At 44.8% G+C, this 57,671-nt stretch carries 26 protein-coding genes (2 of these 26 running past the window's edge); 25 read left to right on the top strand and 1 reads right to left on the bottom strand.

Annotated elements, in window-relative coordinates; all coding sequences use genetic code 11:
* The 16 genes from L641_RS0114825 to L641_RS0114755 all read left to right on the top strand — a co-directional run.
* A protein-coding gene (locus L641_RS0114825; protein WP_024602312.1) for a non-ribosomal peptide synthetase crosses the window boundary here: on the top strand, positions 1-697 show its end. 5,600 nt of this gene lie to the left of the window's left edge; 697 of the gene's 6,297 nt are visible here — the last part of the coding sequence; the start codon falls outside the window, past its left edge; its stop codon occupies positions 695-697.
* Between the two features lie 2 nt (positions 698-699).
* Entirely contained in the window at positions 700-7,992 is a 7,293-nt protein-coding gene (locus L641_RS0114820; RefSeq protein WP_042849380.1) for a non-ribosomal peptide synthetase, read from the top strand.
* Complete coding sequence (locus L641_RS0114815; RefSeq protein WP_024602310.1) at positions 7,989-8,903, top strand: thioesterase domain-containing protein; 915 nt, start codon at positions 7,989-7,991, stop codon at positions 8,901-8,903. The genes L641_RS0114820 and L641_RS0114815 overlap by 4 nt, the downstream gene beginning before the upstream one ends.
* A 38-nt stretch (positions 8,904-8,941) precedes the next feature.
* On the top strand, positions 8,942-10,732 hold the full coding sequence (locus tag L641_RS0114810; protein WP_024602309.1) for a carbamoyltransferase N-terminal domain-containing protein: 1,791 nt from the start codon (positions 8,942-8,944) through the stop codon (positions 10,730-10,732).
* Positions 10,733-10,745: 13 nt separating this feature from the next.
* Positions 10,746-12,866 carry a hypothetical protein gene (locus L641_RS23120; RefSeq protein WP_051385872.1) on the top strand — a complete coding sequence of 707 codons (2,121 nt, stop codon included), beginning with the start codon at positions 10,746-10,748 and terminating at the stop codon, positions 12,864-12,866.
* Positions 12,867-12,872: 6 nt separating this feature from the next.
* Positions 12,873-13,841, top strand: coding sequence for a TauD/TfdA family dioxygenase (locus tag L641_RS22375; protein WP_051385871.1), 969 nt, complete (start codon positions 12,873-12,875; stop codon positions 13,839-13,841).
* A 4-nt stretch (positions 13,842-13,845) separates the two neighbouring features.
* Entirely contained in the window at positions 13,846-14,871 is a 1,026-nt protein-coding gene (locus tag L641_RS0114800; RefSeq protein WP_024602308.1) for a TauD/TfdA family dioxygenase, read from the top strand.
* Positions 14,872-14,883: 12 nt separating this feature from the next.
* Complete coding sequence (locus tag L641_RS0114795) at positions 14,884-16,140, top strand: HlyD family efflux transporter periplasmic adaptor subunit (protein WP_024602307.1); 1,257 nt, start codon at positions 14,884-14,886, stop codon at positions 16,138-16,140.
* 16 nt (positions 16,141-16,156) lie between these two features.
* Positions 16,157-16,864, top strand: a complete 708-nt coding sequence (locus L641_RS0114790; RefSeq protein WP_024602306.1) for an ABC transporter ATP-binding protein — start codon at positions 16,157-16,159, stop codon at positions 16,862-16,864.
* Positions 16,861-19,269 carry an ABC transporter permease gene (locus L641_RS0114785; protein ID WP_024602305.1) on the top strand — a complete coding sequence of 803 codons (2,409 nt, stop codon included), beginning with the start codon at positions 16,861-16,863 and terminating at the stop codon, positions 19,267-19,269. The genes L641_RS0114790 and L641_RS0114785 overlap by 4 nt, the downstream gene beginning before the upstream one ends.
* A 3-nt stretch (positions 19,270-19,272) precedes the next feature.
* Positions 19,273-19,977, top strand: coding sequence for an alpha/beta fold hydrolase (locus L641_RS0114780; RefSeq protein ID WP_024602304.1), 705 nt, complete (start codon positions 19,273-19,275; stop codon positions 19,975-19,977).
* A gap of 13 nt (positions 19,978-19,990) precedes the next feature.
* Positions 19,991-20,815, top strand: coding sequence for an SDR family oxidoreductase (locus L641_RS0114775; protein WP_024602303.1), 825 nt, complete (start codon positions 19,991-19,993; stop codon positions 20,813-20,815).
* A gap of 317 nt (positions 20,816-21,132) precedes the next feature.
* The gene (locus L641_RS22370) at positions 21,133-23,892 is read left to right on the top strand and encodes an amino acid adenylation domain-containing protein (protein ID WP_158000850.1); all 2,760 of its coding nucleotides are present in this window, start codon (positions 21,133-21,135) and stop codon (positions 23,890-23,892) included.
* A gap of 18 nt (positions 23,893-23,910) precedes the next feature.
* The gene (locus tag L641_RS0114765; RefSeq protein ID WP_024602301.1) at positions 23,911-25,419 is read left to right on the top strand and encodes a hypothetical protein; all 1,509 of its coding nucleotides are present in this window, start codon (positions 23,911-23,913) and stop codon (positions 25,417-25,419) included.
* Positions 25,420-25,425: 6 nt separating this feature from the next.
* A complete protein-coding gene (locus L641_RS0114760; RefSeq protein ID WP_029750392.1) occupies positions 25,426-26,244 on the top strand; it encodes a thioesterase domain-containing protein in 819 nt (272 codons plus the stop codon).
* The gene (locus L641_RS0114755) at positions 26,237-26,968 is read left to right on the top strand and encodes a 4'-phosphopantetheinyl transferase superfamily protein (protein ID WP_024602299.1); all 732 of its coding nucleotides are present in this window, start codon (positions 26,237-26,239) and stop codon (positions 26,966-26,968) included. Before L641_RS0114760 ends, L641_RS0114755 begins: the two co-directional genes overlap by 8 nt.
* 27 nt (positions 26,969-26,995) lie before the next feature.
* Here the strand turns inward: L641_RS0114755 and L641_RS0114750 are convergent, their stop codons facing one another.
* The gene (locus L641_RS0114750) at positions 26,996-27,643 is read right to left on the bottom strand and encodes a DUF998 domain-containing protein (protein ID WP_253944064.1); all 648 of its coding nucleotides are present in this window, start codon (positions 27,641-27,643) and stop codon (positions 26,996-26,998) included.
* Between the two features lie 1,140 nt (positions 27,644-28,783).
* On the opposite strand from L641_RS0114750, the gene L641_RS0114735 reads away from it, so the two are divergent.
* From L641_RS0114735 to L641_RS22635, 9 genes are all read left to right on the top strand, one after another.
* Positions 28,784-31,030 carry a winged helix-turn-helix domain-containing protein gene (locus tag L641_RS0114735; protein ID WP_024602297.1) on the top strand — a complete coding sequence of 749 codons (2,247 nt, stop codon included), beginning with the start codon at positions 28,784-28,786 and terminating at the stop codon, positions 31,028-31,030.
* Between the two features lie 140 nt (positions 31,031-31,170).
* Positions 31,171-31,452, top strand: a complete 282-nt coding sequence (locus L641_RS0114730) for a hypothetical protein (protein WP_024602296.1) — start codon at positions 31,171-31,173, stop codon at positions 31,450-31,452.
* Positions 31,453-31,651: 199 nt separating this feature from the next.
* Entirely contained in the window at positions 31,652-33,997 is a 2,346-nt protein-coding gene (locus tag L641_RS0114725; RefSeq protein ID WP_158000849.1) for a penicillin acylase family protein, read from the top strand.
* Entirely contained in the window at positions 33,994-35,730 is a 1,737-nt protein-coding gene (locus tag L641_RS0114720; RefSeq protein WP_024602294.1) for a cyclic peptide export ABC transporter, read from the top strand. Before L641_RS0114725 ends, L641_RS0114720 begins: the two co-directional genes overlap by 4 nt.
* Before the next feature lie 42 nt (positions 35,731-35,772).
* A complete protein-coding gene (locus L641_RS0114715) occupies positions 35,773-41,046 on the top strand; it encodes an AMP-binding protein (protein WP_024602293.1) in 5,274 nt (1,757 codons plus the stop codon).
* A 16-nt stretch (positions 41,047-41,062) separates the two neighbouring features.
* Complete coding sequence (locus L641_RS0114710; protein WP_024602292.1) at positions 41,063-42,496, top strand: hypothetical protein; 1,434 nt, start codon at positions 41,063-41,065, stop codon at positions 42,494-42,496.
* A 46-nt stretch (positions 42,497-42,542) separates the two neighbouring features.
* Positions 42,543-46,031 (top strand): non-ribosomal peptide synthetase, encoded by a 3,489-nt coding sequence (locus L641_RS0114705; protein ID WP_024602291.1) that lies wholly within the window; start codon positions 42,543-42,545, stop codon positions 46,029-46,031.
* Positions 46,028-57,502 (top strand): hybrid non-ribosomal peptide synthetase/type I polyketide synthase, encoded by an 11,475-nt coding sequence (locus tag L641_RS0114700; RefSeq protein ID WP_024602290.1) that lies wholly within the window; start codon positions 46,028-46,030, stop codon positions 57,500-57,502. Before L641_RS0114705 ends, L641_RS0114700 begins: the two co-directional genes overlap by 4 nt.
* Positions 57,502-57,671: the beginning of a condensation domain-containing protein gene (locus L641_RS22635; RefSeq protein ID WP_024602289.1), read on the top strand. The gene runs 2,512 nt beyond the window's last position; the window shows 170 of its 2,682 coding nt (coding positions 1-170); it begins with the start codon at positions 57,502-57,504; its stop codon lies beyond the right edge, outside the window. The genes L641_RS0114700 and L641_RS22635 overlap by 1 nt, the downstream gene beginning before the upstream one ends.

Genomic DNA, 57,671 nt, shown 5'->3' with positions numbered 1-57,671 from the left:
CTATAAAACTGGCGATCTAGTTAAGTACTTACCGGATGGCAATCTACAGTATGTGGGCAGAATCGATCACATGGTCAAACTCCGTGGTTTTCGTATTGAATTAGGAGAAATTCAGCATGCGTTTGTGGCTTCTCCGTTAGTGGCTGAGGCACAAGCCATGGTGGTCGATAATGGCGATAATCCTATTCTGGCTGCATTTATCACCGCAACGGGCATGCACAAAGGGTCCAATGAAGACTTAGAAAGCATGGTTCGCGAGTTTGTGTCAGAGCAACTACCAGCCTATATGTTGCCGAATCATATTATTGTTTTGTCTCAATTCCCCCTCACGGCCAATGGCAAGGTAGACAAGTCTGTGCTGTTAGAGATGTTGGATAACGTGGATGAGACAGAACACCTTGAGGCGCCCACCACAGAAACCGAAAACCGGATTTTGGCTATGTGGAGCAAAGTGCTGGGTAAAGAGGTGCTTGGCACTAACATCAACTTTTTCACTGTCGGAGGTAATTCACTACGGCTTACCCGACTGTATATAGAAATCAAGCGCGAATTTGGGTTGGACATCACGCTTAAGTCGCTATTTTCCCGCAATACTGTCAAATCACAGGCTGAACTTGTTGACGCCCATCATTTGATTAATCCCAATTTTGAACTCAACCCATCGGCTGAAGATGAGCTAATTGAAGAGGAATTTTGAGCATGTCAGTGGATCTACTGAAGGAAGCCCGCAACATGGGTGTCCACCTATATCTGAGTAATAACAAACTTAAAGTAAGAGCGAACAAGGGCGCTTTAACCAGCGAGCTTCGAGCCAAAATCGTTGCGTCAAAAGATGAGTTGATCAGCTTATTGCAAGAGCTGGAAAGTGTATCTAGTAATTCAGGCGAAGACACCATTAACTTGGTGGCGGATCGCGTTCAAGGACTGCCATTGTCGTTTGCCCAGCAGCGTATGTGGTTTATCGACCAGTTGGAGGAAAATAGCACTCAATATAATATCCCCATGGCCCTTAAACTCACAGGGGATTTAGACCTTGATGCATTTCAGGCGGCCATGAATGATTTGGTGGTTCGTCATGAGATTTTACGTACGACCTACAGCAAAACAGAGCAGGGTCCCGTGCAATATATCAACCCAGCTCGCCCAGTGCTAATTAAGCAACACGATCTGAGCAACACGAATGGTGTTGAGCAGCACGCTCAGTTTAAAGCGCTGGCTAAAGCCGAAGCTGATAGTCCTTTTGATCTGAACAAAGATCTGATGCTCAGAGTGGCACTGGTTAAACTAGCAGACGATCAGTTTAACCTGTTATTTACGCTGCATCATATCGCAGCAGATGGCTGGTCAATGGGCTTGCTCGCTCGTGATTTTGGCGCGCTTTACCGCGCTCGTTTGCAAGCTACTGACAGTGGTTTACCCCCATTAGATGTGCAGTATGCTGATTTTGCAAATTGGCAGAGATCGCGTCTAGACGGCGATAAGATTGATGCACAATTTGCTTTTTGGCAAGAACAACTAAAAGCACTTCCTGAGCTGCATAATTTGCCGTTAGACTTTCCAAGACCTCCCCAACAAAGTTTTGAAGGTGATTCTCATATTCAGGTGTTGTCTCCAGAGCTGGCGTCTCGTTTGAATGCCTTAGCCATTGAGTCAGGCACCACTTTGTACGTATTGATGCGCTGTGCTTTAGCCGTACTATTGGCTCGTTGGAGTAATGAGCAAGACATCGTGATTGCAGGTCCTTTAGCTGGCAGAACGAATGGGCAAATTGAAGAGCTGATAGGCTGTTTTATTAATACTCTCGTGTTTCGCCACAATGTGGAGCTCAACAAGCCCTTCAACGAGTTTCTTAAATCCGTCAATGAGTTATCAATGCAATGCATGGATAACCAAGACATTCAGTTTGACCAGCTTGTAGAGCGCCTAAAACCTGAACGTAACTTAGCTTACAGTCCCCTATTCCAGATTATTTTCACTTTCCAAAACAACGAAGCGGCACACATGGAATTGCCAGGCTTGCAACTGGAAGCTGTGGAAGACAATGAAAAGGTAATTCGCTTTGATTTACAACTTACGGCCACAGAATCAGCAAACGGCATTAAGTGTGATTGGCGTTATGTTACTAAGCTTTTCTCTGCTCAAAGCATTGAGCGTTTGGCAAGGGCTTATGAAACTCTGCTAGAAGGTATCCTCGATAATACTCAGCCTAGTTTGGCAGCGCTACCTCTTATTAATGAGAGTGAACAGCAGCAATTGCAGTCGTTTATGGCGGAAGATAAAGCGCCTTCAGGCACTTATGCGGATATTGTCCCCGAACTTTTTGCTCGCTTCGCCGCAGCTAACCCTGAGCAGATTGCAGTTGCTGATAACAGCGAAGAGCTGACTTACGCGCAGTTGGATGCTAAGTCTAATCAGCTAGCCCACGCTTTGTTAGCTCATGGGATACAGAACTCCGTGCCGGTGGCTATTTGCATTGAGCGCAGCACGGAATGCTTAGTAGCTATCTTAGCAACATGGAAAGCCGGTGCAGCTTACTTACCGCTGGCTCCAGAACATCCAACTTCTAGATTGCAACATCAACTAAAAGACAGTGGTTGCCAGCTGTTGTTGACCCAATCTAGCTTGGTGCATAAATTCGATGATGTGGAGCAAAGCAGTGTTATCCGAATCGAAATTGATGATACTCATGCCTTGAATGGGTATGCAGATACTGCGCCCGAAGTGAAGGTTAAACCGGAAGATCTGGCTTATGTGATTTACACCTCTGGCTCAACTGGTAAAGCCAAAGGTGTCTGCATAGAGCACCGCAATCTCGCGCACCTTGCTGCCAATATGGAGTCTTTGTTAGGCCGCCCGAAAAACTGGGGCTGGATAGCATCTTATGTATTTGACGCATCATTACAAGCTATCAGCCGAATCGCTTATGGTGGCACTTTGAGCATCTATACCTCACCCCACAAGCTAGATGCACAAGAGATGGCCGCGTTTTTAGAGCAACACAAGGTGGATTTACTGGATTGTACTGCGAGTATGGTCGAGGCTTGGTTTGAACTGGGTTTGGAGGCCCAACTACCAGATCTAGTAATTGGTGGTGAACCTATCTCTGAATCACTGTGGAATAAGTTGGTATCTTGGCAGGCACGCTTTGAGCGAAGAGCTTTCAATGTTTATGGGCCTACAGAATGCTGTGTTAATGCCACTTGGACTAGGATCACACAAGCGCAACCGCATATTGGTCGGGCGCTTGGTGCGACTCAACTTAGAGTATTAGATCAAGATGGTGAACAGCAACCCATTGGTGTTGTGGGTGAGCTTTTCATTGGCGGGCCAAGTGTCGCTAGAGGCTACTTGAACCGTGCAGCGCTTACAGGTGAAAAATTTATCACTCTACAAGATGGCCAGCGCTATTACCAAACTGGTGATCTAGTGCGCTGGACGAACGAGGGTAATTTAGAGTTTATCAAACGAGTTGATGACCAGTTGAAGATCCGCGGCTACCGCGTGGAGCCGGGAGAAATCGAAAACGCACTTACCAATAATGATGGCGTACGTGAAGCCATGGTCATGCAACCCCTTGATGAGCAGGGCAGCAAGCGCAACGATTTAGCGGCTTATTGTCTCGTTGACACGCAAACTGCCCCAGCTGCGAGCCGAATTCTTAGCATGCTTGAAGCTGAGCGTATTAAGCCGGAGGATCTCATTGAGGTGCCAAACGGTATGGCTATTTGTGGAGTGAACAAGAGTGAAACTTTGAGCATTTATGACGAGATTTTTGTTGCAAATGTGTATGAACGCCATGGTGTTAAAATCGAAGAAGGCCAAGTAATTTTTGATGTAGGTGCCAATATTGGTGTGTTTGGCACATCGCTTACAACCCGTTTTGAGACACTAGAGGTATACAGTTTTGAGCCTATTCCTGACACCTATCGCCGTCTGGAAGCCAATGTTGAGATTTACGGTAATGGTCGCAATCACATCCATTGCTTAGGTTTGTCTGATCAGCCCAAATTCACCGAGTTTGATTATTACCCATATAACACGGCGTTGTCGGGTATTTCTAAAGACGAAGCTGCACCTTTGCAGGTAGTTAAGCAATATATGCTCAATACCAATAAAGAGAAGGGGATTGCTGAGCATCAAGTGGAAGACTTTGTTCAGGAACGGTTGGAAAAACGCAAAGTACAGGTTGAGCTATCGACGGTTTCTGAGCAAATTAGAAACTATGGTATATCGCACATAGACCTGTTGAAAATTGATGTGGAGCGCAGTGAACTGGATGTGCTACGGGGCATTGAAGAGTCAGACTGGCCTAAGATCAAACAAGTAGTGATTGAAATCCACGATGAAGATGGTGCCCTAGGCATTATCTCTGAAATGCTTAGCAAACAGGGCTTTGACGTGTATGTTGACGAAGAACAGGAACTCAAAGATACCGGTCTGTATAACATTTTTGCGATTCGCAGTTGCGGACGAGACCATACACCCACTATCGTAAGAAACGAAGAAAAATGGCGTTCAGTTAATACGCTTTGTGCTGCATTACAAGATAACCTTGAAGAGCAGCTGCCTGAATATATGGTACCTAAAAGCATTGTACTGCTAAATCAATATCCATTAACCCAAAATGGCAAAATAGATAAAAATCTCCTAGCTAGTAAGTACAACGGTGTGACACACGAGGATGACAATACGGCTCCTAGAACACCGCTGGAAAGCACTTTATGCGATATCTGGCAAAACCTTTTAAAGGTGGATAACCTGAGTATTCACGATAACTTTTTTGCCAGAGGTGGTGACTCTATCTTGTCTATCCAGGCCGTAGCCCGAGCGAAAAAGGCCGGAATTGAAATCACCACCCGACAGTTATTCGATAAACAGACCATTGCTGAACTGGCAAAAGTTGCTAAAACTGCAACGGCTCAGTCAGGCGCTAAATCGAAGCTGGATCAAGATCAACAAGCCACAGGTACATTGCAATTATTACCTATTCAAAAGCAGTTCTTTAATGATGATGCTGATGCGGCTAACCACTTCAATCAGTGGCTACTGCTAACTACTCCACAGGGTTTTAATGCTGAGAAACTACGTCAGCTATGTGAAGCGGTTTATCAACGACACGATGTTCTGAGGTTGCGCTTTGTCAAAAGTGGCGAAAACTGGCAAGCCAGTTACACCCCGTATTCTGACAGCATGTTACAGCAAAGTATCGTCATAGAAGCTTTACCTGACGATGAAGCTCAGTGGTCTGAGCACATTACTGCTCGCTGTCAGTTTTATCAGCGCAGCCTGAATATTGTCGATGGCCCCCTGTTTAAACTCGTTTATCTTGATGGCGGGGCACAGCGACAAGGCAGACTGTTCTTGGTAGCGCATCACCTGATAGTAGACGGAGTTTCGTGGCGTATCTTGCTAGAAGACATAGAATTTGCGTACGGGCAGCTACAACAGAACAAAGCGATTGCATTATCATCAAAAACTGCGTCTTTTCAGCAGTGGAGTGACGCTCTGTATCAGGCAGCCAGTGAAGAGGTATTTGATAAAGAATTGGATTATTGGCTGTCTCAACAGAGCCAGAATGTACCTACATTACCTTTTGATATCGACAGTGACGAAAAAGCAACTCATGCCACCACTCAACGGACTAGCTTAAGGCTGGATGCGGCACTTACTGAAGGGCTGCTAAAGCAATGTTCTAACGCTTATGGCACTAAAATTAATGAGTTGTTGCTTTCAGCTGTGTACCTAGCGTTACGTAACTGGCAGCAACAAAGTGTCTTCATGTTAACGCTTGAAGGTCATGGTCGAGAAGATATATTTGATGATATTGATACTTCTCAAACAATGGGCTGGTTTACTAGTGCTTATCCTTTGGTGTTACATTGCGAAGATGAAACCACCAGTGGTGTTATCAAAGCCATAAAAGACAAATACCGTGCTATTCCTAACAATGGTATTGGTTATGGCGTGCTATGCGAACTCTCAGAGCAGCGCCAGTTAACCCCACTCAAACATGCGGATATTTCCTTTAATTACCTTGGTCAGTTTGATCAATCAGTCAATACTGAGAGCGCCTTTGTTGTTGCACCTGAGCACACAGGAGATGCTATTGATCCGAACCGTATGCGAGCCCATTGTTTGGGTCTCACGGGTATGGTGGCTGGTGGTGAGCTTGAATTTATTATTGACTTTAGTTCTCAGCAGTTTAGCCACAAGTCTATCAATGCTTTGTCTGACTTGTTAAGTGATGCGCTTCGGGAAATTGTGAGCCATTGCCAAAGCATCCACAAGACTGTACTGACCTGCAGTGACTTCCCATTAGCGACATTGTCTCAGGCACAGATTGATAAACTGCAAACGCAGTATGCTATTGAGAATTTATACCCAGCTACTCCGATGCAAAAGGGCATGATATTCCACAGTGCGTTGGAATATTCGGCTTACGTTTCTCAGGTCACTTTGGTATTTAATGGTGAACTGAAAACCGACTTATTCCGCAAGTCTTGGGAAAGCGCTCTGGCAAAATACGATATTTTCCGCACGGCCTTTGTCGGCAGTGGTGAAAGTCTTCATCAGTTAGTGAGCAAAGAAGTCAAACTAGACTGGCATCAGGAAGTATGGTCCGACCTAGCTGTACAGGAAAAGCATACGCGTTTTACTACTTATCAGCGTCAGGACAAAGCGAAAGGTTTTGATTTAGCCAACGCGCCTCTGATGCGTCTGGCTGTGTTTGAATTAGCGCCACGACGCTTTCAGCTGCTTTGGAGCTTCCACCATACAATCATGGATGGTTGGAGTACACCGTTGGTGTACAAAGAGGTGATGAACACTTATCAGGCTCTACTTCAAGGACAGTCTGTTCCCGACGCGAATACGGTACCTTATCAAAAGTACATCCAATGGTTGACCTCACAAGATCAGCAGCAGGGTGTTAACTATTGGCGTGATTATCTCAACGGCTTTGAGCAGCCGACCCCCTTGTTGTTGGACAAAATTAAAGTCAGCGAAGAGCAGGGTTATCGCAAGCAAACTCTAGATGTAGGCGAGTCATTTACGGCACAACTTGAGCAGTTTGCTAGAAGCCGAAGTACAACAGTTAATACCTTGCTGCAACTGGGGTTGGGACTGGTATTGCAAGCTTACAGCGGTACTAAGGATGTTGTATTTGGGGCCACTATTTCTGGTCGTCCGGCACAGGTATCTGATATCGAGTCTATGGTAGGCATGTTTATCAACACTGTACCGGTGCGTATTAACCCTGATCAGCAATGGTCGGTGATGGAAGCTGCCCAACAGTTGCAGACACAATTTAATGATAGCAACCACTTTGGTTATTTGGGACTGACGGACATCCATAAGCAAACTGCGCTAAAAGGTCACCAATCTTTATTTGACTGCTTGCTGGCGTTTGAGAACTACCCCATTGAGGCTCAAGAAGCTGTCAATGCAGAGCAGTTGCCTATAACAGTAGAGGGATTGGAGTCCGACGAGCAAACCAATTATGGATTGACCTTTATTGTCACCTTGAAAAACTCTCTAGTAATTAACTGTGGCTATAACGTGGAACGTTTTGCCAACAGTAGTGTTGGCATGATGCTGAATCATTTAAAAGCAGTACTTGAGCAGCTGATGGAAGTGAAAACGCTGAGTCAGATTGCAATCCTAAATGACGAGGAAGTGACACTGTTTGATGAGGTATGCGAGCAAGAGAAGAGACTAGCAGCTGAGAACTCAGCCGTTGACTCACCTGCTGCAGAGGAAAATGTCATGCCTCAGAGCACAATTCAAAACACATTGGCGGCTATTTGGGGAGCGGTGCTGCCACAGCCAGTGGAGTCGGTACACAGTAACTTCTTTGATTTGGGTGGCAACTCGTTGCTGGCTTTACAAGTAGCCGAAACCTGTCAGGCAGAAGGACTGGACTTACATGTTGCTCTTATCTGGAAACATCAGACCATTGCGGCTATCGCACAGGCACTTGAGGAGGCTCTGTGAAATACGGTAGTTCGGGGGAGTCTTCACAGACCGTTATTCAGTTAAACCAAAGTCAGTCAGAACACAAAGTGTTCTGTCTGCACACGGCAGGCGGTGGTGTCAGCTTTTACAAGGGACTGGCTAATGAGCTTTCGGATATGGCTGCGTTTATTGGACTGGAAGATCCAGTACTGCACAGGCAGTTTAATTATCGCAGTCTCAGCGAGTTGGCTTATTACCACAGTAATATCATTCAAGCTCAGCAGCCCAGTGGTCCTTATTATTTAATGGGCTACTGCTCCGGTGGTCCTTTGGCGTTTGAAACGGCATATCAACTTGAGAGCCAAGGAAAAGAGGTCGCAGGTCTTGCGCTGTTTGGTGAGCATATAGTGGGTTTTGATAGTGACGAGCGCTGTCGATATCAGTTCTTGGCAGGCTATTTGCGCTCTCGCTTTAACCTGTCGCTGCCTAGTTTGAACTGGGTAAGTCTGGAATCTAAATCTATAGACGAAGTGGTAGAAATAGTGGCCGAAAATATCGGTAAAACTTCCTTGCCTGGCATTAAGGGTGACGCTACTTGGATCAAAAAAGGGTTGCGGGCATTGCTATTAAGCCGCATCGCATCACGACAATATCAGCCTCAACAGGCTGGTTTCAATGTGGATCTGTACCAGCGCCATGTCAATTGGGAAAAAGTCGGTGATGTTCCGCCTTGGTGCAATTGGGAAAAACTGACCCGTAGTCAGCTTCGTACCATTGTGCCACCTCCGATTGTAGATGGGCAGGATGACATCCTATTTCCTCCATATCTATTGGATACGGCGCAAAAGGTAAGGGCGCTGACGTTACATAACTTGGCTATCAGTGTAGCGACTTCAAAGCAAGGCCTGTCATCTGAATATTTGCAAGATGAGCAAGCCCATAAATTTTAGCCAACGGTACCAATGCCGTTTGAACTTAGGATATAAAAATGAAAAAGCAAGACTTAATAGTTATTGGACTGTCGTTTGGCTACCATGATTCCGCTTGTTGTATTTTGCGAAATGGTGAGTTACTTGCAGCGGCGCAAGAAGAGCGATTTAGTCGGGTCAAAAACGACAAAAACTTTCCAATTCAAAGCCTTAAATATTGCTTAGCGCAGAATGACATCAGCATCGATCAGGTTGACTGTATTGCATATTATGAGCAGCCTGAAAAGAAGCTGTCTAGACAGTTGTGGATGGGTAGCATTGATGGGGCTGATAGTAAGCGACGTCAGGAAGTATTCGCTAACCTAACAGCTCCCACACCAGAAGAAATTATGCGTGAAACCCTTGGGTTCGATGGGAAAATCGTTTACTTCGAACATCACTTATCTCATGCGGCCAGTAGCTATTATTACTCAGGATTTGATGATGCTGCCGTCTTGACTGTTGATGGTGTTGGTGAGTGGGCAACCACTACATATGGTCGTGGTGACAAAGAAAAGTTGGAATTGTTTGAAGAAGTCACTTTCCCTGATTCCATTGGTCTATTCTACAGTACCATTACCAGTTATTTGGGCTTTAAGGTCAACAGTGGTGAATACAAGGTCATGGGTTTGGCACCATACGGTGAACCTATCTATGCAGACAAGCTACGTCATCTAGTGGAAGAGGGCGAAAATGGCCAGTATCACTTAAATCAAACTTATTTTAACTTTCTACAAACAGATAGTATGTACTCCGATGCGCTTGTGGAACTGATGAGTCAGCCACCGAGAGAGCGAGAGTCTGAGCTTTCCCAGTTTCATAAAGATGTAGCGAAAAGCTTGCAAGTGGTGCTCGAAGAGATGCTGCTTAAAAAGGTGGAATACCTATACAGTAAAGTGCCAAGCAAGAATTTGTGTATGGCAGGCGGTGTGGCACTTAACTGTGTGGCCAATGGTAAAATTTTGGCACAGGGTCCTTACGAAAACTTATTTGTACAACCCGCAGCAGGAGATGCCGGTACAGCCCTAGGTGCGGCGGCTCTAGCGCACGTGGAGCTTACGGGTCATCGCAATGGCTTCAGTGAAATGCAACAGGTTTATCTAGGGCCTGGAAACAACCTTCAAGACATCGAAAAAGTACTTAAACAATCAGGAGTTAAGCACTTAGATTTTCGCCATGATGAATCTGCCCTATTAGCTTATACCGCAGAGCAGTTGGCGCAGGGCAAAGTAGTCGGCTGGTGTCAGGGACGTCAGGAGTTTGGTCCCAGAGCACTGGGTGCTCGCTCTATTATTGCCGATCCCCGAGTACCGGATATGCGCGCACGCATCAATGCTTTGGTGAAAAAGCGCGAAGATTTCCGTCCATTTGCACCGGTAGTGGCTCTGGATAAGTCCCTTGAACATTTTGAATTAGCAGCTCCGTCTCCTTTCATGTTAGCTACCTGTCAAGTGTCGTCGTTGCTGGATTTACCCGCTATTACGCACGTTGACAATTCAGCTCGTGTGCAAACAGTCAATCCCGATATTAACCCGCGGTTTGCGGAATTGATCAACCGTTTCGATGAATTAACAGACTGTCCTATTTTGCTCAATACCTCATTCAACGTGCGTGGTGAACCCATAGTTACTAGTGCCGTGGAATGCATTATCTGTTTCATTCGCGCCAATATCGATATTTTGGTGTTGGATGATTTCGTGATTGCTCAAGATGATATTCCCTCTATGTGGCGTCGAGCAGTTGAAAATACCCCGGTGGTACCACCTCGCAAAAATGCTGCGCCGGGTCACCTTGTTTACACGTTTTTATAAGGCAGGAATTCTAATGAAAGAGATCACTAAAGCACACATTAATCGCGCTGATCGTCTGGCTAATATGATGCAGCATCAAGAAAGCAAAGAGCTGGTGCACCTGCTCAGACAATTAGGTCTTGAACCTGGTGATACAGCTCCTAAAAAGAATAGCAAACAGCACAACCACATAGGTATTTGGAAACTTGCAGACCAAGATAAACAGCAAGGCGTTGAATCTGCTGCCTATGAGCGAGATCCTGCCATGGCCGATGTTTGGCCTATGTGGGCTCAAAACCCACGTATTGAAGCGGTAACTCAGAAAAAACGCATTGTCTATCTGGGTGAGTCAGCTGCACGTGGATTCTTGTACGACCCTATGTATACGCCTGCTCAGGTATTGCAGAGTATTTTGCAGTCCCGTTTTGGAGAAGAAGAAGTGGAAGTTGTTGATTTGGCCAGAACCAACGCTGATCTCACCACAATTTCAGAACTAGCCGAAGCAGCTGTCGCCTTAAACCCTGATGCATTGGTCATCTTTGCAGGTAATAACTGGGGCGTGGGGGCTAATCAGGACGCACCATTGCTGGCTACCCTTGCTGATGGATTACGAGAGCAAGGCGTTAGTGGTTTTCGTCGTCAAATTGAAACCTGTTTAGAGGCCGATATTAAAGCGCTGGTAGACAAAGTTGATGACCTATACGGCAAGAATGACATTCCCGTTAGTTGGGTAATTCCTGAGTTTTGTCTACAAGACTGGCGCGATCCACCTAGCAATGCACCTTGGTTAGTTACTGGCCGAAATCAGCAATGGCAGGAGCTATATGCGCAGGCAACTGCAGCTATTCATGAGGCTAAATTTGACAGAGCACAAGAGTTGGCGAATCAGATGTTGGTGCTGGATGAAGAGAATTGTTCAGTAACTCATTATCTGCTGGCTGAAGTATACGAACAACAAGGCGAAACACAAAAGCGCCGTGTTCATTTGCAGGCTGCCTGTGATGCAGCATGTTGGGATTTTATGCGCAGTAACTCACCTCGTATGTTATCTGTCAGCAGTAATACATTGAAAGCTGAAGTATCGTTAAATAAACAGCATGTTATTGATTTACCTGAGGTATTTAGTCAGTACTTAAATGCTGACAGCAATGCTTGTGAAAATAAGTTACCAGGTAGAGAACTGTTTTTAGATTACTGTCACCTAAGCAGTGAAGGCATCAAAGTCGCCATGGCAGCTATTGCTAGTCATCATATCAAACTTTGGGCTGGAGAGACCTTCGAGTTGCAGCCGCTAATGGGAAAATCCACGGACATTAGCCTGCAAACCGAGTCTGAAGGACACTTTCTGGCGGCTATCCACAATGCTCATTGGGGGCAAAGTGCTGAACTGGTTGAGTACTTCTGCGAGCAGGCTCTGGAGAAAGATCAAGCGATTGCAGAGGTAATGCAGTTGTTTATGGAGGTGCAAACTCGTAGTGATTTACCGTTATGGATGCATAAAGCCTCTGAGCAATTAATGGAACAAGTCTCACCGAATTTGCAGCGTTACCTATTTAATATGGAGTTCAAGTGCTTCGACAAAGTGTTGTTCGATGCGATGACCAGTGCTTTAGAGAAACGAGGGATCAAAGCTGGCCAGAGACTACTAGAAACCCGTTTGTCGAATTTGCAGGTGAACGAACAAGCGACAGATCTGTTAAACCCATTCTTTCATAGCACTGCTATATCGAATGCTCAAACGGGTAAAGGCAATGAAGGCGGTACACCTGCATATTTTCAGGCTTATGACCTGCAAAACCATTTTAGTTTTGTCGCTAGAAATGATCGTGATTTATTACTTACGGCCACTTTACGCCTAGGTGTTCAGTTAGCCTCAGAGCTGCCAGTGAAGTTGTTGTGTAACGGCGCAATCATAGCCGAAATTCAAGCTGGTAAGCGATGGAAAACACAAACCATCACTATGGCGGCAGAGTTATTAAACGAAGGTGTGAATCAATTAACTCTTAGTTGGAAGAGTGAGTTACCTCAATCAGAGGATAGACTCAAACTTGCTGCGAATGCTTTAGAGTTGCGCCAAGTACCTAAGCTCTTTCCTGTATTCGGTAATCTGTTCCAACTGTCAGTGAGACAAGCTGATGTTGCCAGCAAGGAGTAAGTCGTAATGAATGAACAGGCGTCGAAAAAATACCCATTACCCCTTGTCATCAATGCGCCAGCAAGCGGTGACGACTTGTTGCAATGGTTGGAGCAGAACGCAGAGGCAGCGAGCGGTAAGCTACCTTTGCATGGTGCCATTCTATTTCGCGGGTTTGCACACATGAGCGCAGCGGAATTTGAACAAGCCGCTGGAAAACTGAGTGATGTTACTTTTAACAACGTGGAAGAAAGCTCTCCTAGAAGCAAGATTAGTGGCAATGTTTTTACTTCCACTGATTATCGCAGTGATGAAAACATCTTCCTACACAATGAAAACTCCTACATGCAGAGTTTTCCTAATAAGTTGTTTTTTTATTGCGATCAGCCTTCGCCGGTAGGGGGTCAAACCCCCCTAGCCGATTGTCGTCGCATATATCAAAGGTTGCCTGCGGATGTGGTTTCTCGGTTTTTAGAAAAGAAATGGATGTACGTTCGCAACTATGGCACGGGAATAGGAATGACCTGGCAAGAGGCGTTTAAAACTACTCGTAAACAGGACGTTGAGGATTATTGCCATGCAGCAGGCATAGCTGTGGAGTGGATGTCTGATGAGCACTTGCGCACACGTCAAATACGAGAAGCAGCATTAAAGCATCCTGTAACAGGAGAGCGGTCGTGGTTTAACCATATTACTTTTTTCCATTACTCCACTTTGCCAGAAAGTGTTCGTGAAGCTTTGCTGAGCATTTGTGGAGAAGAAGGTCTGCCGAATAACACCTATTACGGGGACGGTAGCCGCATTGAAGATGATGTACTGACGTTACTACGTCAGGCGTATTTGGAAGAAACTGTCGACTTTAGTTGGCAAAAAGGCGACTTGGTATTGTTAGACAACCTCATCACCGCCCACTCTCGCAGACCGTTCGAAGGGGAGCGCCGCATTATGTTTTTGCAGGCAGATCCCATTCAGCGCAACGATCTGGTTATAGGGTAACGCTATGGAAAGGTTAACCACTGATTTAGATAGGGATTCATCGGCATCGCCGAGCTATGTTGCACAAGCTTCAGCTGGTGTGTGCTCTGACGATACCCCTATCGTGTTTAATATAAATACAGGTGCCATCAAGATACAAGATTGGGCATTGCAGCATCGCCAGCAGGTATTGGAATTGTTGCAACGACACGGTGCGGTGTTACTGCGAGGTTTAAAAGTTAACAGTAGCAAGAAGTTCAGCGAAGTATTGACCAATCTGTTTGACTCTGAACTTTTGGAATATCGTTACCGTTCGACGCCTCGTACCGGTATGAAAGGCAATGTATACACGGCGACTGAGTACAGCTGCGATGAAGTAATTCAGCAGCACAATGAAAATGCGTACTCCGATAGCTGGCCTGATTATTTAGGCTTTTTGTGTCTAATTGAGCCTGAACAAGGAGGGCGTACTCCCATTTGTGATAGCCGTGAAATCTATCGACAGTTGCCTAGGGAGATTGTATCGGCTTTCGAGGAAAAGGGCGTTATGTATGTGCGTAACTACGGAGATGTTGACTTGCCTTGGCAAGAAGTCTTCCAGACGACTGAGAAGCAAGACGTAGAAGCCTATTGTCAGGCTCACAGTTTGCGTTTCATCTGGTTGCCGGGTGATCGCTTACGTACCATCCAAGTTAATCCAGCGGTACAAATTCACCCCCAGACGCAAGAGCGGATATGGTTTAACCAAGCCCATCTTTTTCATGTTAGCAGCTTTGCGCAAGCTGAGCAGGACGCGTTGTTACAGTCATATGGGGAAAAAGGATTACCGCGTAATGCTTATTTTGGTGATGGCAGTCCCATTCCTTTGGAGTATTTGCAACAGATAAGACAAACCTATGAACGTAACTTGCGTAGCTTCGATTGGCAAAAGAACGATCTTCTGTTGCTGGATAATCTGAAGTTTACTCATGGTAGAGAGCCGTTTGTTGGGAACCGTAAGATACTCGTAGGTATGGTTAAACCCAGTGCCGACTTAAATAGAACTAATTAATGGAGAAACAGCATGGATATAGCCAAAACCCCAAAAAAGCCGGCTAAGAAATTGAACTCACGCTACTTTCACGTGGCGCTGGGTGTGTTAGCTATGGTTTTTGCTGCTTTGATGATTCAAAGCAGTAATGAGGATGACATACAACTGGAAAAAGACTCCATACTCATCGGTAAAGTGCATTATGGTGCATTTTCAGTGGAAGTCTCAGGATACGGACACCTTCGCTCAGGTGAACAAAAACTGCTTACTAGTTTAAGTAATGCAACGGTTGAAGAAATTGTTCTAAAACCAGGCGCTCTGGTAGAACCCGACAGTGTGATTTTACGCCTGAGCAATCCCGAATTAGAGCAGGAGTTAAACACAGCGATGCAGGAATTGGCTTTGCGAAAAGCGACCCTACGTCAACTGATCTTGCAGCATAAACGTGAGGTATTGCAAGAGGAAGCTGGGCTGGAAGAGATCCGCGCTCAATATGCTACTACCAACGCTCGCCTTGGAGCACAAACTAAACTGCTGGCAGAGGGCATTGTAAGTCAACTGGATTATCAGGAAACTTTACTCAAATCGGAGCAGCTAAATAAGCGAATAGATATTTACCAAAACCGCCTTGAGCAGTTGAAACAGGTAAATCAAGAAGCCATCAACATCCAACAAGAGCTTATCAAGCAAAGCGAAGGTAAGCAGCAAACCATTCAACGTCGGTTCGATAACTTAACCGTGCGTGCTGGTATGTCAGGGGTCTTGCAAAAACTGCATATTGAATTGGGGCAAAGCATTACCGCAGGGGCCAAGCTAGTGTTGCTAGGCAGCACGAAGGATTTAGTGGCCCTTATCAAAGTGCCTCAGGCCAAAGCAGAATTTATCGCTGTAGGTCAGGAAGCTATCATAGATACTCGCGCCGACAAAATAATGGGGCAAATTAAGCGCATTGATCCTACTGTGGAAGAAGGCACTGTCACGGTGGAAGCCAAGCTTATCGGTGAACTACCAAGTAGTGCCAGATCGAACTTGAGCATCGACGCCACAATCGTGACCGAAAATATTCCTAACACTTACTATGTGCAGCGCCCAGCAAATGTCTCTGCCTATTCTGAGGCAGTGGTGTTCTTGCTTTTAGAGGATGGCCAAAGTGCGCAGCGCCACACCATGAAGTTTGGTGCGGCCTCAGGGCAGTACATTCAATTATTATCTCCAATCTCCAGCAATTCTACAGTTGTATTGTCGGACACCTCGGCTTATCGCTCGGCTGAGACTATCAAAATTATTTAATTAGGAAATTTGAATCATGAGACAACCTATCATCAAAATGCGCAATATCACTAAGATGTACTCAACCGAGACAATGGAAACCTATGCGCTCAAAGAGTTGGACATGGAAATAGCTAAAGGCGACTACGTATCAATTTCTGGTCCATCTGGTTGTGGTAAATCCACGCTATTGACCATCATGGGACTGTTGGATGCCCCGTCTGGTGGTGAGTATATATTGGATGGTCAAGATGTGACGGAACTTTCTTTGGCTGACGCCGCTCAAGTCAGAAATAAAAAAATAGGCTTCGTTTTCCAGCAATTTAATCTTATTGACGAACTGTCAGTCTTTGAAAACGTAGCCCTACCATTGCGTTATAGCGACGAGCAACTTAGCGACGATACCATTCGCGCTCGAGTAGAAGATAGCTTGAAAAAAGTGGAAATGGGTCATCGCATTAATCACAAACCTAATCAACTTTCTGGTGGACAGCAACAGCGCATCGCAATTGCCCGAGCATTGGTAACTGAGCCTGCCATTTTACTGGTAGATGAGGCAACGGGGAATCTGGATTCCAAAAATGGTGAGCTGATCATGCAATTGCTAGATACCTTAAACCAGCAAGGCACAACTATTTGCATGGTAACGCATGATCCTCGCTATGCCGATATGGCAAAAACCAAATTGTCCTTATTTGACGGACAAATCAACTTTGGTACTCAGAATTACGAGGAGATAGCATGAATTGGCGTTATGAACTAAAGTGCGGCCTGCAAAATGTGCTCAACCGCCCAGGACTAAGCCTGCCTGTTGTGATCACTCTTGGTCTGGCTATTGGTACCTTGTTGAGTATGTTTGCTTTGAGCTATCTACTGCTTGTTAAACCACTGCCTTACCCTGATTCCGAACAGTTGCACGTTGCCGTTGGGCAGCGTTACGACGGCGATAAGCTCAACTTAAATGGCTTTTATCCTTACCCCGGTGTTGAGTTGTTGCAAAAGCAGCAAACGGTGTTTGAATCCAGCGCCATTCTTAACTATGCAGAAACGGTTATTTTAAATTTAACTGACCAGCCTAGAGTTTTTGTGGTGCATAGCTCTGCACAATGGTTTTCTTTGGTGGGGATGGCTATGGAAATAGGCTCTGCTTTTAGTACTGAGGATGAGCCTGTTGCAGTTATCAGTCACCGTTTGTGGACAAGAGAATTTGGGCAACGTCACGATATACTCACTGAAACAGTAGAACTATCAGGCAAAAGTTACCGCATTGTGGGAGTGGCTGCCGAAGACTTTGTGGAACCGAGTATCTTCAATACCAGTTCCGTAGCCGATATCTGGGTGCCTTGGGAGTTTAATGATTGGAATGAAGCTTTTAGAAAAGATTGGCAATCGGCCACTGGAGCGCTGCGTTTTGTTGGGCGTTTAAAGCCTGATGTGACGGCTGAACAAGCCAGTGCACAGTTGTCGACAGTGCTGAACGAGCGGTTCAAGCAAGAAACTGTAGGGGTGGGCTTTTTACAAAACGCTCGTATCAATATTGATGTGCAATCGTTCAAAACGTTAATTGTTGGAGATAGCTATCGCACTGCATTAATGCTATTCGCTGGAAGTATTTCATTACTGTTTATTGCTTGCGTTAACGTGGGTAACTTACTGCTTTCAAGAGCCGCGGAAAATCAGCGCAGGTTGGCTATACAGGCAACGGTAGGAGCCGGACCAAAACAAGTGTTTGGTACAGTATTGGCAGAGAACCTAGTATTGGTGGGTTTCTCAGGCCTGTTTGCTTTGCTGGTGCAAACAGTAGTGAGCAGTTTGTTAAGGCATTTTACAGCTGGTGTGCTCCCTCGTATTGATGAACTAGCGCTAGGAGCGCAAGGCCTGATCTTCGCTCTTGTGCTGACGGTGCTGTTGGCTATTTGTTTTGCCTTTATTGTTTGTCGCTCCTTGGATTACCGCAAACTCAATGGTTTCATGCAAAGTAGTGGTAAAGGTACCGGGTTGCAGATCTCGAAAACTACGAGAAATTTGCTAGTAGCCAGCCAAATTGCGTTGGCGTCGGTATTGATCTTCAGCATCTTAAACTTGCTGAATAACTCTATCGAAGTCATAAGCAAACCTTCCGGTTTTGCTACCGAAAACAGAATACACTTTACCTTAGGTTCGGGGACACAACAATTTAGCCGAGATGAGCGCATTCAGTATATTGAAAGTGTTCGTGAAGTTTTGCTACAGCAAGCCGGTGTTGAGAATGTTAGTAACACGCTGTTTGCCCCGATGATGACTAGCGATTGGACATCACTATTGGCCCTCAATCAGGCCGGTGATGGTCGATTGTCACCGAATACCAACTTGGTGGATGATCAGTACTTTTCTATTATGGAATTGCCTTTGATAAAAGGTCGCAACTTCTCCAGTGAGGAAGTGCGCGATACCAGTAACAACATTATCGTGAATGAAACTTTAGCAAACCATTTAGTGCCTGGCGGAGATGTTTTGGGTAAACGCTATTATTGGCAAAATAAACCTGATCCCTACACTGTGATTGGTGTGGTGAGAGATATCAGTATTCCTCGTAGTTCGTCGACGTTCCGAGTGTATGTCACTCGTACCACTGGCTTTAACTTTATTGTCAAAATGCAGCCTGGACAGATGTTAAACAAATCGCAAATCAATCAGCTGGTTAAGCAAGTAAACGGCAACTTCTCATTATACTCGTACAGTAATGTGCAAGACGCCTATGACAATTTGCTACTAAAAGACTATGTGGTAATAGCGATCACCATCATGTTGGCGGTGATGACTTTATTACTGGCTGCGCTGGGAATTTTCGGTGTACTCAGTTATGGCGTTAAACTCAGACAAAATGAATTAGGCATTCGCATGGCCATTGGTGCCAAGCCCAACAGCATTATAAAGTTAGTATTGAAGGATAATAGTGTTGCTACAGTCATGGGGTTATTCATAGGCATGCTGTTAGCCGCTGCAGTCTACTTTTTTGCCAAAGAGTACTTTGACTTCTCGTTGCCTGTGTACATCTTGCCAACACTGTTTACGGTGATCGTAATCCTGTTAACCACAGTACTCGCCTGTATTTTGCCCCTGCGTGCAATTGCTTTCAGGATGCCGAACTATTCATTGAGGAGGGATTAAATTATGAGCCAGCAGAAAGTTAATCTAGTGTGCTTACCCTTTGCTGGTGCCGGGGCGTCTTTTTTCGCGCCTTGGTCAGGTCTGAACCCGTACTTCAATCTAGTGCCGATTCAGCTGTTAGGCAGAGAAAAGCGCTTCAGTGAACCTTGTTATACCTCTGTCGTTCAGGCTGCTAAGGACATAGCACAAGAAATCCCCGAATTAGTTGACAACAGCCTGCCAACGGTGTTGTTCGGTCACAGTTTAGGAGCGGTATTAGCCTTTGAAGTAGCTCATCAAATACTTAAACAAGCGATTCCTTTGTCGTTGCAAAGCTTAATTGTGAGCGGCTCCCCAGATCCGTGGAATCCTAGAGAGGCTCGCGCAACTGGTTTGGACGATGATGCCTTTTTACAGCAGGTTGCGACTTTTTCAGGGTACACCCATCCTGCTTTAACGGATCCTTTTATGCGGGAACTGCTATTGCCTACCCTTCGAGCGGATGTAGCGATGCACGAGAGCTATAAGCCTGATTTCTCGCAAGGTATCCAGCTGGATATCATCGCCTTGCGAGGCATAGACGATGAGTTGGTAAGTCGTGAACAGCTCTTAGGCTGGCAGAAGGCTACACAGCAGTCTTTACGCTGTGGGGAAATGCCTGGTGGACACATGTTTTTTGTGGATACTCCAGCAGATCTATTAAACGCCATTGAGCTATCACTAAACTAGTCAGGGTAGATAAATGAGACTTGTCAATAAAACAATTATCGTCACGGGGGCGGCCAGAGGTTTAGGTCGTGCCTGTGCCCAACAATTCAGTGCCAATGGTGCCAACCTCGTATTGTTGGATGTAGCACAGAACATACCTGGGGTACCCTACAACTTGGGCTCTGAAAGTCAATTGCAGCATACCGCACAGTTATGCAGACAGCATGGATCGATTGTGACTACCATGAATGTGGACATTAGAGATGCTCGACAGGTGAATGAAGCTATTTATGAAGCTGTTAAGCGCTTTGGGCGTATTGATGTTTTACTCAACAATGCCGGAGTTGTATCACCGTCAGGCAAGATTTTACATGACACCAGTGAAGGAGATTGGCAGCTCATGCTGGACATCAATTTAACCGGTGCTTGGCGATTGATGAAAGCGGCAGGGAAATTCATGGTGGAACAACAGCAGGGCAGTATCATCAATATTGCCTCCACCGCGGGCATAGTGGGTTACCGATACTTTGCGGGCTATGTGGCATCAAAGCATGGTGTGATTGGCCTTACTAAAGCCGCTGCGCTGGATTATGCGCCGTCAAAAGTACGGGTGAATGCGATTAGTCCTGGCTCAGTACGAGATTCTCAGAGTGAAGAGGGAGAGATGCTGGCAGAGATCGCCCGCTCTTTACAAATAGATAGCACAGAATACGAATCTTCGTTTATTGAGTCTCAACCCATGAATGCGCTTGTGGAGCCAATCGATATTGCGAATGCGGCTGTGTGGTTGGCTTCGGATGAATCTGTGCGAGTAACCGGCAGCAACATTACAGTTGATGCTGGGTTTTCCATCAGGTAGTTTGGGAGTATTTAATGCAACATACCTTATTTTCTAACTCACCAGTTACCAGCTCGCAAAAGGCTTGCTACCCCCTTGTCCAATGCCGAGCACTGCGTTGCCGCATTCATGAGCAAGATGTTATCCGAGCAATGCTTAATTATTACAAAAGACCTTTTGCAAGCGTTCAAGGTGAACAAGACAAACTGTCACAAAGGGCTACGACGGTACACATTGATCATTGTCATAGCTATAGTCATACTGAGGCTGCAGAAGAGTATGTCAAAAAGCATCTATCACAGCCTATAAGCCGTCTTGTAAGCTGTGAAACCAGAGTTGTGCTTCTTACCTTTTCTGATGGAATTGCAGATCTCATTATCATTAGTGCGAACCCCCTAGTATATTGTGGCGAACTCCAGCAACTGGCACAAAAGATAGTTGCATGCGAACCTGCTCAACAAGCGGGCATAAGCGCTCCCCATTTCCTTGATTTAGCACCTGTAAAAATCCCAGGGTATGGCTCTCCGGTAGCCAGCTGGGCAAAACTAGATCCTGTTGATGTCGAGGATACACGCCATACTGGGGCTCAATGTATATATGAACAGCATCGAGCTTTTATCCCAGGGGCGCAGAATTTGGCTACTTTGCTGATTGCCGTGGCGCGGGTACTGACAGTGTTTTATGGTGAAAGCTCGCCTGTTATAGCGGGGGCTGAGCTTGTTCAAACTGATCCAAAAAGTGCTAGGCAAACAAGTGACAGGCTTAGGTTGATACCATTAGCGATTTCGTCACCCAAAAGCAGCATCACCCAAGAAGGTGAACGGCTTTTAGAAGCTTGGCAAAGCGCTGTATCTTGTCCTCGCGATAGGCTGGATACGGATACGGTTAGCATTGGAGTATTTTGGGGAACGTGGTTATTGCAACCATCTGAGGTTTTTGCTGAGCAACATTATTACCCTTATCTCGCGCCGCCGTTACCGTTGAGCATAGAAGCGCAGCCATTAGAAACCGGTGTTGCTTTGGTATTCAATTTTGACACTGCTCATTACGATCAGACTGGTGTAGAGAACCTAGTTGATTGTATAAATAATGTGGCATTACAGATTGTTAATGAAGAGCGTTTAAGTAAACAAGCTACCGAACATCGGGCACTCAGTTACGCTGAACTGAGCATTATAGATAAAGATCGATTGAGTGCAGATATGGCCCTGTTGAACAATGTATCCGATGATGCAGAAAATACTCAGGGAAGTCGCGAATTACGTATCGAACAGGCTTTTTCAGTACAGGTAAAATGCAACTCTGATGCTGTTGCGCTCACCTTGGAAAGCCAACAAGTTAGCTATGGCGAGTTGCAGATGCTCGCTAATCAATATACTCGGGCATTGCAAGAAGCTGGCGTTAAACCGGGTGATAAAGTAGGTATCTGTGTGATGCGCTCTCCTCAATTAATCGCATTGATGTTGGCTACAATGCATGCAGGTGCCGTTTATGTGCCGATGGATCCCAGCTATCCGGCTGAGCGTCTACAATACACGGTAGCGGATGCTGCAATGGCACTGGTCATTGGGGAGTGTCCGTCGTGTGAAGAGACCAATATCATGAGTCTTGAGGCGTTTACACTTGCAGCCTCTACACAATCAAATGCGCCAGTTCAATCAAGTAGCTCTGATGCTGGGCAGGCGGCCTATATGATTTATACCTCAGGTTCCAGCGGTAAACCTAAAGGTGTGATGGTACCACATCGCAATGTGATCAGTTTATTAGCGGCCACCAAAGATAACTTTTCCCTGAGTGGTCAAGATGTTTGGACATTATTTCACTCAACAGCTTTTGACTTCTCAGTGTGGGAGATTTGGGGGGCTTTGTTAACTGGTGGCAAGCTGGTGATAGTCCCTTATTGGGTATCTCGCTCTGCTGAAGCTTTTTATCAACTAGTGGTAGATGAAAAGGTGACAGTGCTAAATCAAACTCCGTCGGCTTTTTATCAGTTTATAGAAGCAGAGTTCCAGCACTCGCGAGCATGTGACGTTCGTCTGGTTATCTTTGGTGGAGAGCCGCTAGATGCTAAGGCTCTACTACCTTGGATGCAACGCTACTCAGAGTTAGAGTGTCGTCTGGTGAATATGTTTGGTATTACCGAAACTACCGTTCATGTGACTTGGCATGATGTCACTCGTCAGGATGCGCTTGCGGGAAGCAAGTCCGTTGGTACAGCACTGCCAAGTTGGTATTGTTATGTCATGGATGAAAAGATGAACCCCTTGCCGCCAGGATTAGCTGGGGAAATTTGTGTAGGCGGTGCTGGTGTTGCTCTGGGGTACCACGGCAAGCCAGAGCTTAGCGCAGAAAAATTTGTTGACGACCCTCTTCGTTCTGGTAATCGCTTGTATCGCAGTGGTGATAAGGGGCGCTTAATGCCTGACGGTTCTTTAGAGCACCTTGGGCGTCTGGATCAACAAGTAAAACTGCGAGGTTACCGCATTGAGCTAGGAGAGATCCGCCACACATTGTTGGGGCTACCTGATGTTCAAGGTGCTGCTGTTTTATTGCAGCAACCCGAGAAACAGGATGCTGCTTCTGCCCGCTTAGAAGCATACTTACAAACTCATTGTGAAGATCTGACACCTCTGAAACAACTGGCTGCGCAAACTCTACCAGAGTATATGTTGCCTACAAAGTGGCATAGAGTTAGTGAGTTCCCGTTAACCGCGAACGGAAAACTAGATACAAAAGCCCTTCCTGAGCGAATCATAAACTCGGCATCAGCAAACGAGCCAGTTGCACACGAGCAAACCGCTGCACAGATGTCTCAATCAGAAGCTAGTGATAGAAAAAACACTGCTCATAGCGAGTCAAATGGTCGCTCTCAAAGCAATGCAGATAAGATGTTGCAACAAATGATTGCCATCTGGCGGGAGGTACTTGGGTGTGAAGTCTCTGCTAATGATAACTTTTTTGATTTAGGAGGGAACTCATTATACGCCATGCGCATTATGTCGGAATTGAAGAAGCGCAATCTTCCTAGTTTTAGTACCCGCGAATTATACGTACATCAAACGATATCGGAGCTATCCTGCTCCTTGTCGTATGATTAATAAAGGAGTTGATTTGATATGACAAAAATTCAAACCGATTGCACAATGGACCAGCAACCTACGCGGGTTTGTGCGCATGAAACAGAGCAAAACCAAACTGCAGATAACTTTTACTCGACCTTAAATGGCAAGCTCCTCAGTTTGCTCGTGAGTAAACCGCAAATGCAGAAGTTTAATATTTGTAAAGAGAAACAGGTAAAAGACTTTGTTAACAAATATCAATGCGCTTTTGGTTCTTGGCCGGTAATCGTTGATGGACAGCTAATTGACCAACTACGGGAAATAACCAGCCCCTTACCCTCGCTGTGCTATCGTGCTCTAGAGCTGATGTTCGAAGGTGATGCGCAGGCTTTCGCTGATTATTTTCAATTGCCAGCTAGCTTTTATAACAACCTGACATGCAACACGGTTAAACGAGAACAGTTGTTGATGCGCTATGATTATTTATATCAGCAAAAAGAAGCTAAACTGCTCGAAATTAATGCTGGCTCAAATGTGGGAGGATGGGAGCTGGACAGCCTAAAAGTGATTATCGAAGGTATGTTCAAACAGTTTCCACAAACCCAAAACTGGCGGCTGTCCTATCGTCAGGTGATGATAGAATTTATGCAAGCTTTAGTGGGCATGGGGCAACCTATTGCTAAAGCTCGACAACGAAACCCAAATATTTTGTTGTTGGCAGTTTTTCCTGATTTTTCTACGAAGTTTCAAGTAGAATCGCAGTTGAACCTCATCTATAACATGCTGCAGGAGCAACATCTTCCCAAAGGCACGTTATCCATAACAGAGTCCACCAACAATATTCAAGTGGATGAGAATGACGCTATTTACTTTGGTGGCAAACAAATGGACATCGCTTTTGTAAACCATCCTGAGCTGCCGAGCGAGCTTTACGAGCAGTTATTCAAAAGTCACCAAAGTGAACAAATCGTCTGTCCTGATACCTTGGCCCATCGGTTTGTAGGTAATAAATTGTTATTTGCGCTTTTGCACGAACCTAAAGTGCTGGCGCAGTTAAGTCCGCAAGAACAAACGTTAGTCCAAAAGCACATCCCGTGGAGCTGTAAAGTGAAAATGGACGCCTGTATACAGGAAAACCAAGGAGCTGTAAAAGTCGTTTCCTCGCTGGGGGAATCTTTGACTGACTATGCCAAGGCAAACAAAGACATTCTTGTGTTGAAAAAAGCCGAATCTTTGAAAGGCGATCATGTTCGTGTAGGTAAATTCATTACTGCGCAGCAATGGGCTGACGATTTAGAGGTAGCCATTGCGGAAGGAGACTGGCTACTGCAATCCTACTGTTCACCGGATCATAGCACCACCTGTGTTTATCCGCAGCAGCCTAGTGCCCATCATTTTATCTGGGGGGCCTTTGATTTCGCTGATAATTACGGTGGCTCTATTGTGCGTGCTGTCCCTGTGGAACAGGAGAGCGGAGTTATTAATGCGGCAAAAGGGGCAATTGTTATCCCTGTGGTGGAAGACGCTAGCCGGTCACCAGCTGATATGGCAACATTAAAGAGGTGATTAGTTATGAATGAAATAAAGCTTAAAGAAAAGTGGTTTATAATACCAAAGCCAGTCTTCAAACCTCGATTGCGGGTGTTTTGTTTCCCATACGCAGGGGGGAATGCTACCACTTATATTCCTTGGGCCGAACACATGCCTCATGGCGTTGAGTTAGTGGCGGTACAGCCGCCCGGTCGTGCCACCCGTATCATGGAACCTGCGCTTGATGAGATGGACAAGATCATAAAGGATCTTATGCTGTGTTCTGACTACATTACTGAAACGCCATATATTTTCATTGGGCATAGTTTGGGGAGCCGGATGGCGTTTGCATTAGCAATTGCTTTAGAAGCAAGCGGTTTTGACGGCCCTCAACACTTCATTGCCTCAGGAAGTAGGGCGGCGAATATTTGTGCGCTGGATAGTGACTTCCATACATTGCCGGATAACTTGTTCATAGAAAAGCTAAAAGATCTCAATGGCACGCCTCAAGAGGTATTAGATAACCTAGAGCTTATTCAGTTTTTGCTACCACTGCTCAGAGCTGATTTTAGAATTGCCTATAAATATCAGAGTCCAGAAATCAAAATTCACTGTCCTATAACCGTACTTGGGGGGGACGCTGATGATGAGGTTACCTCATCGCAACTTGCAGCATGGGAGCAGCTTACCTCTTATCAAACCGAGATACACTACGTTAAAGGTGATCATTTCTTCATTGATCACAATCGCTATGTCGTGATTGATAAACTCCACAGTATCATAGTAGGGCTGAAACATGGGATCCCGACCAAACTGACAAAGCCCCAGCACTCAAGATTACTTGAGGCCTTTAATGAATAAGCAGTTGCTGACGCATGAAGCTGATAATGATTTTATTAGGAATGTAGGTGTTACTCGGTTGGTCTCAAATATTGTGATTGCCCAAACAGAGTTTCAGGTAACAAGGTATGAGTCTACCCTGTTTTCTGAACTGGGAATTGTATTCCCTATCGAGTTTGGGAGGGCGGTGGCAAGGCGACAGGCAGAGTTTTTAGCGGGTCGTTATTGTGCCAAAATAGCTTTGACTGAGTTGGGTACCAGCGATACACATGTGAGCATTGGTTGTCACAGAAATCCTATTTGGCCACAGAAAATCGTCGGTTCTATCACTCACAGTGATAATGTGACACTTTGTGCGGTATCTTTTAGCCACTGTAATGATTTTATTGGTATTGATGTAGAGCCATTGATGTCACAATATGTGGTCAGAGACATTCGTTCCAATGTGGTTGGCTCTCAGGAAGAACGGTTGTTGATGCAAACCGGTATGACATCAGAGCAGTATATTACTTTAGCTTTTTCAGCAAAAGAGAGTTTGTTCAAGGCGGTTTTCCCTTATGTCGGTGAATACATGGGGTTTGAGGAATCACAGGTGCGAGCAATATCACTAACGGAGCAAACGTTGGAGTTGGAACTGGATAAGTGCTATGCCGAGCGGTTGAAAGGACAACGACACTTTACTTGCCATTATCAGTTACAGGCAAATTACTTGATTACCCGAATAGCTGGGCGGTTACCAAAATAGTCCTATTGCGGTAACCGCTTGTATTCATCAGTGCTTTTCTATGGCTAAGGAGGACGTTAACGTTTTTGCTGCTAACCCAAACCAACCCATAGTTAGCACTGCCCATAATCGCTGGATAAGGCCGTTGTACTCATACGGAATAAAATTGGCATAAATAGACCAAAAAACAAGCACATGTATAAAGCTAAAAAGCAGGCAGACTTTTTCAAAGGTCTCAGACTGAAATTGGGACTTAAACTCTACAGCGAAGAATACCGGTACCAAAATCATAAAAATCGATAGGTTATAAAGTAGATGTAACGGCGTTTCAAGGGTCCAGATCCCCGCACTTATCATACTTAAACCTAACAATGAGATCACTACGGTGGAAAAAGGTAGCCAGCCCTTGTGGAGTCGGATTAGCGAGAAACTAAAAAAACACATAGAAAGACCGATAAGCACGTTGGCAGTTCTGTGTGACCAAGCAAAAAAAGGGGCTTCGAGAGCCACTTCACTGATACTTTGGGATATGGCGTCAAACCCTTCGATAAAAAAGCCAATTCCAATATTATAAATAGAAAAAATCCAGACTAGGTGGCCTGCTTTCAATCCCAAATTGTTCACAGATAATCTCTCAACGGTCAATGCTCCTTTTAAGCGTAAAATCAGTATATCACTGGCAAGCAAAGCACTCAATAAACAAAGCTGTATAGGAGCACAGCCGCCATACCAAGCAATACAAGCGGATGCGCAATGAGTTGAAGAAATTGGAATTGTATCTCGCGGGTATTGCGCGACATTCTTCGTAAGTTGAATACTGAGCTGTCAGCTGAGATGACCATTCAACTTAGACAAGCAAAAAGCGGTTGAAACAAGTTAAATTCAGCAAATCGAAGCTATATTCTTTGTACAAACCACGCGCTGCCCCGTTTCTTGAAAATTATAGAGAATGACACTTAAGATTTAACCGTTAGAAAGGGGGGCGATAAACTCAATGGTATTTTAACTAGCGTGGGTGAGAATTTTTGAAAAGGTGAAATCTTACAGGCAATTTTTTACATCTGAATTTTTGTTGTCTCAATCTAGCTTTCGACGAAAAAACCGATATTTTCAGGATCGACTAATTCTATTTTAACGTGAGCAGCAGCCAGGGGGTGTGTCCACTTCCCCGTTAGTGAGACACATCTCAGCCTATATTAAGGTGATAGTATTAGGCAAATATTCCTGTTTTTGCTTCCTGCTATGAACAACATTCAACAGCACAAATAATTATCAGAATTTCAGTCCAAAATGAGCATATTATTGGAGCTTATCGAATTACCAAGTTATGGCATTATTGGCACTTATCGAATAGATAATTGCTAAACTTACGTCAACTCTCATATTTTTCGTATCCCTGAATTTTTTTATTTCTCTTATGACACCTTCATTGTTATTTTTGATGCATTGGTAACCGAAATAGGCTAGGCATTGATGATATCTTTGTGTAGAATCGATGTTGCTTTATTGTCAATTTGGTAATTTTTTTGTTTTAAGTTGTAGTGAATGGTTGCAAGGTTTTGTTTCTTTTTTACTTTTGGCAGGTTGTTGCGCCGATAAATACATTTTGACATAGCAAGGAGAAAGCAGATGAAAAATCTATTTGTATTATTTTTGAAATTAAAAATACTCAAAACTGACATTTTGTTGTGGTCTAAAAGTGCCCTAGTAATTTTTAGAGTGCTTGTTCAGGCTGCTTTGTAAAAACAATGACAATGATACTTTTCAAGTTACTGTGAAATTTAATGATATCTAATTTAGGTGTCTGTTCTATTAAAGGAGTGCAGGAAGCAGTCAATGAAATTTTATATTGGAACTTTCTGGAAGTTTAACCCTAAAAATCAAGAGCTAACTTTTAGTGATGGCAAAGTTGTTACTCTACCTTCAAGGCTAAACCTTTGTTTGGAGACATTGATTGAGGCTCATGGACACACGGTTTCCTATGATGAACTATTGCTAAAGGTTTGGGGTACTGTCCATCGTGATTCCAGTACAATCACATCTGTGATTTCTGAATTGCGAAAAGCTATCAGCAATGGTCGAAATGATGTGAGGCTGATTCAAACTGTGCCGAAAAAGGGGTATCGGTTTGTGGGTGAAATCTCTCAAGTAGAGGAAAATGTAGACCCCAAAGCGAATACACCTCATACCGATTTCACAATCGCTTCCCAAAAAGACTTTAATCAGTCATTTCCTTTTGAACCGCCATCTCCAAACTTGTCGAATACCTCAGAGACACAGGAGAATACAGGTTCTTCGTTGCTGAACCCGAATCTTCAATCCTCTAAACCACAGAGTGAGCAGGTTAACAATGTTGCTATCTCCCGTAAACCAGCTGGTCGTCATGGCGACTCAGTGTTTTCAAAATGGTACTTTTATGCGCTTATTTTGACTATATTTTCGGTTTCTGCTTCGTATTTTGGCGTCGAAAGGCTAGGAAATGCTGATGTATCTGAAATTGGAATAAAAAAGTATAGTAATGCAGAAATCCTTACTTTTGAAAGAGGCCTAGAACTGGAGTTTGATATCAGTTCTGATGGAAAGTGGTTGGTGTACACCCACCAAAACGTAGCGAACAGACAAAAGCACATAATTGCGCGCAATTTGCTGCACGGCACACAATATCAGTTGCCTTCTGAAGTAGGCGTTGATCATCGTTCACCAAACTTTTCTCGTGATGCTGGGCGAATAGTTTATATTTTAGACAACTCGGAAGAGTGTGAGGTCTGGATCATGGACTTTAACAACGGCTTTGTGCGCGAATCGGCTAAGAAGGTATCTGAATGCGGGTTATCTGGGCTTTGGACAACACCCAAATTCTCAGTAGATGGCAATAAAATTTATTTTTCTCGATCTGAAGCTCTTTCTGAGCCATTTCAAATCATTTTACATGACCTCACTACATCTTATGAACGCAGCTATAGCGCCCCCACATCTGATGGCCGTGGAGATTATGCTTTTTCGATTTCTCCAGATGGTAACCATATGGCAATTGTTCGCAACTTGCACTGGGGCGCTACGAATATACTGATTAAAAATAATTCCAGTGGGGACATGGTTTCATTGGTTCAGTTTCCCTACTTAATTGAACATGTTACCTGGATGAACGATGACGAATTAATATATAAAAATGAAGATGGTCAGCTGGTAAAGCATCATGTTTACACTGACCAAAAATCGGTCATAAGTGAAAGTACACTACCGCTGAGTTATCCCGTTGTATCAGAAGGTAGAGTTTTTGCGTACCGTGGATTTATTAGTAATTCAGACATCCTAAAGCTATCGAATTTGGATCAAGATAAAGTCACCGTAACGGATGTGGTTACAACGCTTTACGCGGATTATAATCCAATGACAGCTCAAAATTCAGGCTTATTCTTTTTGTCCAATCGCTCTGGCAAATTGCAAATTTGGGAAAGAGTTCAAGATTCAGTAAGGACAGCTTGGGATTCTAAGTTGCCTCCGCAAATTCAGAAGCTGCAATATTCAGATAAGCACCAAGCTTTTTTCGGCATTTCTAATAACCGTATTTTCAAACTATCTTTGCAGAGCAAGGAAATGACTTGGTTGGGTCAAGCTGAAAAGGAGGTGGTGCATAATATCAGGCTAAGTCGTAATGAAGACTATCTTTACTTTGCCACGGTTAAAGACGAGAACTGGAGTTTGCAGCAGATGGATTTGGTATCTGAACAGATGGAACCGTTGGGTATCAACGGGTTTGTTGTCATGGATTCGGTTGATGGCTACCTATTCACTCGGTTTAGGACTAGAGGATTGTGGAAGTTTGATATAACTACAGGACAAGAGTCCCTGCTCATTAAGGATTTTGAATCTTATTCTTCTGTTATGTGGGACGTTTTACAAGATCAAATTATTTGGGCCAGCGGAGATACAGTGCATCGATACTCGATATCTCAAAATATACGCTATGAGAGTGTAAAACTAGACGGTAACATTCGAAATATTCATTGCTCAGAAAAACTGGAGGGTTGTTTAGTTGATGTTTTTGGCTCTGGAGAGAGCGAAATCATTGAACTTAGATAAATGGGACTAATGCCAAGGGATTTGTGAAGTACTTCATCTTTCCGAATTGGTAAAAATTTATAAGGTCGGTGGCGTTAATTTATAAAGCGCCCAGACAAGAATGATAATTCGACTTATTAAATTTTTACAGGAGGAATGCCATGAACATCTTTACGATTATTAACCATCACTTTTCTAAAACGCTGACTGTTGTTGCCACTACTTGCGCGTTAAATATGTTGGTAAGCCAAACTGCTGTAGCGGCAACTGCAACCAGTGCACAAATGAACACCCCCACAACCTGTGGTGTAAACAGTACGTGCAATCTGTTTACATCAAAAACTCGCACCGACACCAGAACTAAGACTGATGACTCTGACAGTTTCACTTTTCCTGTGCCACTGATTTGTAGCGATTTTCCACGCTGCGCACAAGAGCACTAGTGGCCCTTCAGGCAAGTAAACCACCCCTTGCCCCGACTTACCTAGGAGTAATTACATGAGCTTAGCGACAACTATTTTTGGCCGTTATCCGTTGATGTCCCGTTTTCTAATTTGGGTGCTTATGCCCATTATAGGTATGCTGATTTATATATATTTTTCAGCGACTCGCTCACTGCCCCCTCAAGTAGAGAGCAGGTCGGTGCAGCATATCAGCTCAAAGGTGGTGGTTGCGCGAGATATAAATGGGGTGGCGAATATCACAGGAGAGGTTGCCGATGATGTGTATTTCGCCACCGGTTTTGTACATGCTCAAGACAGGCTTTGGCAGTTGGAAGTACAGCGCCGGATGGTGTATGGCAAATTAAGTGAGATCTTTGGGCGTAGCCAACTAAATACGGATATTTGGATCCGTACACTTGGTATATACGAAGCGGCAGAACGGGCGTGGCCGCACTTATCACAGGAAGCAAAAGCCTCGTTACAAGCATATACAGCAGGCATCAACGAATTCATCGCTACCGATCCGACATTGCCCCCAGAGTTCACCTTGTTAGGGATCAAACCTTCAACTTGGACACCTATCGACAGCCTAGCGTGGGCAAAAATGTTTGCACTTAACTTGTCTAATGGGATGTGGTCAGACTTAAGACGGTTTGCTGCACTACAGAAGTTTGATGAACAAACTGTAGAACAATTGTTTCCTAAATACCCCAAAGATTCTCCCGTCACAGTGCGTAAAGAGGAACTCTTGCCTCCAGAAAGCATTGCTGGCCTATTAGATATCCGACAAACATTGTCCAGTGATTATGGAATCGGTGGTGAATATGTGGGGAGTAATGCATGGGTTGTGGCTGCGAAATACACTACTCAAGGCGTACCCATTTTGGCCAATGATCCTCACTTGGGACTGCAAATCCCATCGTTGTGGTACACCCTTACACAATCCAGTGATGCCCTTAATGCTAAAGGGATGAGCTTAGTAGGCTTGCCAATAGTCGTGTTTGGTCAAAATACAAAGATTGCTTGGGGGGGCACTAACATGATGGCTGATACCCAAGACTTATTTGTTGAGCAAGTAAATCCTGAAAACCCTAAGCAATATTGGGATGGAGAAAAATGGCACCCATTTGATGTCAGAACCGAGCAAATTTTTGTAAAACCTGATTTTCCAGCATTTCTTAGAGAACCGCTAAAGCCCGTCGAAGTTAAGATTCGAAAAACGCATCGTGGACCTATTATCAGCGATGTGGTGGATAGCTTTCACGATCAACCGATATCCCTTCGCTGGACAGCGCTTGATGATGAAGACACCACTTATGAAGCTTTTTACCAACTAAATTACGCCAATAACTGGCAGCAATTTAAAGATGCACTGAAATTGTATGTGGCTCCCACCATAAATATGCTCTATGCCGATGAGCAAAATATAGGCTATGTCGCGGCAGGTCGAGTGCCTGTGCGTAACAAAGGGACTGGAAATTTACCATTCCCAGCCAATGACGGCTTCCATTGGCTTGGTTATATTCCATTTGAGGATATGCCAACCAGTTTTAACCCTGACTCTGGTCTTATTGTTTCTGCAAATAACAAAATTATTGGTGACGACTACCCGTATTTCTTGAGCCATGACTGGGCTCAGCCATACCGAGCCATCCGTATCGAAGAGATGTTGATGAATAAACTCGCTGAAGATGGTGAGTTGGACATGGAAGACATGCGAACCATACAAGCTGATCAGCTTAATCTTGGCGCGTTGCTTTTAAAGCGAGTATTGACTGAGCTTTTGAATGGCGATGCTGATATAGGTGATACCTTATCCGTCGTTCGAGATTGGAATGGCGAAATGACGCAGGACAGCGTCGCAGCTACCTTGTTTATTAACTGGATACGTCATATTCGTCAGACTATCTATCAGGACGAACTGTCTGCTTATTGGAATCAGAGTAGTAAAAAGCAGCATTTAGAGTTCTTGGTACAGGGGGTGTCTTATCAACAGCTGCTAACACTCATCAGCTCAGATCGTGATCAAAGTTGGTGTGACGATATTAACACTGAACAACTAGAAGATTGCCGCATGATTGTTAAGCAGGCCCTGCAAGAGTCTTTGAAGGAATTGACCCGACTTATGGGATCTGACATAGAGGAGTGGCAGTGGGGAAAGGTGCAGCATGCCTATTACACCCATACACCGTTTAGTGAGGTTAATATTTTAGACTCGCTATTCGAGCGCAGCATTCACAGTGGTGGCTCTCCCAATACAATCAATGTTGCCAGTGGTCAATTTACAGAATCAGATGGCTATAAACAAAACTTTGGAGCTGGATTTAGACAGCTGATACAGCTAGGAGCAGGCCCCGCTCGTCACCTCTACATGAATTCTACAGGTCAGTCAGGCAACGTACTTAGTCAGCATTATGATGACATGATTAAGCCTTTCAACCGTGTCGAGTACTTTGATTTAACAGGCACTGAATCTAACGAACAAGGCTTGTCGGTGTTGACCCTGTTACCAGAAACTAACCCACATTTGGATGGTAAAAAATGAAACTATTTGATGCCTTTACTAAGGCCGCACCTAATGTGGTCTTTTTCTCTGTGCTGTTAGGCGCATTTTCGGGAATATTGTATTCGTTGCTCATTCCAGTTGTTATGCTGGGTCTTACGTCAGAGCAAGGTGGCCTTGACCCAGTGTCTGCCCAAGCGCGTACATTTCTCTCGTTTGAAGTGGCCCAGTACCATATTGCCGCCCTGTTTTTAGGGGTGTGCATCTTGATACTTTTGGCTCGCTCGGCTTCACAAATTATGCTCGTACGACTGGCGACGAACGTTACAGCACAACTGCGTAAAAGACTTTATTATCGAGTCTTAAAAGCCCCAGTCGCGTCGGTTGAGCGAGTCGGCCAAGCCAAGATCATTGCAACTATTACCACTGACATCGCCCGAATAGTTATCGGAGCAAGAGTGTTGCCCGATATGCTTATTAACCTAGTGACAGTTATGGGAATGCTGGGTTTCTTACTTTATCTCAATGCTGACGTATTTGTGTTAGTAATTGGTGCCATTGTGTTTGGCGTAGTGACTTATCAAATTCCAATGTTCTTTGGTAACCGATATTTCTCTCGTGCAAGACAATATGTCGACGACTTACACGAGAGCATCCAGGGTTTGTTAATGGGTGTCAAAGAATTAAAGCTGGATAAAGAAAAGCGCCAGAACTTTTTGGATAAAAACCTGTTATTGAACGAAGAGCAGGTGCTGGAGGCGGATAAAAAAGGTAACACTATTATTCGTGCTGCGGTGAATTATGGCGACCTTATCAGTTTCTACGTCATTGGCGTTACGACCTTTATTTTCGTCAACTACCACTCAATTGAGCAAGCTGAGTTGATTGGTGTGGTGATGGCTCTGCTATATATCACAGGCCCTGTGGCTTTTGTAATCAACAGTTTGCCCCAAATTGCTCTCGCTAGAATTTCTTTGAATAAGGTGAATGGCATTCTGGAAAGTTTGCCTGAAGAGAGGGCAAAAGAAGCAGCTTGCGCTATCCCAACTTGGCAAAGCATTCAATTTCACAATGTGTTTTACCGCCACGAAAGTGACAATCACGAGTTTGTCATTGGACCGATTAACCTAGAGTTAAATCGCAGCGAAATTACTTTTATCACTGGGGGGAATGGGTCTGGAAAATCAACCCTAGGCAAAGTCATCTCTCTACATTATGCAAAAAACTCAGGTGAGATCATCTTCGGTGACACGCGGGTAAGTGATGCTACATTAAACGCCTGTCGTCATGAAATCTCTGCCATATTCACGGATTTCTATCTGTTTGATCGAATTCTAATGGAGTTGGATGAGGCTAAGCAAACCGTCATTACAGAATACCTCAAGGATTTGCAACTGGATGAAAAGATAACGGTTACTAATACAGGTTTCTCCACAACGGCATTATCCGACGGACAGCGTAAGCGCTTAGCGTTGGTGCTCAGTTTTATAGAAGACAAGCCTCTTTATATTTTCGACGAATGGGCCGCGGATCAGGACCCAATTTTTAAAGAAATATTTTATCACAACATCCTGCCTGATCTTAGAAACAAAGGTAAAGCTGTCGTCGTAATCAGTCACGATGATCGATATTTCTCTGTCGCCGATAAACTCATTGTGATGGAAAACGGCAACATTATAGATGTGAAGTACAACGATATGTCGTCAACTACCATGCCGCCCTCAGGTGGACTTGCCAAGACCGCGGGACAGTCATCACTGGATCTTTTGGATTGAACTGAAGATGCGAAGATCCAAAACAGATAAGCGTAATAAAAAATGAAAAATATCATAAACATATTATCAGAGCACGCTAAAAACCAACCTAATAATGTGGCTCTGACCTTTATCGAAGACTCTGGTAAAGAAGCCAGTTTAACGTATGCACAGCTGCACAGTGCAGCCTGCTCGTTGGCGCTCAAGTTAGAGGCTGTGAATACCAACAAATCACCAGTGGCTATCATGATCCCACAAGGGCTGAATTATATCGTGTCCTTCTTTGGTTGTTTGTATGCTGGGGCGGTTGCAGTGCCTTTGTATCCGCCAGGTAGTAGTAATCATGCAGATCGTATCATCAAGGTTGTTCAAGACTGCCAGTGTGAACTGGCTCTCACGAGTGAAAAATTACATTCATTGGTGGAAGAAAGCTGCCAGCAAATAGCCAACTTCCAAGTATTGGCGGTGGGCAGCTTATGGGCAGACGATACTAAACAATCGTTGCCCAAAAGTCATGAGGACTTTTTACCAATTAGCCAACAAGACACCGCATTTTTACAATATACCTCAGGCTCTACGGGTAACCCTAAAGGGGTGATGATCTCTCATAGCAACATCATTGCCAACCTTGATGCGCTCATCGAAGCAACATCCGTAAACGAACAAGACATTTTTTGTAACTGGATTCCACTGTTTCATGATCTTGGCCTGATAACGGCTATGATGTTGCCTCTATACATGGGCGCTCATTCGATTCTCATGTCTCCTGGGCGCTTTATTAAAAACCCCACACACTGGCTAAACGCCATAAGCCGTTTCAAGGCCACGACCTGTGGCGCGCCAAACTTTGCTTACAACTATTGTTTAGAAAAAGTACGCGATGCCGATTTGGAGCAACTTGACTTGTCAAGCTGGCGCATTGCCTATAACGCTGCAGAACCTATTGATGTTGAGACTTTAGACAAGTTCAGTGAAAAATTTGCGCCAACTGGTTTTGAGAGAAGGTATTTCTATCCAGCCTACGGGATGGCAGAAGCTACCGTATATATAGCCTCTGGCAAGCCGGAAACTGAGTCTGTGAGTCGTTGTTTTGACGCGCAACAACTAGAAAACAACCAAGCTTCACCTGTGACGCTGGAGCATGAGAATCGCCGTAATTTAGTGGCTTGTGGTAAGGTGCAATCCTCGCATGATTTACGCATTGTCGACCCGCAAACGCACGAGGAGTTAGCTGATGGTGACATTGGTGAAATTTGGTTCTCAGGTCCCAGTGTTGCTGCCGGTTATTGGGGAGATAAGGCTAAAACGGCAGAGACCTTTAACCGCACAATAAAAGGTCAGCAAGTCGGTGGCTTCATGCGTACAGGAGATCTCGGCTTTAAGCTTGATGGGCAGCTGTATATAGCGGGTAGACTGAAAGATATTTTGATCGTTAACGGGCGCAACTTTTATCCGCAGGATCTAGAAAAAGTGTGTAGCAAAGCCTACCCAGATCTCATTAACGGCGGCACTGTGGCATTTGAGTCTCTTGGAGCTGTGACACTGGTGCAGGAAGTGAAGCGTACAGCCATAAAAAAGCTGGATTTCGAGCACGCCAGAGCAGCTATCCGCAATCAGATTTTTGAGCAGTTTCAGGTATATGTCTCTGATATCAAGTTTGTCAGAGCAGGTTTGTTGCCCAAAACTTCCAGTGGCAAAGTGCAGCGTCGTCTTGTGAAGAAAAAGTGTCTCACCCACACCATGGAGGTATTGCAGGGCTCGCAACAGGATGTAGATGCTAACTCGCTATCAGCCACAGAGATACGTTTACCAGAAACTAAAACACAGAAACAGCTGGCTATCCTATGGCAAGAATTATTGACTTTGGATGAAATCAGTATCACCGCTAACTTCTTTGAGTTGGGTGGTACATCACTGTTATTAAATCAGATGATTAATGCTGCGGCGCAACGCCATGGATGCTATTTGCAGGTTAAAGATGTCTTTAATCACCCTAGCATTGCTAAATTAGCTACCTTTATTGATGCAAGTGTTAAAGATAAAATCGCAAGCACGCATGCGCTTGAGCATCAGAGCAACCTCACGCAAGCGCCTCTCAGTGCTACCCAATTTCGCATTTGGTTTACAGAGCAGATGGAACCAAACACAAGCAAACACTTGCTGTGTCGTGGCGTGAAGTTGACCGGAAGTATTGAGCATAGCCGCCTTGAGCGGGCATTACAGGCCTTGTCAGAGCATCACGAGTTATTACGTGGACAAATCATCTCAACATCTGAGCATCCGTACCTTAGCGTTCGTCAGAATCATACTATACCAATTGAAACTCTAGAAGCAGCAGATGATGCCGAGGCACAGATCTTGGTTGATGCGTTTTGCCAAACAGCTATTAGGTTAGATGCGCCTTCTTTGTGCGAGGTGTTACTGGTATCGGTATCAGATAGTTGCCACTACCTATATTTTAAAGTGCATCATATTATCGCTGATGGTTGGTCGTTGGTGACCTTATTCAATGAGTTAATGCAGCTATGTAGACAGGCTGTAGATAGTCAGTCACCGAAGCATCTACTTCCGGAAAATAGTATCAACTTCTTGGACTTTAGTCATTGGCAACAGCGCTTTTTAGATAGCGAGGAGGCAGCTCAACAGGAAGGTTTTTGGAGCAACTATCTTCAAGATTGCCAGCACCAATTACAGCTTCGCAACGTTGGGGAGGGGGGGGCATCTAGCGATGTTGAGCAACTCAACGAGTCACGCTCAAACAGCATCAGCTTAAATCAGGTTGTGACACCTCAGCTGCAAACTCGACTGAGTCAATTGGCTCAGCAGTCCGGCGGTAGCCTTTTCAATGTTATTCATAGTGCATTGTTGATAGTGCTCAAACGGTTAAGTGGAAGCGACGATATCAATATTGGTGTGCCATTGACAGGTCGCAATCAAGCAGGTTTACATAGCATTGTTGGGCCGTTTGTAGCCAACTTTCCCGTGCGCAGTCAAATTGACGAATTACAAACTTTTAAACAGTGGCTTAGAAGTCAGATCCGCAATCTTGCTGATGTGCAATCCAATCAAGATATTCCGCTGGAACGTATCATTGAACTGACGAATGCGAAGTCTAAGCAAACAGGTAATACACCACTATTTCAAATCTTTTTGAATATGCTTAGCTTGCCGGATATGGCGTTGTCAGGCTCAGAATTATCAGCTGAAATGCTTCGTGAACAAACTGTAGATGCTATTTTTGATTTAACTATCTATGTTTCCAGCACCCAGGATGGCATTAGTTTAAGAGGCTTGTTTAATCAACAGGTCTATCAAGTAGAAACCATTAAACAACTGTTGCAGCAGGTAGTTTTTGTTCTGGAGCAGGTTGCACAAAACCCTGATGTGATGTGTCGTGAGCTGAGTGTGCGAACCCCAGCTTATAATGTCCAAAATTCCAGCCTGCCCCAGCTCAATAAACCTGTGAGCCAAGACTGGTCTGGTGCTGTACATCATTTGTTTACTGACGTTGCAAATCGCCAACCTTGTGCAACTGCAATTGTTTACCATAACCGTCGTTGGAGCTACGCGGAAGTTGAATCATCAGCCAACCATTATGCTCGGGTATTACAAGAGCTAGGTGTTAAAAAAGGCGAAGTGATCCCTATTTTAGTAGAACGTAATGACTATTTGGTGATTGCTACACTGGCAGTATTAAAAACAGGCGCAGCCTTTTGTATGTTGCACTGTGACACCCCTGAATTGCTTAGCGCGCAACTTGCTCAGTTGGATTCAAGGTATATTTTGTCTGTTTCTGAGGCATCTTGTTCAAAAGAAAATGCAGATAGTGAACTGCTCGCTCAGTGTCAATCATTAACGCTTATTTCTTTGTGCGATCATCCAGTAAATGCAAAGCAGACAGTTGTCAGCGAATCAGTTGAACAACAAGATCTTGCTTATATTGGCTTTACCTCAGGTAGTACTGGAAAACCTAAAGCCATTAAAGGTAGCCATAGTGCTCTTTCCGCTTATATTCCTTGGTACAGCCAACAGTTTCAGGTGACAGAGCTGGACACATGGGCAATGGTGTCTGGTTTGACACATGACCCGTTACAGCGAGACATGTTTCATAGCCTATGTGCTGGTGCTACGTTAAGTATTCCTACAGCACAGCAGTACGAGCCCGAGAATCTATTACCTTGGCTGGAACAACAGCAAGTTACTAATATTAATTTGACCCCCAGCCTGATGACTTACTTTTTCACTGGAAGTGATGTGCAGCTACCCCATTTACGCAATGTGTTTATGGGGGGCGAAAAACTTAGCGGATCAACGCTCATGCAAATTCGCGAGCATGCGCCACAGGCGAACATCATTAATTTATACGGAGCGACCGAGTCTTGTCGAGCTTTAGGCTTTTATCAACTAACACCACAGGACATGCAGCACACATTGGATGCAAACAACCCTGTTCCTGTAGGTAAAGGCATTGCAGACACTCAGCTGATACTACTTAACGACGCTTTGCAACTTTGCGGGGTAGGTGAGCTTGGACAGATTGCTATACGCAGTCCGCATCTAACCCTAGGTTATCAAGATGAAACTTTTGCTACACGTAAAGTCTTTTTGCAAAACCCGTTGGCTTCTAATGAACGAGACATGTTGTATCTCACGGGTGACTACGGTCGCTATCTTGCAAATGGCAATGTCGTGGTTGAAGGACGTCAGGATCGTCAGATTAAAGTACGAGGCTATCGTGTTGAGCTGGATCATATTGAGCGTCAATTACAAACCGATATTCATGTAAATCAGGCGTTTGTGAGCAACCGCACTTTAACCAATGGCGATGAACTGATAGTAGCTTATGTTGTTTTGATTGGGGAGGGCACAGAAGAAACGTCCTCACAAGAGTTGCTAAACAAAGTGCGCAAAGAGATGCGACGCAAACTGCCTGATCATATGCAACCTGCTGAGTACTGTGTTCTGGCTGAGTTGCCTGTTAACGCAAATGGCAAAGTTGATTCAGCCAAACTGGCAAAAATTGTGGTATCGGAAACACAGGAGCGTACTTTAATCGCGCCTTCGAATCAGGTGGAACAGCAAATCTACGACTACTGGTTATCGTTGCTAGGTAATAAACCCTTCTGCGTGACAGATGTCTTTTTTGATATTGGCGGGCACTCTTTGTTAGTTACCAAAACCATTGCTTGGTTAAAAACAGAGTTCTCCTTTGCTATCAACTATCAGGATTTTCTGGCTCACAGCTCGGTGGCAGAGTTGTCTAAAAAAGTTATTGCACATCAGAATTATAAGTCTGTTTCAGTTGCTTCTGAAAAGACCCAAAAGATTGTCTTATAGGTATACGGATTTAGTCATGAATAATAGCCCAATATCCGCGCATAACGCGTTTTACTCGAAAAAATATCAGCAGTTACTAGAGTCACTGCGCAATAACGACATGATGCGCAATGAAGCATTACAGACAGGCAGCATAGATAATTTTATGAGTGATTATCAATATCCCTATGGATGTTGGCCAATCATTTTATCTAAGCCTCGAGTGGCGGAATTTACTCGCTTTAACAAAATGCTGCCAGTGCTAATGCACAAGGTTATACGCAGTTATTTTAAAGATGATCCTCAGGGGTTCGCCGACTATCTCAACACTTCGTCATTTTTATACCACATGATGGCAAAGCTAGATGTGGATTCTCGAGATTTGTTTCTGCGCCATGATATGGTGTTTAGTAACAATGAATTTAAGTTATTAGAGGTTAATGCTGGCTCCAATATTGGCGGTTGGCAAATGGACTGGGTTATCCCTGCATTACAGAAGATATGGCAGGGATATCCTGAAACTCAGAGCCTGAACTTACGTACGCGCAATGTGGTACGAGAAATTTTTGAAAAAGCCTGCCAAAGTATGATGCGTTTACCGCGTTCAGGTGTGGTGGGTAACCTGTTATTAATCACTTCTACTGTGCCTAATTACCAGCGCATGGAGCAGGATCTGACTGAATTGTATGAACAAATTAAGCCATCAGCCCTGGCAAAGGGTAAGCTGATTTGGATCAACAATACCAATGATATTGAAGTGCGCGCCGATGGCTTGGCTTATTACAAAGACCAAGTGATGGATGCGGTGTTTTTAAATTCCGATATGGCGCGTGACATTCCTCAGCACAAGATTATGAATTTAGCCAAAAGCTATGTAGCGGGGAATCTAGTTTTCCCTGACAGCCCGTTTCATAACATTTTAGGTAACAAACACTTATTAGCGCTGCTGCACTTAGCAGCACAACAAGCCAAAGACCCTGCTAACAATAAGATTTCTCTCACAGATGAAGAGCTGCAGCTTATCGAGAGGCATATACCATGGACAGTAAAACTCAACACTCCCGTGGTGACTTGGCAGGGCGAGTCCCATGCTCTACCTGAGTTGCTGAAAAGCCATCAAAGTCAGTTTGTCATCAAGAAGTCACTGTCGATGCAAGGGTTGGATGTCTTGATCGGCAAGACCACCTCCAAAGCACTGTGGCATAAGGCAATTGATGAGCACTGTCACGATAACGACTGGTTGGTACAGCAATACTGTGAGCCGGACCCTGTGACCACATGCCACCCTGATTATGGATTGGCTGAGAGTTCCCTCATCTGGGGGGTGTTCGACATTGGAGGAGATTACAGCGGTGCATTTATTCGCTCTGTTCTGGCGGATACCCAACAACGAGTCATCAATTCTGCCAATGGGGCAGTGGAATTCTTAGTTGTGGAAGAAGGTGAGAAAACTCATAAGCTGGTGATTTAGCTGCTTCCTATCAAAACAACAAAACAAAATTATTAGGGAATGTATCATGGATATTCAAGCAATTTTAACAATGTGCGAACAGCAGTCAGTAAGTTTATCGGTCGAAGAGGGTAATTTACAGGTGTTGTTTGATGACATGCCAACAGATGAGCTTTTACAGCACCTTAGAAGTAACAAGCCGCAAATTATAGAGTTTATGCAACAGCAGCAGACTCATCAGGTTCAAAGTGGCAACCATGTACCATTGGTAGTGTTGGACCGCAAGCTGGGGCGTTTTCCTGTGTCTCATTCACAGCAGCGCATGTGGTTATTGAACAACATGCAAGGCACAGACAACCAAAACAATGTACAGGCAGTTCTTAAGATCAATGGGCCATTGCAAAAAGCCTGTTTGCAGCAAGCGGTAAATAGCATTTTGGCACGTCATGAAATCTTGCGCACCCGTTATGTAGAAAGCGCCGATGGTGTGCAGCAAGAAATTGTCGAAGTTGCAGGTTTACCTCTAATAGAGCATGACTTAATAAAATCCCAGTCCAGTTTAGAAAGTCAAACGGGTATTGCTACTGATGATTTAAACGGCTCAACAGTCGAAGCTATCATAGATAACTGTGCACGCTATGCATTTGATCTTGCCAAGGCACCTTTATTACGGGCCAACCTGATATGCGTGGCAGAACAAGAGCACCTGTTGGCATTAACTTTACCTATGATTGCAGCTGACGGTGAGTCTTTGAAGATTCTTGTTCAAGAAGTCACTAGGCTATACGCAAGTCTGACTGACAAGCAGGCCGCAAACGTAACTATGCCAGAGCTAAGTTTCCAATATGCCGATTACGCTTCTTGGCACCGGGAATATCTGCAAAGCGACGGTGCACAAGCATCATTGCAGTACTGGCGAGATACTTTGGTGGATTTACCCCAGCTACACAGTTTACCAACGGATCACGCTCGTCCAGTGGCTCAGCAGTATGAAGGAGAGGTGCATTCGTTAGCTTGTAATCCAGCCCTAGCTCAAAAGTTAGAAAAGCTGGCAACTAATAATCAAACATCCCTGTTCGTATTGCTGCAAACGGCTTTTGCCTTGTTAGTGGCTCGCTGGAGTAACGAACAACGCATCGTTATAGGTACTCCGGTGGCGGGTAGAACCCAAAGCCAGTTGCAACACAATGTTGGATATTTTGCAAACAACCTAGTGAACTTGACCCAGTTCAGTGATGAGCACACTTTTATTGATGTTCTTAGTGCCAATAAAGTGAGCTTTGCGAATGCTTTAGATCATCAGGATATTCCTTATGAATATTTAGTGGAGAATATCCAGTATACCCGTACCCAAAGCCATACGCCGTTGTTTCAGATCATGTTCCGCTTACAGCACATTAGTGAACAGCTGATACAAACCAAAGATACTGTTTTTAGTCTGTACCCTTACAAACAATCATTGGCAAAATTTGATTTAGATCTTTGTGTCAATCAGTCTGAGTCAGGTTTGAGCTTTAGTTGGACTTACGCCAAAAGTATATTCCAGCAAGCCTCAATTGAACGCTTAAGCGAGGCGTTTATTAAGCTGCTGGAGGGCATTGTTGTCACTCCACAGGCTAATATTTATGACTATCCCATCGCATCGGAATCAGATTTGGCAAAGATAGCCGCTTATAACGATACTGACATTGATTTTGCCGAAACAGTGACCTGTGAAACCTCAATGCATGGTTTATTTATTCAACAGGTAACACGCCAGCCAAGTGCAATTGCAGTTCGAGATCAATACGGTACTGTTAGTTACGAGGCTCTATTGCGCGCAGCTTACGGTTTAGCGCAAAGACTAAAAGAATATGATTTGCAACAGGAAGAGTTGATTGCTGTTCGTTTGCCAAAGGGTAGAGAGCAGGCGATCGCTACACTGGGTATCTTAATGGCGGGAGCAGCCTATTTACCGCTGGAGGAAAACTGGCCAGCAGAGCGCTGTGACAATATTATCAGCCAAGCGGGTTGTCGATTGTTGGTAAGCCATCAGGAATCACCTTTACTTCTTTCTGAAAAACTGACTTGCATTGATGTGCACAGCATTGAGCCTTGTAACGATGAACTAGCATCCATTTTGGAACGCGTTCCCACAGAGGGAATGGCAAGTCAATTGGCTTATGTGATATTTACTTCAGGTTCAACAGGTAAGCCTAAAGGTGTGGCCATTGAGCACGGTATGGCAGTTAACACCCTGTTGGATATTAACCGCAAATATAGTGTCACTGAGAAAGATAGTGTATTGGCAGTATCTGCCCTGAGTTTTGACTTGTCGGTGTATGACTTATTTGGTTTGTTGGCTGCCGGTGGTGAAGTAATTTACCCCAATGACCACAAAGCCTCAGATCCTAATGAGTGGATGCAGTTACTAGAACAGCACAACATTACCTTGTGGAATAGCGTGCCAGCCTCTGCTGATCTGCTGACGCTACAATTTGAGATGGCAGGGCGTGTTAGTACAGCACCATTGCGCATCGTGATGATGAGTGGTGACTGGATCCCGACTGGGTTGCCAAGCAGACTCTGGCAGCGATTTGAACAGGCTAAGGTATACAGTCTTGGAGGCGCAACGGAAGGCTCTATTTGGTCTATTCATTATCCTATCACGCAAGACTGTAGCAACCTTCCCAGCGTGCCCTACGGTATGCCGCTGGCGAACCAGTACTTTTATGTTCTTAACAAGGCACTACAGCCTGTGCCACTGGGATGTCAGGGCGATTTGTATATTGGCGGTAAAGGTGTGGCCCGAGAGTATTTTAATGACTCTCAAAGAACCCAAGGGAGTTTCATTTGGCATGAGAGATTACAACAGCGTCTATACAAAACCGGTGACCTTGGGCGGCTGCTGAGTGAGGGCTACATTGAATTTCTTGGACGCAGTGATAATCAGGTGAAAATATTGGGCTTCAGAATCGAAATGGGAGAAATTGAAGCCCAACTAAGCAGTGCTGAGCAAATTGAAAAAGCGGTTGTCATAGCGCTAGGCGAGCGCCAAGACAAGAAACTGGTCGCTTACATTGTGCCGACACTAGAGCATCGTCAAGCTGATGAGGAACAGTTCCTGATCCGGGCCATGCAGGAGCGTTTGGCAGTAACATTGCCCGCTTATATGATGCCCAGCGCTTTTGTGGTATTGCACGAATTACCGCTGACAGCAAATGGCAAGTTGGACTTAAAAGCCCTACCTGAAGCTCACTTTTTTGCACCTACTCAGATGGAGGCAGCGCAAACCGACACTGAGCAGCAGTTAGCGAATATTTGGAAGGCTATCTTAGGGGTAGATGAAATCTGCGTGGCGGCTAACTTTTTTGAGTTGGGAGGAAACTCCTTGCAATTGTCTCGTCTTATCTATGAAGCACAAGAAGCCTTTCAGGTGGAGCTTAATATGATGGAAGTGTTTGAACTCGCCACCATTCGCACTATCGCACAATGCATTGATGACAAGTTGTTGAGTCAAAAATTGTCCTCTATTGAGTTAGATGAACAAAGACAAGAACAGGAAGTGTTAATATGATGTCAACTCTGCATAAATTGATTAGTCAGTGCATTGATTTAAATATTGGGTTTGAGCTGGCACAAGACAACATTCGAGTTGTAGGCAACAAAGCTGCTTTAACCCCAGAGTTGTTGCAAGAAATCAAAGCGCAAAAGCCGCATTTGTTGGAATGGTTAAGGGCAAGAGATAACAGTCCTGCCAAGATGAATCAGCGTATTTCTCGTAGAGCCGATTTGGAAGGGCCGGTGCCTTTGTCTTTGACACAGCAGCGAGTGTGGTTAGCTGAACAGTTTAACGATAATAGCAGTCAGTACAATATTTCCGGTGCTATTAAATTGGATGGTCAGCTGTGTATCGATGCGGTGCAGTTTGCGTTGGATAATATACTAAAGCGACACAGTATTTTTCGCAGTGTGTACAGTAGCAGCGAAGACCAAGCTTACATGCGCATTCAGGAGGTGGAGAGTGTACCACTTCCGATAATTGATTTAAGTGCAGATGTAAGCGCAGATAATGAGAGTGACTTACGACAACAACTCAGAAATACTCTTTCAAAATTAGCTAACGAGCCGTTTGATTTAAGCTGTGACCTTAGTCTTCGCTGTCATTTACTAAAACTTAGTGAAGACTCTTATATATTGCTAAGTGTGATGCATCATATCGCCTCGGACGCTTTGTCACTGGGTATCTTTACCCACGAGTTTGCGGTGCTGTACCAAGCGTATGTGGAAGCACAGCAAAAGTCTTTACCGGTGCAGCAACCATTACCACCACTGGAAATTGACTATGCCGACTTTGCCCTGTGGCAAAGAGAACATAACACTGAAGATAATTTAAAACAGCAAATTGCCTACTGGGAAAAGCAGCTAGATGGTATTCCTATGGTACACGAACTACCGTTGGATCACCCCAGAAGTAAATATTCAAATCGCGAAGGTCATGTGTTGGTACAGGACATCCCTAAAGCACTTTTGAATAAGTTGCAGCACTTTGCCAACCAGCACGAAGTGACTTTGTTCATGCTGTTGGAAACTTGTTTTGCCTTGTTGTTATCCCGTTTTAGTGGCCAAAACGACATAGTGTTGGGAACACCTATCGCAGGCCGTACGCAAAAACAATTAGCACCCTTGATTGGATTTTTTATCAATAATGTTGCTTTGCGCACTCAGTTGGATAATGAAACCAGCTTTTTGTCTTTGTTGCAGCAAAACAAGCAAATGATATTGCAGGCATTTAAGCACCAGCAGGTGCCATTTGACATGTTGATCCCAAAACTGGTGGACGAACGACAAGATAGCTTTGCACCAGTATTTCAAATTGTGTTTGGGTTACAACAGGTAAGTGATGCTGAAAAATCTCAATCTTCAAATTTCCAATTGCCAGGTTTACAATTAAGTCATATAGATGCTTCACAAAATCAGGTGAAGTATGATCTGGAGCTTACCGCCTTCGTACAGTCTGATAACCTGTTGTTAAACTGGAGTTACGCGACTGCGCTGTTCTCTTTTGAAACGATTGCGAGATTATCACGCAGCTTTCACTGCTTGTTGGAAGCTGTGATAGCTACGCCAGAGGCTTTAACGAGTACTCTGCCCGTTATCTCTGAATCTGATCGTGCATTTTTACAGGACGTTAATTGCAACCCGCAGGACTACCCAAAGCAGTCTACTGTTATGGAGCTGATCCGCAAGCAGAGCGAGCGGCACCCGCATCGTATTGCGCTAAGCTATGTGGCAAAAGAGGGCATACCGGGGCTGCAACTCTCTTACGCCCAGATGCAGCGGAAAATTGATTTACTCAGTAACTACCTCATCGACGAAGGTATAGAACCGCAACAGCGCGTAGGTGTGCTTATCGACCCGTCATTGCATCTAACGGTTGCCGTTTTAGCCATAGCTCAGGCTGGGGCTGTGTACGTGCCACTGGACTCACAGGCTCCCTCTGAACGACTAGATTTTATTCTCAAAGACGCTGGCATTGAACAGGTTATTTGTGTTTCTGATGTTTTGGCCAAGTGTCCTCTACCAAACACCGATGTGTTATTAATTGATGAGATGTTGGAAGATGACTGGCTGGAGGAATACGCCGAGGATACCTTTCACCTTGAGGTCAAAGTGACGCCACAGGATTTATTGTATGTGCTTTATACATCAGGTTCCACTGGCCAACCCAAGGGGGTAAAAGTTCCCCACTACAGCGTGATAAATTACTTATCTCACGCACTTGAAAGCTACATGGAAGATGACTTTCAAGGGGCTGTAATGAGCTCCCCACTGAGCTTCGATGCAACGGTAACCACCTTTTTCACACCTTTATTGGCTGCTAAGCAACTGGTTATTCTTAACCAAGAACAGGAGGAGTTGTATCAACAACTCTGTCACTACTTGTTTAAAGGTGATGGACAGTGGTTGTTTAAACTCACACCAGCCCATTTAGATTGGTTAGCACAGGCGGGCCTTAGTAGCACTACCAGACACCATATCGTCCTAGGAGGAGAGCAGTTAACGGTTGCCACACTTATGCCTTGGAAACGTGAATTGTTACCAGACAGTATATTCACTAACGAATACGGTCCCACGGAAACAGCGGTGGGCTGCTGTATTTACACTGTTAATCAACTGAGTGATATTCCTAGTGACAAAGTGGCTGTGCCCATCGGCAAGCCAATTGCTAATACCCAGCTTTACGTGATTAACGATGAAAAACTCGCGCCAGTTGGGGCGGTGGGAGAGTTATTGATTTGTGGTGATGGTGTCACCGAGGGGTATTTAAACAGGGATGAGCTGACCCAAGAAAAATTTGGTAGCACTATCCCCAATGTGACGGAACAGCGCTTTTATCGCACAGGAGATAGGGTTCGCTATTTAACGGACGGTAGCTTGGAATTTGTCGGACGCATGGATGACCAGGTTAAAATCCGAGGGTTCAGAATTGAGTTAGGCGAAATAGAATCGTTGCTACTAAAAGATTCGGGTGTGCAGCAGGCGAAAGTTTTGGTCTCGGGCAGTGGTAGTGACAAACAACTAAGAGCCTTTGTGGTGCCCAGCGGTGAACAACCTACAACGTGTGACGAGCTGTTTGCACGGATGCAAGCAAGCTTGCCTCCAGTTATGGTACCTACAAGCATTAAATTCTTGCCGGAACTGCCTTTGACAGCTAACGGCAAGGTAGACAGCAAAGCTTTACAGCAGCTATCCACTGACACTATTCCAGCAAAGCTGGCAGAACCGCAAACTGCTGCCCAGCGTAAAATGTTGGCGTTGTGGCAACAGTTATTACCGGCTGAATTTCTGAACCTGACCGATAGCTTCTTCCGTCAGGGGGGGCATTCATTATTAGCTATGCGCCTCATTAGCGCTATCAGCAAGTCCTTCGGTGTAGCTTTGACTTTGTCGCAGTTGTATGAATACAACAGCATTGAAAAATTGGCTCAGTTAGTGGAGGCCGTTGAGGGCTCTGGCGTGACTAGAATTGCCAAGGTTGATCGAAGTAAAGCTAAGCACATACATCTTCAAAGTGAGCTTGATGATATTGCGCTACTGCCTTTGTCCTTTTCACAACAGCGTTTGTGGTTTATCGATCAGCTTGGTAAAGGCAGTGCTCAGTACAACATGCCAATATCTTATCGAATTAAGGGTAACCTCAATACCCACGTGCTGCAGAAGGTCTTTAATACCATATTCTCCCGCCATGAAATTCTGCGTACTGTGTACTTAACGCATGAAGAGCAGGTGTATCAGCGAGTGCTGGCGGATGAGGCTGAACCTTTGTTCACTATGGATTTGACGCAGCTTGATGACCAGACAAAGCAGCAAAGAATCAAAGATTTTCTTCAATCTGAAGCTGAGACTCCATTTGATCTTAGTTGTGATCGCATGATGCGACCTAGATTGCTAACACTGGCACCACAGGAATACATACTGACTCTTACAACACATCACATTGCATCAGATGGTTGGTCAGAAGAAATCCTTGCCACTGAATTTGAGCTGCTCTACCGAGCTTATCTGGCAGGGGAAGAAAACCCACTTCAAGCAGTGGATATTCAGTATGCGGATTTTTCTGCGTGGCAGCGTAGTGAGCTAAACCATAAAAAACTGGAAGAGGATCTGCAATTTTGGCAAGGCCATCATGCGACTAGTCCAACTCTGCACGCTTTGCCTTTGGACAAGAAGCGCCCAGCAAAACAACAATTTGAAGGCGCTCAGTTCTCTAGATTGCTATCTCTTGAGGTTGCAGATCAACTGGACAGTTTTGCGCGATATCACGACACTACACTGTTTGTCGTATTACACAGTGCTTTTGCCTTGCTGTTGAGTAAATGGAGTCGGGAAAAAGAGATTGTGATAGGTGTACCAGTCGCTGGGCGAAACCATCCTGATGTAGATAATTTGATCGGCTTTTTCGTCAACTCCATCGCTTTACACTCTAGTGTCCATCTCGAACACAGCTTTGAGACCTTAGTGCAACAACACAAGGACATGACCGAGGCGGCATTTCGCCATCAGGATGTGCCCTTTGATATGTTGGTTGAGCACTTGAATGTACCTCGCAGCCCAAGCTATACACCGCTGTTTCAGATCATGTTCAGCCTGCAAAATCAGGCTATGAAAAACCCACAATTTAACGCTGCGCAAAAACAAGTGGCAGACTTGGTGTTTGAGAGTCAGTGGGATGGTAATGTTGGCAGTAAATTTGATTTAGAGCTAATGTCCACTCTGGATGAGCGGGGGTTATGGTTAAATTGGAACTATGCCACTAGTTTGTTTGAGGCCAGTACAATTGAAAGCCTCGCGTTAAGTTTTGAGTGCTTAATAAGCCAATTATTAGCGTCACCTCAACAGCCGGTTAAGCAACTTAACTTTCTTGAATATACCGATTTTCAAAAACAAAAATGTCTTGCCAGTGGACCTGCAACGACTACACCAAAAACTCATATTATTGATTCCTTTAGCGCCATTGTTAAGCAGCACTCACAGGCTATAGCATTGCAAGATAGTGATGGACAGATAACCTTTGCTCAGCTGGAGCAACGCAGTAATCAGCTGGCCAACTGGTTGATGCAACAAGGCATTGGAGCAGGTTGCATAGTGGCTTTAGCCCTGCCGCCTTCGATTGCTCAGGTATATGGTCTGTTGGCTATTATGAAAACGGGTGCCGCTTATCTTCCGCTAGAAACATCATTACCTGAAGCGCGTTTGCAGTATATTGTAGAGGATAGCCAAGCTAAATTAATACTTACTGACACCTCAAGCGTTAGCAAGTTTGAAGAGATTGCCGTTCAAAAAGCGTGCATTGATGATACTCATTTGTTTAGTGACTTACCTGTTACAGCGTGTAAAACGACGTTGAGTTTACAGGATATATGTTATGTGATTTATACCTCCGGAACGACTGGAAACCCAAAAGGTGTAAAGGTCTTGCACGAAGGTTTGAGCAACTACCTAGAGCACGTGACAGAGCGTTATTTTGAAGAGGATACCTGCGGTGCGGTAATGAGCTCAACGTTGAGCTTTGACGCCACAGTAACCACATTGTTTGGCGCTTTACTGACGGGTAAACCTTTGCACATTTTGGACTTGTCTGATGCCTCAATGCTTGCCTCTCAGCTGGAGCAATACCTGTTTCACGATGGCCGTTCATGGCTGTTCAAATTGACTCCTTCACATTTACATTGGTTGCGAGAATGCGGCTTAACTAGATCTACCCGGCATACTATTGTTTTGGGTGGCGAGCAATTAACTAGCAATTGCTTGTTGCCTTGGAAGCAAACATTGCTTCCTGAAGCTGTGTTTGTTAATGAATACGGTCCAACCGAAACTGTTGTTGGCTGCTGCGTCCATTTTGTTCGTACTTTGCAAGATCTTGATGTCAGTCGCGATACCGTAGCCATTGGCAAACCTATTCAAAATACCCAGTTATGGCTTTTGGATAACGACAACTCAGTACCTTTTGGTTGCGTAGGAGAGCTGTATATTGGTGGTCAGGGTCTCGCCCAAGGCTACCTTAATCGAGAAGGGCTTACAAAGGAGAGGTTTGTCACACTAAGCATCGGGCAGAATATGTCACCAGCAGCAACGGTGCAGCCTGAACGACTGTATCGTACTGGTGACTTGGTACGTTATCGAGATGACGGCAATCTAGAATATTTAGGTCGGACCGATGAACAGGTGAAGATCCGAGGCTTTCGAATTGAACTGGGCGAAGTAGAGTCAGCATTGGAACGTCATGAATCAGTAGCACAAGCTTGTGTGCTGGTAGCAGGAAGCGGATCAGACAAGCGACTGGTAGCTTATTTACTGTTGACTTCGCAAAATGACAAAGCTAGCGCTGATGATGTCTCGGTAAGCGTTCGTGAAGTACAGCTGTGGCTTAGAACACAACTAGCCGAATATATGATACCTGCACAATTTTTAGCTTTAGAGGCGTTTCCTCTAACACAAAATGGCAAGGTAGACAAAGCTGCACTGCTGACCTTAAATCCGGCTGATACTTTCGATTTACCTGAGCACGGCAATGATACGGAAATACAGCAAGGGTTAGAGCAGCAGCTCAGCGATATCTGGTGTGAACTATTGCAATTAGAGCGGGTTAGCCGCAATGCCAACTTCTTCGAAATTGGTGGCAACTCAGTATTGAGTATGCAATTGAAAAGCCGTATCGAAAAAACCACCGGATTATCGCTGGAACTTACAGAACTGTTTGAATTCCCAACCATTAAGCGCTTAGCGGCACACTTACAAAGCACACAATCCGATAGTGATGGGACAATACAGCAACAGAAGTCTGGTAAGTCGAGCGGGAATACGCAGCAAGTGGATGAGGATATTGCCATTATTGGCATGGGTCTTCGCTTCCCTGACGCTAATAATCCCTCTGAGTTTTGGGATAACGTGCGCAGTGGCAAGGAATCCCTGCAAGTGTTTAGCGAACAGGAGTTGCTGGATTCCGGTGTGAATAAGGACACTATCGATAATCCCCGCTACGTCAAATCAGGTACATTACTGGATAAAATAGATAAATTTGATGCGGACTATTTCTCCATGACACCCAGAGAAGCAGAGATTATGGATCCACAGCAGCGCTTGTTATTCGAGTGTGCCGTTGAAGCCCTCGAACAGGCGGGTTATGGCGATGATACCCAGGCGCGTCATGTGGGCGTATTTGTGGGGGCTGCTGAGAGCAGTTATCTAGTGCAAAACCTAATGAGCAATGAATCATTGATGCGCAACATGGGCTTGCAGGTCATGCATGCAAATAGTTCCGCATACAGCGCTACTCGTCTGTCTTACAAACTCAACTTGACGGGGCCAAGTATAAATGTTGTCACTGCGTGCTCTACTTCTTTGGTCGCGGTACATCAAGCGTGCAGTAGCCTGCGTATGGGAGAAGCTGACATGATGTTGGCGGGCGGCGTTGGAGTATCCTTGCTCAATAAACAGGGCTATTGGTACGAAGAAGGTGGAATTGTCTCAGCTGATGGGCATTGTCGTGCATTTTCAGAAGACGCTGGTGGCACTCGTGCTGGGAATGGAGCCGGTTTGGTGGTGCTTAAAAGGCTTAAAGATGCCCTCAGAGATAAAGACACCATCTACAGTGTCATTAAGGGAAGTGCGGTGAATAACGATGGGGCCTTAAAGGTTGGCTTTACCGCCCCGAGCATTCAGGGACAAAGTCAGGTTATCGAAAATGCGCTAACTCAGGCAAAAATACCTGCCGATAGTGTTGGCTATGTGGAAACGCACGGTACAGGGACCCCATTGGGAGATCCTATTGAAATAAAAGCGTTGAGCCGAGCATTTAACAGTGGGCGATATCAGCATTGTGCACTGGGCACTCTTAAACCCAACATTGGACACCTTGACACCGCCGCAGGCGTCGCTGGGCTTATCAAAGCAGCATTAGTGGTGAAAAACGGGGAGTTACCTTCTTGTATTAATGTTGGTCAAAGTAACAGCAAAATTGATTTTGCAAATACGCCGTTTTATTTGAATACTGAGCACAGAGCTTGGCCCGAGTCATCATATCCTCGTAGAGCAGGTGTTAGCTCCTTTGGTATCGGTGGCACGAATGCTCACGTGGTATTGGAGCAAGCTCCAGAATCATATAATGATAAAGGACAACTCTCAGCTCCGCTCAAGCGTAGTACCCAATTGTTGACACTTAGTGCGAAAACACCAGAGGCCTTGGCTGAGCTAAAACAGCGTATGGCAGATCATCTTGAAGTTGCCTGCGATACAGTGTCGATGGCAGATATTGCCTACACCTTACAGGTGGGGCGTTCGGCTCATCAATATCGTTATTCGTTAGTGGCGCAACCGAACGTAGAAGTCACAATTAAAAAGCTAAGAGCCAACACATCGCAAAAGGCTGCGGCGCTTGATGAACCGCAAGCCGTATTTATGTTTCCAGGGCAAGGCTCTCAGTATCTAGAGATGGCTAAAGGCTTATTGACCAACGAGCCTTATTTTGCCGAGGTGTTTAACCTCTGTTGTGACCTGTTTGAAGAACATTTAGAAGCCGATCTTCGTTCTGTTATATACCCAGCCTCCGGTAGTGATGAAGCAAAACAAAGTCACTTTGAAAAACTGAATGACACATGCTGGGCACAACCTGCTATTTTTAGTTTGGAATACAGCCTTGCCATGCTATTAAAGCATTGGGGTATTCAGCCGAAAGTGGTGTTGGGTCATAGTATTGGTGAATATGTGGCTGCATGTATTGCTGGCGTGTTCTCTATCGAGGATGCGGTTCGAGTTGTTTCGGCAAGAGCTAAGCTGATGCAAAGCACTGCGCCTGGTAACATGTTTAGTGTCAGAGCTAAGAGTGACACGGTCGCGGCACTTATATCAGGTATCGCTGAAATTGCGGCAATCAATAGTCCTGAGCATTGCGTTGTCTCAGTATCTAAATGTGCTACAGATGAGCTGCTGGATATATTGCGCAGCAGTGAGCTTGAATATCGTTCACTGGCGACCTCGCATGCCTTTCACTCAGCATTAATGGATCCGATTTTGGCCCCCTTTAAAGCTGTGCTAGAAGAGGTAAACTTTACCGCACCACAATGCTTGGTGTATTCCAACCTGACAGGGAAACCTGCTTCAGGTGATGACCTAGTTACCCCACAATACTGGATTGATCATTTAAGACAAACGGTACAGTTTTCCCAAAGCATTCAGAGTGTGATGGATACCACGGAACCTTATGTGTTGATTGAAGTAGGTGCTGGTATTGGGTTGAGTACTCTAGCTCGCAAGCACTCAGCGCAAGGTGCTATGTCCATCGTCTCTACTATGCGTCATGTTCAACAGGAGTTGCCAGACGAACATGTTCTGTGGCAGGCGATTGGAGAACTTTGGTGTTCGGGCATTAAGCTTGATTGGCAACAAATACATCAAGGGCAATCATGTCATCGTGTACCGCTACCTACTTACCCTTTCCAGCGAAAGCGCTACTGGATAGATAAAAAAGACGATAAGTCAGCTACAACTAAACTGGCGAAACGGTCATTGGATAATTGGTTTTATACCCCAGCTTGGCAACGTAAACCGTTACTGGCTGCTAAGCCGTTGCCGACAGGCGAAGCTGAAAACTGGTTGATGATTTCTCAAAACCCCCAGTTGCTGGAGGCGATGGTTAACGTGCCTAGTTTATCAGCGCTGAATATTTTGCCAGTTGTACTACAAGAACTGACGGCAACACATGACCAAAGCATCCGTGCTACCGTTTCTGGCTTCAGTCATCATGTGATACGAAAGGGCATTAAAGACGACTACTTGCAGTTGCGTCAGCAGTTGGCTGAAAATGGCCATGAAGTTCACCGAATTATTGACCTCTCCAGTCTTGAGTTGTCGCGGGAGTTGATTTGTCAAAACACAGTCAATAACGAGAACTTTACACCAGAACAGCAAGTTTGCTCTGTAGGTAGTGGCCAAATTAATCACTTATTGAACCTAGTGCAGGTATTTAATAGCGTCACTGCTCAGTTATGTGTCCTGACTCAAGGAGCAGAGGTGGTATTGGGGGATGAAACTACTTCAGCCCTTGCTGCACTGGTATCAGGTTTTAGTAAAGTGGTACCTCAAGAGTACCCGGCGTTGACGGTTCGTCAGCTTGACTTTGATAAGCTGGATTTTGACCTGCCAGATATGTCGGCGGATGTATTTGCACAGAAACTTAAAGCGGATTTGTTGAGTGATTGTAACGATGCGTTTGTAGCATTTCGTCATGGACAGCGCTGGCTGAAGCAGTTTAGTCAAGAATCGCTTCAATGGGATAGCCAAATAAATACCTATGAAAGTGTCAACCTTCATCCCGTTAAGGTCAGAGAAAAAGGTGTCTATTTGATCACCGGTGGGCTTGGTCAAATCGGCCTGACTTTAGCAAATCACATAGCTGAACAAGCACCCGGAGCTAGATTGATTTTAACCACTACCAGTCAGTTCCCTGCTGAGCATGAGTGGAAGGCTTTACTTGATGATGCTAAGAGGAATAGAGCATTGAGAGAAAAAGTGTCAGCAGTACAATCGCTGCGTGAAGCTGGAGCTGAAGTATTGGTGCGCCAAGCTGATGTAGCTAATATGACTCAAATGCAGCATGTCATACAGGACATTGATGAGTTGTTTGGCCAGTTGCATGGGGTTATTCATTGTGCTGGCAAGGTGCATGGGTCTATGCAAGGAATTGGAGAGCTTACGCCTGAAGATGTGGCGCTTCAGTTTAGTGCCAAAGTACAGGGGACTATGGTACTGGCTCACCTGTTAGAAAAGCAGACTGTGGATTTTTGCATGGTGATGTCTTCATTATCCAGCGTATTAGGTGGACTAGGGTTTGCTGCTTATGCTGCCGCTAATGCCTTCTTGGATACCTTTGTACAGCAACAGCATCAGGCCGGTCATGTTCATTGGTTGGCTGTTAATTGGGATGGTTGGCACTTCAATGAACAGGAAAATGAAAGTTCTGATACAGTCCGCTTTAGCATTTCTGCCCGAGAAGGAGCCAGAGCGTTCAGTTATGCCCTCAATTTTGTGGGCACACCGCAAGTAATAGTGTCCGTACCTGATTTGCAACCAAGATTGGCTCAGTGGGTGAACAACTCTACTGTACGTAGCAATAACACTGAGATGGTTAAAGCGACTACTGTGGACAAGGTTGATCTCGACTTTACCAGTTCTGGAAATGTTGTAGAACAAATGCAGGGCGCGCTCATTGCGTTATGGCAGGATATTTTGGGCGTGCAAGACATTAAACCTGATGATCACTTTTTCTCCATTGGCGGAGACTCTCTGTTGGCTACCCGACTGGTGAGTATGATTAGAGAAGCATTTGGCGTTAGTGAAGAAATGTTTTCCATTCGAGACTTTTTTGCCCAGCCAACCATTGAGCAAATTGCTGAGAAATTGCAAGAAGCCAAGACCGATAGCATGCTGAACTTAAAAAAAGCTGAATTGCTACAGGATGTTGAGGAACTAGAGGAAGGGGTGCTGTAATGTCGGATTTAACTCATGAAGCTCGGCGCATCGTCGCCGAGGCGGAAGCGCAAAACATTGTGTTGTATGTTAAGAACAACCAGCTGGCATTTATGGCTGAGCGGGGAAAATTCCCAGACAGTTTGAAGCTGCAAATCAAACACCACAAGCCGGCTATTATTGACTACCT

The organism is Pseudoalteromonas sp. TB41, from assembly GCF_000497975.1.
Lineage (GTDB): Bacteria > Pseudomonadota > Gammaproteobacteria > Enterobacterales > Alteromonadaceae > Pseudoalteromonas > Pseudoalteromonas tetraodonis.
This window is presented reverse-complemented; position numbering and strand designations above follow the sequence as displayed.

Coding starts and splice junctions, on each gene's coding strand:
- L641_RS0114820 (WP_042849380.1), top strand. CDS start 700: ATGTCAGTGGATCTACTGAAGGAAGCCCGCAACATGGGTGTCCACCTA.
- L641_RS0114810 (WP_024602309.1), top strand. CDS start 8,942: ATGAAAAAGCAAGACTTAATAGTTATTGGACTGTCGTTTGGCTACCAT.
- L641_RS23120 (WP_051385872.1), top strand. CDS start 10,746: ATGAAAGAGATCACTAAAGCACACATTAATCGCGCTGATCGTCTGGCT.
- L641_RS22375 (WP_051385871.1), top strand. CDS start 12,873: ATGAATGAACAGGCGTCGAAAAAATACCCATTACCCCTTGTCATCAAT.
- L641_RS0114800 (WP_024602308.1), top strand. CDS start 13,846: ATGGAAAGGTTAACCACTGATTTAGATAGGGATTCATCGGCATCGCCG.
- L641_RS0114795 (WP_024602307.1), top strand. CDS start 14,884: ATGGATATAGCCAAAACCCCAAAAAAGCCGGCTAAGAAATTGAACTCA.
- L641_RS0114790 (WP_024602306.1), top strand. CDS start 16,157: ATGAGACAACCTATCATCAAAATGCGCAATATCACTAAGATGTACTCA.
- L641_RS0114785 (WP_024602305.1), top strand. CDS start 16,861: ATGAATTGGCGTTATGAACTAAAGTGCGGCCTGCAAAATGTGCTCAAC.
- L641_RS0114780 (WP_024602304.1), top strand. CDS start 19,273: ATGAGCCAGCAGAAAGTTAATCTAGTGTGCTTACCCTTTGCTGGTGCC.
- L641_RS0114775 (WP_024602303.1), top strand. CDS start 19,991: ATGAGACTTGTCAATAAAACAATTATCGTCACGGGGGCGGCCAGAGGT.
- L641_RS0114765 (WP_024602301.1), top strand. CDS start 23,911: ATGACAAAAATTCAAACCGATTGCACAATGGACCAGCAACCTACGCGG.
- L641_RS0114760 (WP_029750392.1), top strand. CDS start 25,426: ATGAATGAAATAAAGCTTAAAGAAAAGTGGTTTATAATACCAAAGCCA.
- L641_RS0114755 (WP_024602299.1), top strand. CDS start 26,237: ATGAATAAGCAGTTGCTGACGCATGAAGCTGATAATGATTTTATTAGG.
- L641_RS0114735 (WP_024602297.1), top strand. CDS start 28,784: ATGAAATTTTATATTGGAACTTTCTGGAAGTTTAACCCTAAAAATCAA.
- L641_RS0114730 (WP_024602296.1), top strand. CDS start 31,171: ATGAACATCTTTACGATTATTAACCATCACTTTTCTAAAACGCTGACT.
- L641_RS0114720 (WP_024602294.1), top strand. CDS start 33,994: ATGAAACTATTTGATGCCTTTACTAAGGCCGCACCTAATGTGGTCTTT.
- L641_RS0114715 (WP_024602293.1), top strand. CDS start 35,773: ATGAAAAATATCATAAACATATTATCAGAGCACGCTAAAAACCAACCT.
- L641_RS0114710 (WP_024602292.1), top strand. CDS start 41,063: ATGAATAATAGCCCAATATCCGCGCATAACGCGTTTTACTCGAAAAAA.
- L641_RS0114705 (WP_024602291.1), top strand. CDS start 42,543: ATGGATATTCAAGCAATTTTAACAATGTGCGAACAGCAGTCAGTAAGT.
- L641_RS0114700 (WP_024602290.1), top strand. CDS start 46,028: ATGATGTCAACTCTGCATAAATTGATTAGTCAGTGCATTGATTTAAAT.